This window comes from Phenylobacterium sp., assembly GCF_030680185.1.
Taxonomy (GTDB): domain Bacteria; phylum Pseudomonadota; class Alphaproteobacteria; order Caulobacterales; family Caulobacteraceae; genus Phenylobacterium.
Window position 1 is genome coordinate 1 of record NZ_JAUXVZ010000039.1, and the last position, 52745, is coordinate 52745.

Annotated in this window: 60 protein-coding genes, 1 pseudogene and 1 riboswitch (1 of these 62 running past the window's edge); of the genes and pseudogenes, 28 read left to right on the forward strand and 33 right to left on the reverse strand. The window is 68.8% G+C overall.

What is annotated here, in order from left to right; translation table 11 throughout:
* Both Q8L83_RS09770 and petA read right to left on the reverse strand, forming a co-directional pair.
* A pseudogene (locus Q8L83_RS09770) lies at window positions 1-372 on the reverse strand (cytochrome b/b6); the annotation flags it as partial.
* 5 nt (window positions 373-377) lie between these two features.
* Window positions 378-932 carry a ubiquinol-cytochrome c reductase iron-sulfur subunit gene (gene petA, locus Q8L83_RS09775; protein ID WP_305286431.1) on the reverse strand — a complete coding sequence of 185 codons (555 nt, stop codon included), beginning with the start codon at window positions 930-932 and terminating at the stop codon, window positions 378-380.
* Window positions 933-1170: 238 nt separating this feature from the next.
* Here petA and Q8L83_RS09780 point away from each other — a divergent pair, with 238 nt between their 5' ends.
* From Q8L83_RS09780 to Q8L83_RS09790, 3 genes are all read left to right on the forward strand, one after another.
* On the forward strand, window positions 1171-1632 hold the full coding sequence (locus Q8L83_RS09780) for a tRNA (cytidine(34)-2'-O)-methyltransferase (RefSeq protein ID WP_305286434.1): 462 nt from the start codon (window positions 1171-1173) through the stop codon (window positions 1630-1632).
* A gap of 116 nt (window positions 1633-1748) precedes the next feature.
* Window positions 1749-2636, forward strand: a complete 888-nt coding sequence (gene hemF, locus Q8L83_RS09785; protein ID WP_305286436.1) for an oxygen-dependent coproporphyrinogen oxidase — start codon at window positions 1749-1751, stop codon at window positions 2634-2636.
* A 53-nt stretch (window positions 2637-2689) separates the two neighbouring features.
* The gene (locus tag Q8L83_RS09790; RefSeq protein WP_305286438.1) at window positions 2690-3295 is read left to right on the forward strand and encodes a DUF1131 family protein; all 606 of its coding nucleotides are present in this window, start codon (window positions 2690-2692) and stop codon (window positions 3293-3295) included.
* A 28-nt stretch (window positions 3296-3323) separates the two neighbouring features.
* Here Q8L83_RS09790 and Q8L83_RS09795 read toward each other — a convergent pair whose 3' ends face one another.
* From Q8L83_RS09795 to Q8L83_RS09825, 7 genes are read right to left on the reverse strand one after another with little or no spacing between them, the layout of a single operon-like run.
* Complete coding sequence (locus Q8L83_RS09795; RefSeq protein WP_305286440.1) at window positions 3324-3461, reverse strand: hypothetical protein; 138 nt, start codon at window positions 3459-3461, stop codon at window positions 3324-3326.
* A gap of 35 nt (window positions 3462-3496) precedes the next feature.
* Window positions 3497-4210 (reverse strand): type 1 glutamine amidotransferase, encoded by a 714-nt coding sequence (locus Q8L83_RS09800; protein ID WP_305286441.1) that lies wholly within the window; start codon window positions 4208-4210, stop codon window positions 3497-3499.
* A 10-nt stretch (window positions 4211-4220) separates the two neighbouring features.
* A complete protein-coding gene (locus Q8L83_RS09805; protein ID WP_305286443.1) occupies window positions 4221-5471 on the reverse strand; it encodes a CCA tRNA nucleotidyltransferase in 1251 nt (416 codons plus the stop codon).
* Window positions 5468-5746 carry a hypothetical protein gene (locus Q8L83_RS09810; protein WP_305286445.1) on the reverse strand — a complete coding sequence of 93 codons (279 nt, stop codon included), beginning with the start codon at window positions 5744-5746 and terminating at the stop codon, window positions 5468-5470. The genes Q8L83_RS09805 and Q8L83_RS09810 overlap by 4 nt, the downstream gene beginning before the upstream one ends.
* The gene (locus tag Q8L83_RS09815) at window positions 5739-6383 is read right to left on the reverse strand and encodes a CoA pyrophosphatase (RefSeq protein ID WP_305286447.1); all 645 of its coding nucleotides are present in this window, start codon (window positions 6381-6383) and stop codon (window positions 5739-5741) included. Before Q8L83_RS09815 ends, Q8L83_RS09810 begins: the two co-directional genes overlap by 8 nt.
* Window positions 6380-6955: a DUF1285 domain-containing protein gene (locus Q8L83_RS09820; RefSeq protein ID WP_305286449.1), complete on the reverse strand. Its 576-nt coding sequence runs from the start codon at window positions 6953-6955 to the stop codon at window positions 6380-6382. Before Q8L83_RS09820 ends, Q8L83_RS09815 begins: the two co-directional genes overlap by 4 nt.
* Window positions 6956-6986: 31 nt before the next feature.
* A complete protein-coding gene (locus tag Q8L83_RS09825) occupies window positions 6987-7523 on the reverse strand; it encodes a GNAT family N-acetyltransferase (RefSeq protein WP_305286450.1) in 537 nt (178 codons plus the stop codon).
* Window positions 7524-7777: 254 nt separating this feature from the next.
* On the opposite strand from Q8L83_RS09825, the gene Q8L83_RS09830 reads away from it, so the two are divergent.
* Window positions 7778-9046 carry an MFS transporter gene (locus Q8L83_RS09830; protein ID WP_305286452.1) on the forward strand — a complete coding sequence of 423 codons (1269 nt, stop codon included), beginning with the start codon at window positions 7778-7780 and terminating at the stop codon, window positions 9044-9046.
* Window positions 9047-9081: 35 nt separating this feature from the next.
* Window positions 9082-10014, forward strand: a complete 933-nt coding sequence (locus Q8L83_RS09835; protein ID WP_305286454.1) for an SDR family NAD(P)-dependent oxidoreductase — start codon at window positions 9082-9084, stop codon at window positions 10012-10014.
* A 144-nt stretch (window positions 10015-10158) separates the two neighbouring features.
* Here the strand turns inward: Q8L83_RS09835 and Q8L83_RS09840 are convergent, their stop codons facing one another.
* Both Q8L83_RS09840 and Q8L83_RS09845 read right to left on the reverse strand, forming a co-directional pair.
* Window positions 10159-10947 (reverse strand): SDR family oxidoreductase, encoded by a 789-nt coding sequence (locus Q8L83_RS09840; protein ID WP_305286456.1) that lies wholly within the window; start codon window positions 10945-10947, stop codon window positions 10159-10161.
* Window positions 10944-11273, reverse strand: a complete 330-nt coding sequence (locus Q8L83_RS09845; RefSeq protein ID WP_305286458.1) for a nuclear transport factor 2 family protein — start codon at window positions 11271-11273, stop codon at window positions 10944-10946. Before Q8L83_RS09845 ends, Q8L83_RS09840 begins: the two co-directional genes overlap by 4 nt.
* A 115-nt stretch (window positions 11274-11388) precedes the next feature.
* Here Q8L83_RS09845 and Q8L83_RS09850 point away from each other — a divergent pair, with 115 nt between their 5' ends.
* Window positions 11389-12291 carry a LysR family transcriptional regulator gene (locus Q8L83_RS09850; protein WP_305286460.1) on the forward strand — a complete coding sequence of 301 codons (903 nt, stop codon included), beginning with the start codon at window positions 11389-11391 and terminating at the stop codon, window positions 12289-12291.
* 23 nt (window positions 12292-12314) lie between these two features.
* On the opposite strand, the gene Q8L83_RS09855 is transcribed toward Q8L83_RS09850, so the two are convergent.
* Window positions 12315-13175: a hypothetical protein gene (locus Q8L83_RS09855; protein ID WP_305286462.1), complete on the reverse strand. Its 861-nt coding sequence runs from the start codon at window positions 13173-13175 to the stop codon at window positions 12315-12317.
* Window positions 13176-13250: 75 nt separating this feature from the next.
* Window positions 13251-13673 carry a MarR family winged helix-turn-helix transcriptional regulator gene (locus Q8L83_RS09860; protein WP_305286464.1) on the reverse strand — a complete coding sequence of 141 codons (423 nt, stop codon included), beginning with the start codon at window positions 13671-13673 and terminating at the stop codon, window positions 13251-13253.
* A gap of 139 nt (window positions 13674-13812) precedes the next feature.
* On the opposite strand from Q8L83_RS09860, the gene Q8L83_RS09865 reads away from it, so the two are divergent.
* Window positions 13813-14781, forward strand: a complete 969-nt coding sequence (locus Q8L83_RS09865; RefSeq protein ID WP_305286466.1) for an alpha/beta fold hydrolase — start codon at window positions 13813-13815, stop codon at window positions 14779-14781.
* A gap of 106 nt (window positions 14782-14887) precedes the next feature.
* Here the strand turns inward: Q8L83_RS09865 and Q8L83_RS09870 are convergent, their stop codons facing one another.
* On the reverse strand, window positions 14888-15472 hold the full coding sequence (locus Q8L83_RS09870) for a GNAT family N-acetyltransferase (RefSeq protein WP_305286467.1): 585 nt from the start codon (window positions 15470-15472) through the stop codon (window positions 14888-14890).
* Window positions 15473-15728: 256 nt separating this feature from the next.
* Between Q8L83_RS09870 and Q8L83_RS09875 the strand changes: the two genes are divergently transcribed.
* Window positions 15729-16199: an RpiB/LacA/LacB family sugar-phosphate isomerase gene (locus Q8L83_RS09875; protein ID WP_305286468.1), complete on the forward strand. Its 471-nt coding sequence runs from the start codon at window positions 15729-15731 to the stop codon at window positions 16197-16199.
* On the opposite strand, the gene Q8L83_RS09880 is transcribed toward Q8L83_RS09875, so the two are convergent.
* The gene (locus tag Q8L83_RS09880; protein WP_305286470.1) at window positions 16196-16483 is read right to left on the reverse strand and encodes a DUF3175 domain-containing protein; all 288 of its coding nucleotides are present in this window, start codon (window positions 16481-16483) and stop codon (window positions 16196-16198) included. The genes Q8L83_RS09875 and Q8L83_RS09880 overlap by 4 nt on opposite strands.
* Window positions 16484-16590: 107 nt before the next feature.
* Here Q8L83_RS09880 and Q8L83_RS09885 point away from each other — a divergent pair, with 107 nt between their 5' ends.
* The 5 genes from Q8L83_RS09885 to Q8L83_RS09905 all read left to right on the forward strand — a co-directional run bounded on the left by Q8L83_RS09885 (window position 16591) and on the right by Q8L83_RS09905 (window position 18974).
* Complete coding sequence (locus tag Q8L83_RS09885; protein WP_305286472.1) at window positions 16591-16938, forward strand: helix-turn-helix transcriptional regulator; 348 nt, start codon at window positions 16591-16593, stop codon at window positions 16936-16938.
* On the forward strand, window positions 16935-17408 hold the full coding sequence (locus Q8L83_RS09890; protein WP_305286474.1) for an SRPBCC family protein: 474 nt from the start codon (window positions 16935-16937) through the stop codon (window positions 17406-17408). The genes Q8L83_RS09885 and Q8L83_RS09890 overlap by 4 nt, the downstream gene beginning before the upstream one ends.
* A complete protein-coding gene (locus Q8L83_RS09895; RefSeq protein WP_305286476.1) occupies window positions 17405-18058 on the forward strand; it encodes a glutathione S-transferase family protein in 654 nt (217 codons plus the stop codon). The genes Q8L83_RS09890 and Q8L83_RS09895 overlap by 4 nt, the downstream gene beginning before the upstream one ends.
* 61 nt (window positions 18059-18119) lie before the next feature.
* The gene (locus tag Q8L83_RS09900) at window positions 18120-18476 is read left to right on the forward strand and encodes a hypothetical protein (RefSeq protein WP_305286477.1); all 357 of its coding nucleotides are present in this window, start codon (window positions 18120-18122) and stop codon (window positions 18474-18476) included.
* Window positions 18477-18563: 87 nt separating this feature from the next.
* Window positions 18564-18974: a DUF4279 domain-containing protein gene (locus Q8L83_RS09905; protein ID WP_305286479.1), complete on the forward strand. Its 411-nt coding sequence runs from the start codon at window positions 18564-18566 to the stop codon at window positions 18972-18974.
* Window positions 18975-19021: 47 nt separating this feature from the next.
* Here the strand turns inward: Q8L83_RS09905 and Q8L83_RS09910 are convergent, their stop codons facing one another.
* The 3 genes from Q8L83_RS09910 to Q8L83_RS09920 are packed head-to-tail and all read right to left on the reverse strand — an operon-like array spanning window position 19022 to window position 21617.
* A complete protein-coding gene (locus tag Q8L83_RS09910; protein WP_305286480.1) occupies window positions 19022-19879 on the reverse strand; it encodes an NAD(P)-dependent oxidoreductase in 858 nt (285 codons plus the stop codon).
* Window positions 19876-20838: an oxidoreductase gene (locus Q8L83_RS09915; protein ID WP_305286481.1), complete on the reverse strand. Its 963-nt coding sequence runs from the start codon at window positions 20836-20838 to the stop codon at window positions 19876-19878. Before Q8L83_RS09915 ends, Q8L83_RS09910 begins: the two co-directional genes overlap by 4 nt.
* Window positions 20835-21617 (reverse strand): enoyl-CoA hydratase-related protein, encoded by a 783-nt coding sequence (locus Q8L83_RS09920; RefSeq protein ID WP_305286482.1) that lies wholly within the window; start codon window positions 21615-21617, stop codon window positions 20835-20837. The genes Q8L83_RS09915 and Q8L83_RS09920 overlap by 4 nt, the downstream gene beginning before the upstream one ends.
* A gap of 337 nt (window positions 21618-21954) precedes the next feature.
* Between Q8L83_RS09920 and Q8L83_RS09925 the strand changes: the two genes are divergently transcribed.
* The gene (locus Q8L83_RS09925) at window positions 21955-23289 is read left to right on the forward strand and encodes a hypothetical protein (protein ID WP_305286483.1); all 1335 of its coding nucleotides are present in this window, start codon (window positions 21955-21957) and stop codon (window positions 23287-23289) included.
* 72 nt (window positions 23290-23361) lie between these two features.
* Here Q8L83_RS09925 and Q8L83_RS09930 read toward each other — a convergent pair whose 3' ends face one another.
* From Q8L83_RS09930 to Q8L83_RS09945, 4 genes are read right to left on the reverse strand one after another with little or no spacing between them, the layout of a single operon-like run.
* Window positions 23362-24906 carry an acetolactate synthase large subunit gene (locus Q8L83_RS09930; protein ID WP_305286484.1) on the reverse strand — a complete coding sequence of 515 codons (1545 nt, stop codon included), beginning with the start codon at window positions 24904-24906 and terminating at the stop codon, window positions 23362-23364.
* Complete coding sequence (locus tag Q8L83_RS09935) at window positions 24906-26678, reverse strand: feruloyl-CoA synthase (protein WP_305286485.1); 1773 nt, start codon at window positions 26676-26678, stop codon at window positions 24906-24908. The genes Q8L83_RS09930 and Q8L83_RS09935 overlap by 1 nt, the downstream gene beginning before the upstream one ends.
* Before the next feature lie 57 nt (window positions 26679-26735).
* Window positions 26736-28070 carry a dihydroorotase gene (locus Q8L83_RS09940; protein ID WP_305286486.1) on the reverse strand — a complete coding sequence of 445 codons (1335 nt, stop codon included), beginning with the start codon at window positions 28068-28070 and terminating at the stop codon, window positions 26736-26738.
* Window positions 28063-29043 (reverse strand): glycosyltransferase family 9 protein, encoded by a 981-nt coding sequence (locus Q8L83_RS09945; protein WP_305286487.1) that lies wholly within the window; start codon window positions 29041-29043, stop codon window positions 28063-28065. The genes Q8L83_RS09940 and Q8L83_RS09945 overlap by 8 nt, the downstream gene beginning before the upstream one ends.
* A 61-nt stretch (window positions 29044-29104) precedes the next feature.
* Between Q8L83_RS09945 and Q8L83_RS09950 the strand changes: the two genes are divergently transcribed.
* From Q8L83_RS09950 to Q8L83_RS09975, 6 genes are all read left to right on the forward strand, one after another.
* Window positions 29105-29929: a folate-binding protein YgfZ gene (locus tag Q8L83_RS09950; RefSeq protein ID WP_305286488.1), complete on the forward strand. Its 825-nt coding sequence runs from the start codon at window positions 29105-29107 to the stop codon at window positions 29927-29929.
* A gap of 161 nt (window positions 29930-30090) precedes the next feature.
* The gene (locus Q8L83_RS09955) at window positions 30091-30681 is read left to right on the forward strand and encodes a DNA-3-methyladenine glycosylase I (protein WP_305286489.1); all 591 of its coding nucleotides are present in this window, start codon (window positions 30091-30093) and stop codon (window positions 30679-30681) included.
* Window positions 30681-31358, forward strand: a complete 678-nt coding sequence (locus Q8L83_RS09960; RefSeq protein ID WP_305286490.1) for a ribonuclease HII — start codon at window positions 30681-30683, stop codon at window positions 31356-31358. The genes Q8L83_RS09955 and Q8L83_RS09960 overlap by 1 nt, the downstream gene beginning before the upstream one ends.
* Before the next feature lie 191 nt (window positions 31359-31549).
* Window positions 31550-33241, forward strand: a complete 1692-nt coding sequence (locus tag Q8L83_RS09965; RefSeq protein WP_305286492.1) for a LuxR C-terminal-related transcriptional regulator — start codon at window positions 31550-31552, stop codon at window positions 33239-33241.
* Window positions 33242-33297: 56 nt separating this feature from the next.
* The gene (locus tag Q8L83_RS09970; protein WP_305286494.1) at window positions 33298-33894 is read left to right on the forward strand and encodes a helix-turn-helix transcriptional regulator; all 597 of its coding nucleotides are present in this window, start codon (window positions 33298-33300) and stop codon (window positions 33892-33894) included.
* Between the two features lie 92 nt (window positions 33895-33986).
* Window positions 33987-35075 carry a site-specific DNA-methyltransferase gene (locus Q8L83_RS09975; protein ID WP_305286496.1) on the forward strand — a complete coding sequence of 363 codons (1089 nt, stop codon included), beginning with the start codon at window positions 33987-33989 and terminating at the stop codon, window positions 35073-35075.
* A gap of 144 nt (window positions 35076-35219) precedes the next feature.
* Here Q8L83_RS09975 and mutY read toward each other — a convergent pair whose 3' ends face one another.
* A complete protein-coding gene (gene mutY / locus Q8L83_RS09980) occupies window positions 35220-36266 on the reverse strand; it encodes an A/G-specific adenine glycosylase (RefSeq protein WP_305286498.1) in 1047 nt (348 codons plus the stop codon).
* Window positions 36267-36348: 82 nt separating this feature from the next.
* On the opposite strand from mutY, the gene Q8L83_RS09985 reads away from it, so the two are divergent.
* The 8 genes from Q8L83_RS09985 (at window position 36349) to Q8L83_RS10020 (ending at window position 43941) form a co-directional block, all read left to right on the forward strand.
* Window positions 36349-36900 (forward strand): DUF721 domain-containing protein, encoded by a 552-nt coding sequence (locus Q8L83_RS09985; RefSeq protein WP_305286500.1) that lies wholly within the window; start codon window positions 36349-36351, stop codon window positions 36898-36900.
* Between the two features lie 123 nt (window positions 36901-37023).
* Window positions 37024-37641 carry a DsbA family protein gene (locus Q8L83_RS09990; RefSeq protein WP_305286503.1) on the forward strand — a complete coding sequence of 206 codons (618 nt, stop codon included), beginning with the start codon at window positions 37024-37026 and terminating at the stop codon, window positions 37639-37641.
* A 22-nt stretch (window positions 37642-37663) separates the two neighbouring features.
* Window positions 37664-41107 carry a chromosome segregation protein SMC gene (gene smc, locus Q8L83_RS09995; protein ID WP_305286505.1) on the forward strand — a complete coding sequence of 1148 codons (3444 nt, stop codon included), beginning with the start codon at window positions 37664-37666 and terminating at the stop codon, window positions 41105-41107.
* Between the two features lie 169 nt (window positions 41108-41276).
* Entirely contained in the window at window positions 41277-41678 is a 402-nt protein-coding gene (locus tag Q8L83_RS10000; protein WP_304713903.1) for an AtpZ/AtpI family protein, read from the forward strand.
* Window positions 41679-41681: 3 nt separating this feature from the next.
* Window positions 41682-42434, forward strand: a complete 753-nt coding sequence (locus Q8L83_RS10005; protein ID WP_304713902.1) for a F0F1 ATP synthase subunit A — start codon at window positions 41682-41684, stop codon at window positions 42432-42434.
* A gap of 59 nt (window positions 42435-42493) precedes the next feature.
* Window positions 42494-42721 carry a F0F1 ATP synthase subunit C gene (locus tag Q8L83_RS10010; RefSeq protein WP_300579263.1) on the forward strand — a complete coding sequence of 76 codons (228 nt, stop codon included), beginning with the start codon at window positions 42494-42496 and terminating at the stop codon, window positions 42719-42721.
* A gap of 117 nt (window positions 42722-42838) precedes the next feature.
* The gene (locus Q8L83_RS10015) at window positions 42839-43438 is read left to right on the forward strand and encodes a hypothetical protein (RefSeq protein WP_305286506.1); all 600 of its coding nucleotides are present in this window, start codon (window positions 42839-42841) and stop codon (window positions 43436-43438) included.
* 11 nt (window positions 43439-43449) lie between these two features.
* Window positions 43450-43941, forward strand: a complete 492-nt coding sequence (locus tag Q8L83_RS10020; protein ID WP_305286507.1) for a F0F1 ATP synthase subunit B — start codon at window positions 43450-43452, stop codon at window positions 43939-43941.
* Here Q8L83_RS10020 and Q8L83_RS10025 read toward each other — a convergent pair.
* From Q8L83_RS10025 to Q8L83_RS10070, 10 genes are all read right to left on the reverse strand, one after another.
* Window positions 43928-44350 (reverse strand): hypothetical protein, encoded by a 423-nt coding sequence (locus tag Q8L83_RS10025; protein WP_305286508.1) that lies wholly within the window; start codon window positions 44348-44350, stop codon window positions 43928-43930. The genes Q8L83_RS10020 and Q8L83_RS10025 overlap by 14 nt on opposite strands.
* Window positions 44351-44480: 130 nt before the next feature.
* Entirely contained in the window at window positions 44481-46061 is a 1581-nt protein-coding gene (gene gcvPB, locus Q8L83_RS10030) for an aminomethyl-transferring glycine dehydrogenase subunit GcvPB (protein ID WP_305286509.1), read from the reverse strand.
* On the reverse strand, window positions 46058-47404 hold the full coding sequence (gcvPA, locus tag Q8L83_RS10035) for an aminomethyl-transferring glycine dehydrogenase subunit GcvPA (RefSeq protein WP_305286510.1): 1347 nt from the start codon (window positions 47402-47404) through the stop codon (window positions 46058-46060). The genes gcvPB and gcvPA overlap by 4 nt, the downstream gene beginning before the upstream one ends.
* Window positions 47405-47409: 5 nt before the next feature.
* Window positions 47410-47775: a glycine cleavage system protein GcvH gene (gcvH, locus tag Q8L83_RS10040; protein ID WP_305286557.1), complete on the reverse strand. Its 366-nt coding sequence runs from the start codon at window positions 47773-47775 to the stop codon at window positions 47410-47412.
* Window positions 47776-47791: 16 nt separating this feature from the next.
* Window positions 47792-48901: a glycine cleavage system aminomethyltransferase GcvT gene (gene gcvT, locus Q8L83_RS10045; RefSeq protein ID WP_305286512.1), complete on the reverse strand. Its 1110-nt coding sequence runs from the start codon at window positions 48899-48901 to the stop codon at window positions 47792-47794.
* A 168-nt stretch (window positions 48902-49069) separates the two neighbouring features.
* Window positions 49070-49162: riboswitch (glycine riboswitch) on the reverse strand.
* A 139-nt stretch (window positions 49163-49301) separates the two neighbouring features.
* A complete protein-coding gene (locus Q8L83_RS10050; RefSeq protein WP_305286514.1) occupies window positions 49302-49763 on the reverse strand; it encodes an ArsI/CadI family heavy metal resistance metalloenzyme in 462 nt (153 codons plus the stop codon).
* On the reverse strand, window positions 49760-50119 hold the full coding sequence (locus Q8L83_RS10055; protein WP_305286516.1) for a helix-turn-helix transcriptional regulator: 360 nt from the start codon (window positions 50117-50119) through the stop codon (window positions 49760-49762). The genes Q8L83_RS10050 and Q8L83_RS10055 overlap by 4 nt, the downstream gene beginning before the upstream one ends.
* Window positions 50120-50158: 39 nt before the next feature.
* Window positions 50159-50494: a YnfA family protein gene (locus Q8L83_RS10060; RefSeq protein WP_305286518.1), complete on the reverse strand. Its 336-nt coding sequence runs from the start codon at window positions 50492-50494 to the stop codon at window positions 50159-50161.
* Between the two features lie 31 nt (window positions 50495-50525).
* Window positions 50526-52325, reverse strand: a complete 1800-nt coding sequence (locus tag Q8L83_RS10065) for an arginine--tRNA ligase (RefSeq protein ID WP_305286520.1) — start codon at window positions 52323-52325, stop codon at window positions 50526-50528.
* Window positions 52322-52745: the 3' portion of a Tat pathway signal sequence domain protein gene (locus Q8L83_RS10070; RefSeq protein WP_305286522.1), read on the reverse strand. The gene runs 260 nt beyond the window's last position; the window shows 424 of its 684 coding nt (coding positions 261-684); its start codon lies off the right edge, out of view; it ends in the stop codon at window positions 52322-52324. Before Q8L83_RS10070 ends, Q8L83_RS10065 begins: the two co-directional genes overlap by 4 nt.

Here is a 52745-nt window from a genome sequence, read left to right on the forward strand (position 1 = left end):
GCGGGGCGCCTTGTAGGACCCGTAATAGAGGCCGCGGAACATGTGGATGTAGACCGCGATGAAGAACATCGAGGCCCCGTTGGCGTGCATGTAGCGCACCAGCCAGCCGTAGTTCACGTCGCGCATGATGCGCTCGACCGAGGCGAAGGCGTGGTCGATGTGCGGCACGTAGTGCATGGCCAGCACGACGCCGGTGACGATCTGGATCATCAGGCAGACCGCGAGGATCCCCCCGAAGGTCCACCAGTAGTTCAGATTCTTGGGCGTCGGATAATCGACGACGCTGTCCCAGCCGAGCCGGATGATCGGCAGGCGCGTATCGAGCCAGCGCTCGACGCCCGTCTTGGGTTCATAGGTGGAATGTCCGCTCATCGCTGTCAGCCCACCTTGACCGTCGTGTCGGAAAGAAACTCGTAGTCCGGCACCGCCAAGTTCAGGGGCGCAGGCCCGCGGCGGATACGGCCAGACGTGTCGTAGTGCGAGCCGTGGCAGGGGCAGAACCAGCCGCCGAAGTCGCCGCCGCCGAAGGTCGGCACGCAGCCCAGATGGGTGCAGGAGCCGATCAGGATCATCCACTCGGCCTTGCCGGGCTTGTGACGCTCGGCGTCGGTCTGCGGATCGGGCAGGTTGGCGTTGTCGTCAGCGACCGCCGAGGCGATCTCGGCCTCGGTGCGGCGACGGATGAAGAGCGGCTTGCCCCGCCACTTGATCGTCACCTGCTGGCCAAGGGACACCTTCGTCAGATCGAAATCGACGGAGGCCAGGGCCAGGGTGTCGGCCGAGGGGTTCATCTGGTCGATGAACGGCCAGGCCAGCGCGCCCACGGCGCCCACGGCGGCCGCGCCTGCGGCGATGTGAATGAAGTCGCGCCGGTTCGGGTCTTCGCCCGAGGCGTGAAGATCGGGATTTTCGCCCACGACGGTGTCAGCCACCTTTAAGCTACCCTTCGGTTGAGGCTGCGGCTCCCTGAGGAACCGCCGCCCGTTCGGACGCTCACGACAAATCTCGCGACGCCCCGCCTTCGGCCCGACCAGAAGCTCTGGACAGGCCTGTTTCGGAACCCATACAGGGACGGAAGAGTTTTCGCACTGCATCGCCGCAAAACAAACGCGGCGTCGCGTCGCGATTCGTCTCACGCCCCCGACCAATCCCGTGGCTGGATCGCTTAGAATGCGTTTGGCGCTTTTTCAACCGGACATTCCGCAAAACGTTGGCGCGGCCCTCAGACTGGCCGCCTGCCTCGATGTCGATCTAGAGGTGATCGAGCCCTGCGGTTTCCCGCTATCCGATAAGGCGGTGCGCCGTGCAGCCCTGGATTATGGCCGTCTGGCCCGCTGGACACGGCGTGCGAGCTTCGCTGAGTTCATGGCGGCGCCGGAGCGATCCGAGGGCCGGCTGGTGCTGTTCACCACCCGCGGCGCCCAGCCCCTGCACAGCTTCGCCTTCAAGCCGGGCGACACCTTGCTGTTTGGCCGCGAGAGCCAGGGGGTCCCGCCGGAGGTGCATGAGGCGGCCGAAGCGCGCCTGCTGATTCCGCTCGCCCCGGAGGCCCGTTCCCTCAATCTCACCGTTTCGGCGGCCATCGGTCTTTCGGAGGCGTTGCGCCAGACCGATGGATTCCCTAGAGCCTGATGCGATCAGACGGAATCGTCTGATCGTTGAATCAGGCTCTAAACTCTAAGTCTTGAGCGCGTTTCGTCCGATAACCGGTTCCCACTTATCGGAACGCGCTCTAAGCCCCTTGTCCCATGACAGACGCAGCCGATCTCGCCGCCACGCTCGAAGACCGCAACATCCGCGCCCGGGCCTGGTTCGACACCCTGCGCGACCAGATCGTCGCCACCTTTGAACAGCTCGAGGACGAGGCGCCGATCGACCTCTATCCCGGCGAGCCCGGGCGGTTCGAATTGACCCCGTGGGACCGGCCGGCCGGCGGCGGCGGCGTGATGGGCTTCATGAAGGGCGGCCGCTTCTTCGAAAAGTGCGGCGTCCATATCAGCCTGGTGCACGGCGTTTTCAGTCCGGAGATGGCCGCCACCATGCCCGGCGCCGACAAGGACCCCCGCTTCACCGCCACGGGCATCAGCCTGATCGCCCATATGCGCAATCCCCACGTGCCGGCCGTGCACATGAACACCCGCTTCCTGGCCACCAGCCAGAGCTGGTTCGGCGGCGGCGCCGACCTGACGCCCACCCAGGACTATCAACGCAACCAGGAAAATCCTGACGCGGTCGCCTTCCATGGCGCGCTGAAGGCCGCCTGCGACCGCCATGACCCTGAATGGTACGGCCCCTACAAGGCCCGCTGCGACGAGTACTTCTTCCTGCCCCATCGCAACGAGCCGCGGGGAATCGGCGGCATCTTCTACGATCACCACAATTCCGGCGACTGGGAGCGGGACTTCGCCTTCACCCAGGATGTGGGTCGGGCCTTCGCCGAGGTCTATCCCGCCATCGCCCGGGGCCGGATGGCCACCCCCTGGACCGAGGCCGACCGCCAGGAGCAACTGGTGCGCCGGGGCCGCTATGTGGAGTTCAACCTGCTCTACGACCGCGGCACCATGTTCGGCCTGAAGACCGGCGGCAACATCACCTCGATCCTCTCGTCCATGCCGCCCATGGTCAGCTGGCCCTGATCTGGGCCTGAGCGATGTTTGCCTCGCAGACCTTGGCCGTGCGAGGATCGGGCATGCGAAATCTGATATTCACGGCCTTGGCGGGCGCGCTTCTCGCCGCCTGCGGGCCGCAGGCCAGCGCGCCTGGCGAGACATCCGCGGTCCCGCCGCCCGCGCCCAAGCCGGCCGTCGTTGGCCCCATCCTGATCACCTTCAGCGAGCGGGGCGCCGGCGAGATCAACGGCGAAACGGCCATGGACGTACGTCGGCTGGGCGGGCTGTTTCCGGAATCCACGGTCCGCCGGGCGCCGCCCCGCGACGGGGATACGACCCCGACCATCACCGTGCGCCGGGCTGACGGCCTGGAGCTCGACCTTCGGTCGGCGGCCGACGCGCCGACCGTCAGCCGCATCCTCGGCCGCGCCGGGCCCGTGACCGGCCCGCAGGGCGAAGAGCTTGGCGCCTCCTGGAGCCAGATGGGGTTCCTCACCGAAACCTGCGCCCGGGGCGCTGGCGACATGGCGGGCGCCCTGATCTGCTATCGGCAGGGCGCGCCGCGCCTGGGCTATGTATTTGGGCTTCCAGGCTTTACCGGCCCCGCAAACGCCGTCCCGGACGAGGACTTCCTCGATGAGAACGCCCGTCTCAACGCCTTCATGTGGTCGGCCCAGGCGGGCTAGGCGCCAACGGACTCAGGGGGCCGTCGCGCTAGATGATGTCGTCCAGCAGGGCGACGAAGCCATCGGGCGAAAGCGGCCGGGGATTGGCCGCCTGACTCTCGACGCTGGCCACCAGCAAGGCCGCTACGGCGCTGGCGGCGACGAAGATCAGCTTTGGAGGGGTCATGCCGGGGGCCCTTTGCGACTGGCGATCTCTCACACCTAACCTCGCCGGGCCGGGATCGTTGCGAGAAAAGCCTCGATCCAGCCGCCGACACGCGAGGCGTCGTTGGGCGCCGCATAACTGGCCACCGCCTGATCAGCCTGCGCATCGTCATAGCGACTGCCCCGGCGCGCCTCGATCAGCGCGCGGGCATAGGCCGGCTCGAACTCCGGGTGCAGCTGGATGGAGATGGCCGGCTGGTCCTCATAGGCCAGCATGCCGAAGGGCGTGAAATCGCTGGCGGCCACCACCCGGGCGCGGGGCGGGGCCTGGACCACCTGATCCTGATGCGACGCCGCCACGGCGATGGGGGCCGTGCTGTCCATCCAGGGGGCCGGATCCGTCACCTCATAGGTGTGCAGGCCAACGCCCCACCCCTTGGGCGACTTGATCACCTCCCCGCCGAAGGCCTGGGCCATGATCTGGTGGCCGAAACAGACGCCGACGAGCCCTGCCCGCCCCTTGGCCGCCCGCAGGAAATCGCTGAGGCCCTCGATCCAGGGCAGGGCCTCATAGACCCCTGCCGACGAACCGGTGACCAGATAAGCCTCGCAGACCTCCGGGCTCGCCGGCAATTCCCCGGCCTCGGCGTCAAACACCACATAGTCGTGGGTGTCCGGCCCCAGCAGAGCCTGGAACATGTCGGGATAGCCGCCGAACTGCGTCTCCAGCGGCGCCGGGGGCGCGCCGGTTTTGAGAATGCCGAGCTTCATGGGGCCGCCCTTAGTAGGCCATGCCCTGGGCGACAGCCTTGAGCTTTTCGATGGCCGAGAACTTGTCGTCGAGGAAGTCGTGGTCGATCCACCAGTCCTCGACCTCCTGCAGCACCTGGCCGACCATCGGCCCCTTGGGCACGCCGGCATGGACCACCTCGTCCCCGGTCAGGGGGAAGGGTGGCGGAGTCCAGCTGTCGCCCAGCGCCAGCAGGCCGCGCCACTGGGCCGCCGTGGCCGTACGATTGGAGCGCGCCCAGGCAAGCTTGACCCGGTCGTGGAAGGTCCCGGTCCCCAGGGCATAGACCGCCCGACGGGATTCCCGCGGGCTCATCCAGCTGGTGATGCGAGGCCCCTGCCCCTTGGCGGCGACCAGGCGATCGCGCTCGGCGTTGGACAGCCGCAGGCGCTCGGCCGCCTGGGCCACGCCGATCTGGTCGGCCGGCAACAGGCAGGCCAGGCGCAGGATCGGATCGCACTCGAAGAGCATCTCGCTCTCGATCTCCACCAGGGCGTCGAAGTCGTGCAGGTCGGCCACGGCCGGCACGATCACGTCCAGCACGCCGGCCTCGGCCATCAGCCGCACGCTGGCGCGCGGATCATCGGCGGCCAGCAGCTTGAGCAGTTCCTTGGACACCCGTTCGCCGGGTCGATCGGTCAGGCTGTCGCGCAGGGCCTGGCAGGCGGCCAGGGCGTCGGGGTCCGGCGCGCCGCGGCCATACCAGGCATGGAAGCGGAAGAAGCGCAGGATGCGCAGATAGTCCTCGGCGATCCGCGTGCGGGCCTCGCCGACAAACACCACCTGACCGGCGCGGGCCGCCGCCAGACCGCTCCCAAGGGGATCATGGATCGTCCCGTCGCGCTCGGCATAGAGGGCGTTGAGGGTGAAGTCCCGGCGCTGGGCGTCCTCGGTCCAATCGGTGGTGAAGGCCACCACGGCGCGGCGGCCATCGGTCTCCACATCCCGGCGCAGGGTGGTGATTTCGAAGGTCTGGCCGTGGGCGAGGGCCGTGATGGTGCCGTGGTCGACGCCGGTGGGAATGGCCTTCAGGCCCGCTGTCGTCAGCGCGGCGGTGACCTCGTCCGGGGTCAGGGTGGTGGCGATGTCGATATCGCTGACCGGCTGGCCCATGACGGCGTTGCGGACAGCGCCGCCCACCACCCGGGCGCATCCTGGACCACCGCGGGCCTCCAGGGCGTCGAACACCGCAGCCGTCGGAGCAGCGCTCAACCAGGGGCGTGGACCAAGGCTCTCGCTCATGGGGCCGGCGTTTCCTTTTCCTCGAAGCGGCCTGGGGCGACCCGGCCGCCTTCTGTGACTTCCGCGGGCACATAGACCTCGCCGCGGTTGTCCGATTGGAACACGACCATGAACAGCAGCGAAAGGCCAAACAGCACCGCCGAGGCCGTGGCGAGCCAGGCCCAGGGCGTCGCGCCCATCGGTCGGCCGGTGCGCTTGGCGTATTCGGCCCAGACAAACCACACCACGAAGGGCAGTGCGATCAGCACCGAACGGAGGAGAAAGACCCTAAGCAACCGCGCCTCCATACAGCCGATCATAGAGCGACCGGAGCATTCCGGCCGTCGCGCCCCAGATGAACCTGTTCTCGTGCGTCATGGCGTAGAAACGTCGCAGCTGGCCAGAAAACTCCCGCTCATGTTCCTCGTGGTTGGCGGGATCCATGAGAAATCCGAAGGGCGTCTCGAACACATCGGCCACCTCGGCCGGGTTGGGGGCCAGGGTGAAATGGGGCTCGATAAAGCCCACCACCGGGGTCACCAGGAAGCCAGTGCCGGTCCGATAGGGGGTCGAGAGCCCGCCCAGGGTGACCAGGGTGCGGGGGATGCCGACCTCTTCCTCGGTCTCGCGGAGCGCCGTCTCCCAGACCGTCTCGCCCGGATCGCGGCGCCCGCCGGGAAAGGCGATCTGGCCGGTATGGCGGCGCAGGGTGTCGGCCCGCCGGGTCAGCAGCACCGAATAGCCGTGCTCGCGCTCGATCAGGCCCACCAGCACCGAGGCAGGCGTCAGGGGTTCGGGCTCATCGGCCAGGTCGGCTGAGCGGGGTTCGAAGTCCGAGGCCACCACGCCGTCCACGGGGTCGTGGTCTTCCAGGGGATCAAGTCGCTGGGTGATCCATTCGCGCAGCGCCCCGGCGGGCGAACTGGGACTCACGAGACCGGCGCCTCCGAGCGGCCGAGGGGAAACCAGACGCCGGCCGACTCCACGCCCAGCACGCCGTCCCGCTCCTGGGCCATCTCGACCAGTTCATAGAAGACCGGGCGGCTGATCAGGGCCTCGAGACCGCGGCGCACATGCAGATAGGGGCGCGGCTCCTGGGTGGTCGGGTCGATCTCGACCCGGAGGGCGTTGTCGGGGCCGGCTTCGACCACATCGCCGACATTGGTGCTGAAGCTGAGCACCGGCGCGCCGTCCATCTGGGCGACATCCAGGGCGTTGGCGATGAACGGCGCATCCTCCACCGTGATCTTCATCTTCTCCACCGGCGTCACCAGCCAGTAGCCGTCAGGGTCCTTGCGCAGGACGGTGGAGAACAGGCGCACCAGGGGCGCCCGGTTGATCGTCGCGCCCTCATGAATCCAGCGGCCATCGGCCTTGATGACGATGTCGATTTCGCCGGAATGGGCCGGATTCCACAGGTGAACGGGGGGCAGGCCGCGGCCCGGCGCCTGCTTGGCCGCCGCGATCACCCCATCAAGGCCAGCCTTGGAGTCGAGCTCTGTCATGGCTCAAAGGTAGGCGTGCGCGAGGTGCGCCTCAAGGCGCCGTAACGGCGCCCTGCAGCGGGGCCTGATCGCCGTTATCGCCCCGCAGGCGCTTGAGCAGCAGCCGGCGGGGATCGACTGGCCCTGGCATCACCACGCCGGCCGTAGGTTCGGCCGAAAAGCCCAGCCGGCCGAAGAAGGGCGGATCGCCCACCAGCAGCACCTCGGAAAAGCCTGCGGCGGCGGCGGCCGCACACGCGACCTCCACCAGCCGGGCGCCGGCCCCGAGGCGCCGCGCCGCGGCGTCCACAGCCAGCGGCCCCAGGAAGATCAGCCGGCGGCCGCCGACGGCGATCTCGGACTGGCGCACCACGCCTACGAGGCGCGCGCCCTCCCAGGCGCAGAAGGACAGGTCGGTTCGCAGGGGGGCGATCTCTCGCACCCGCTCCGACGCCTTCACAAAGCGGCCAGGACCAAAGGCGTGATCCAGCAGGGCATCGATGGCGGGGCCATCTGCGGGGGTTTCGGCGCGAATATCGGGGGCGGGACTCGGGACGGAGTCCGCAAGGGGAACGAAGGCGGCGGTCATGGGCGAACTTTGCGGCGAACTTTGCAGGCTGCGAGACAGACGAACCCGGCCCGCAGCATCGGCGGCGCCAGGCGGCTCTAGAGGACGCGGATCTCGCGCCCGGTTCGTCGCAGCGCACGCATGGCGCCCCTCGCGGTCAGCCCTGGCGATCATGTCGCCGGAAGCGCGCCCGATAAGGCCCCTGCGCCCCAAGGTCAATCGAAACCGAATCGGCCGTTGCGAGGGGCCCGCGCTCAGGTCAAGTTGCGCCGCCCATGTCCCAGTCCCCTCCCGAGTCGCCGGCGTCAGACCCCCTCCCCTCCGCCCGCGCTCTGCTGAGCCAGCGGAGCTATCTGCTGTTCTGGGGCTCGCGCTGGGCCAGTTCGATCGGCGTGCAGGTCCAGAGCGTGGCGCTTGGCTGGCAGATCTACGAGCTGGCGCGGCGGACCATGAGCGTCGCCGAGGCCGCCTTCGTGGTCGGCATGGTGGGCCTGGTGACCTTCATTCCGGTCTTCCTGCTGACCCTGCCGGCCGGCGAGGCCGTGGACCGCTATGACCGGCGCAAGATCCTACTGGCCTGCTACGCCGTCGAGATGACCAGCGCGGGCATCCTGGCCGTCGCCACCTGGCGGGACGTCGCCTCGGTGCCGCTGCTGCTGTGCGTGGCCGCCGTGTTCGGCGCGGGACGGGCCTTCATGTCGCCGGCCGGCACGGCGCTCGGCCCCATGCTGGTGCCCCGCAGCCTGCTGCCCCGGGCCATCGCCTGGAATTCACTGGCCTGGCAGACCGCCGCCATTGCAGGCCCGGCCATCGGCGGCCTGCTGCTGGCCCGCTCGACGGCGCTGGCCTACGAGACCGCCTTCTGCCTCTACGTCGCCGGCGCGACCCTCACCTTCTTCATCAACGGCCGCACCAAGCCCGACCTGCAGCCGGGCTCGCGCCTCGCCCTGATCAAGGAGGGTCTGGTCTATGTGTGGCGCCAGAAGATCGTCTTCGGCGCCATATCGCTGGACCTGTTCGCCGTGCTGCTGGGCGGGGCCACGGCCCTGCTGCCGGTCTTCGCCCGCGACATCCTGCATGTGGGCGAGGAGGGCTTTGGCCTGTTGCGCGCCGCGCCGGCCATGGGGGCGACGCTCATCGCCCTGGTGCTGGCGGCCCGCCCCATTCGCTCCAATGCGGGGGTCACCATGTTCGCCGGGGTCGCGGTCTTTGGCCTGGCGACCATCGTCTTTGGGATCTCGCGCTCGCTCTGGCTGTCGGTGGCGGCGCTGGCCATCCTGGGCGGCGCCGACATGCTCAGCGTCTATGTGCGCCAGACCCTGATCCAGCTGGTCATTCCCGACAATATGCGCGGCCGGGTGGCGGCGGTTTCAACCCTGTTCATCGGCGCGTCCAACGAACTGGGCGAGTTCCGCGCCGGGGTCTTCGCCCGTTTCATGGGGGTGGTGGCGGCCGCCGTGGTCGGCGGCGTGGGCACGTTGATCGTCACCGGCCTTTGGGCCAAGTTCTTTCCCGACTTGCGCAAGGCTGACCGCCTCGAATAACAATTCGCGCAATATTCTTTTAGGGAGATAGATCTATGGGCGTATTAGACGGCAAGGTTGTCCTCGTCACCGGGGGCGGCAACGGCATTGGACGTGAGTGCGCGCTGATCGCCGCGCAGCAGGGCGCCAAGGTTCTGGTCAATGACCTGGGCGGCGGCCTGAAGGGCGAAGACGAGGGTTCAGCGGGCCCGGCCGAGCAGGTCGCCCAGGAAATCCGCGCCGCCGGCGGCGAAGCGGCCTCCAACTCGGAAAGCGTGACCAGCTACAAGGCGGTCGAAGGCATGGTCGAACAGGCCATGGACACCTTTGGCGGCCTGCATGCGGTGATCAATCCGGCCGGCATCCTGCGTGACGTGATGTTCCACAAGATGTCGGAAGACGACTGGGACAAGGTCATCGACGTGCACATGCGCGGCTCGTTCAACGTGGCCCGCGCCACCATCGAGCTGTTCCGCAACCAGAACGACGGCGCCTACATGTTCTTCACCTCGACCTCGGGGCTGTTGGGCAATATCGGCCAGGCCAATTACGGCGCGGCCAAGATGGGCATCGCTGGCCTGTCGCGGATCATCGCCATGGAGGGCGAGCGCAATAACGTCCGCTCCAACTGCCTGGCCCCCGTCGCCTGGACCCGCATGACCCAGTCGGTCCCGGTGAAGGACGAAGCCGCCGCCAAGCGCCGCGAGGCCATGGCCGCCGCCATCCGTCCCGACCAGCCGGCCCGCCTGTCGGTGGCCCTGGTGTCGCCGGCCGCCGCCCACGTCTCGGGCCAGGTGTTCGGCGCCTCGGGTGAGAACATCATCCTCTACTCGCAGCCGCGTCCGATCTCGACCCAGACCAAGGAAGAGGGCTGGAGCGTCGACACCATCCTCTCGGAAGCCGTCCCGGCCATGAGCGAGAAGTTCTTCCCGCTGTCGCGCGGCCCCCTGGCCAGCCAGGGCGCCGCCCCGGCCAAGCAGGGCGCCTAAGCCCTAAAGGGTCGATCAGACCGCAACGACGAGGCCCCGGCTCACGATGAGCCGGGGCCTTTTCTGTTGGGCTTCGAGGCGCCGCGCGGCGAGGTCAGGCGTGTGCTCACGCTCAACCGAACGCCAGCAGGGCGTCGCCTGCGATCAGACGGTCGGGATGGTCCCACCGTCAACGACGAGCTCAGCGCCATGGATCGAGGAGGCGCGGTCCGAGGCGAGGAAGGCGATGGCTTCGGCGACTTCGAGGGGTTCGGCGCCCCGACCGATCGGAATGCCGCCGAGGCCTTTCAGGACGAGCTGACGCGCGTCCTCCAGCGTGCCGCCGTTGGCCTCCTGCAGACGCTGCAGGAACACATCGGCCCCATCGGTCATGATCCAGCCGGGGGAGACGGAGTTGACCCGAACGCCTTTCGGACCCAGCTCCTTGGAGATCGACTTGCTGTAGGTCCGAAGCGCCGCCTTGGCGGCGGCGTAGGCCGTGGTCGCATCCGGGAGAGGCAGGACCGACTGGATGGACGTGACATGCACCACCGCGCCAGCGCCCCGCTCGACCATCTGCGGGATCAGGAGGCGGTCAAGGCGAACCGCGGCGAGAAGGTTGAGGTTCAGCTCGGACAGCCAATAGTCGTCCGTCAGCATGCCGAAGCCGCCCCCTGGCGTCGTCGAGCCGCCGAGGACGTGAGCCAGAATATCCACGCCGCCCAGACGGTCGATCGCCGCCTTCGCCAGGGCTTGCCCGCCCTCGGCCGTCGTCAGATCGGCCTGGACGAACTCGACGCCGTCGATGGGCTCTTGGGCTGCGCGGGCGGAGGTGATCACGCGGGCGCCGCCGGCCAGGAACCGGTCGACGGTGGCGCGGCCAAGGCCTTTGGTGCCGCCGCTGACGAGCACGCGCTTGCCGGCGAACTCGGTCGGGTCAGGCTTGCGATTCATCCCGTGACCTCCAGCGTCTTGATCGCGTCGCCTTCGAGGGTGAAGCGATAGATGAAACGGATCGGGCTGCCCGGAAAGTCGCCGTGGGCGGGGCCTTCGACGATCACCTCAGCGCCCTCGCGCCGGAGGGAGTCGGGCGTGAAGATCGCCTTCACGGGAACCACTTCCTTCTCCAGCAGCCCTCGGATTTCCGAGCGCCCCTGAAAGACGGCGCCGTTGTCACGAAAGACGGCGTCCGGCGCGAAGGTCTGAAGCATGGCCTCGATGTCGAGGCGGGCGTTGGCGGCCACATAGGCGGCGATGGAGGGGGGAAGGTCTAGCGACATGGACTTGTCCTGCTTGCTGCGCAGCCGTCAGCTACGGTCACCAATGAAGGTAGCGATAGACAGACCACGCGATAATCGGGACATTTGAGGACGCTCCATCACGAGATTCGGGACAATGTTCACTGGACTGACTGAGCTGGACGCCGTCCTGATGGTCGCCCGGCGGGGCAAGTTTCGCGCGGCGGCGCTTGAACTGGGCATGTCGACCACGGCGCTCAGCAACGCAGTGGGAAAGCTGGAGCGCCAGCTTGGCGTACGGCTCTTCAATCGAACGACGCGCAGCGTTTCGCTGACAGAGGCGGGCGAGCGGTTCATCGCGAAGGTGGCGCCGGCCATCGGCGAAATTCATGAGGCGATGAGCATCGCCCGCTCCCAGCAGGCCACGCCTGCGGGCGTTTTGCGGATCAACGCCTTTCCAACGGCGGCGCGCGAGATCTTCCCGTGGCTCGTCCTGCCGTTCTTGCGCGCCTATCCCCAGGTTCAGATCGACATCGTCACAGAGAGTCGACTGGTCGACATCGTCGCAGGCGGGTTCGACTTCGGCGTCCGCAGCGCCGACCTCGTGCCGATCGACATGATCGCCCTGCCTCTGGGCGTGGCGCGACGCAACGTCGTGGTTGGCGCGCCGGAATATCTGAAGGCGCATGGGACGCCCGTGACGCCCGAGGACCTCGCACACCATGTGTGTTTCCGCGTTCGCCTTCCCAATGGCGCGATCTATCGCTGGCCCTTCGAGAAGGCGGGGCGTTCGGCGCACATCGACGTCGAAGGCGTGCTGACGCTCGACGAGGCAAGCCTTGCACGGGCCGCCGCGCTCGCGTCGGTCGGTCTCACCCTGGCGATGGAGTCCGATGTGCGTGACGACATCGAAGCAGGTCGGCTTGTGTGCGTGCTTGAGGACTGGACCCCCAAACTCGCGCCTCTCAGTCTTTACTACCCCAACCGGCGCAACCCCAGCGCCGCATTCAAGGCGTTCATCGACTTCGCGCGTCAGCATTATGAAACCGCCAGCGCCTGAGGGCGTCGGCGGGTCGGCCGACCTCAATAGAGGGGCTCAGTCTCCCATCCGGTGAAGCTCAGCATGACCAGGCCCAAGGCGCGCACGCTTCCCTGGTCCGGCGTCCAGCGCTCGACATAGCGATAGCGTCCTCGGTCCACGCCCTCGAAAATCCACTGCGCCCCGTCGTACCCCCACCGGCAGGACACCGCCTTGAGCCGCAGGCCGTTCGCAGCCGACAGGGCTCTGCGGAACTGGTGCGCCTCGTCCTGACTCAAGTCCTTGCTGATCCGCGCCTCAATCGAGCCCGGTACGTAGCCTCCCATGCCCGAAAGACGAGAAGCCGTCATGAGCAAGGCGCCGCTCTTAGCCCGCTCGATGCGTATTATGATGGGCTTTTCGAATGATCTGAGCCAGGTGAACCGATAAACGTCCCGCCTGGGCGTCCCTTGTTTCACCGCCTCCAGCAACGACGGCTCACCGGCCGCCGCCAGATGGCGAGAATACCAGGCCACTTCCCAGTCATCCAAGACAGGCGCATTCCCGTTCTCTCTACAGGTATAGGTCGTTCGCATGAGCGAAGCGGGAAAGTAGCCTAGGGCCGCGTTTGCCCGTTCAGGGACCTTCGTCTTCGATGGCTCGGCATAGCCTGCGGCCGGTGGGCCAGGGATGTGCTGCAGGGGGAAGGCATGTTTCCCCGCCACGGCGGACGCCCCGACCCCGAAGGCGACAGAAAGCAAAAACACCGCCAGGAGGACCACGTAGCTGACCGGCCGCGTCGCCCGGCTCACCCCGATGAGCGGGCCGATCAGGGCGAAGCGGCCTGTGACCAGGGCGTAGATCCACGCGGCGGCTAGGGCTGCCGTGAGGCCGACGACCGAGAGGAACATCACAAGCTGAGCCATTGGGCTCAACTTACTGGACCCGCGAGCTCCTGCAACGCGGTGTGTGGAGTTCGCGCCCTTAGCCAGGCCGCTGGCTCAGGCCTTGTTGATCTGGTCGCGGAGGGCCTGGATCTGCTTGTTCAGCGCCTCCAGATCCTGCCCGGACATCCTGGACCGCTCGATCAGACTGTCGCCGAGGCAGTCGGACCTTTCGAGGAGCGCCTGGCCCTCGGGAGTCAAGTTCACCTCCACCCGTCGTTCGTCATCGAGACTGCGCGTCCGGGTCACCAGGCCCGCCGCTTCGAGGCGCTTCACCAGGGGCGTCACCGTGCTGGATTCCAGATCCAGGCGCGCGGCCACGCCGCCAATGGTCAGGCCGCCCGCCTCCCCCAGCACGCTCAGCACGAGGTACTGCGGGTAGGTCAGCCCCAACTCGTCGAGCAGGGGCTTGTAGGCCCGGGTGACCGCCATGCTGGTGGCGTACAATGTGAAGCAAATCTGTTGGTCCAATGGGCGCACGCCGCCTCTCCTCTGTCGCAAAACCTTCTTATCACAAAAATAGATATCGCGATAAGAAATATCTGGACATCGCGAAATGGCGCAGCCAGAGGTTTTGTTATCGCGATAAACGTTGTCGCAAACACCAATGGAGATGACCATGACTGTGTCCCATCAGGCTTCCCGCCGCGGCGTCATGACCGCCGGCCTCGGCATCGCCGCGCTCTCGGCCGCTACGGTCGCTCAAGGCGCCGAGCCCAAGACCGCCCAGACGCCCCGTGGCGCCGACCGCGCCGAAAGCGGCTATGTCACCACCCAGCACGGCGTGCAGATCTTCTACAAGGACTGGGGTCCGAAGGACGCGCAACCGGTCGTCTTCCATCACGGCTGGCCCCTGTCCTCCGACGACTGGGACGCCCAGATGATGTTCTTCCGGCTGCAGGGCTATCGGGTGATCGCCCACGACCGACGCGGCCATGGGCGCTCGACCCAGACCGACAGCGGCAACGAGATGGACACCTACGCCGCCGACGTGATCGCCCTGGCCGACGCCCTGGACCTGAAGAACGCCATCCATGTCGGCCATTCCACCGGCGGCGGCGAGGTCGCCCGCTATGTGGCGCGCGCCAAGCCCGGCCGGGTCTCGAAGGCCGTGCTGATCGGCGCGGTGCCGCCGATCATGCTGAAGACGCCGGCCAATCCGGACGGCCTGCCTATGGAGCTGTTCGACGGCTTCCGCACGTCCCTGGCCGCCAACCGCGCCCAGTTCTTCCGCGACATCCCCGAGGGGCCGTTCTTCGGCTTCAATCGCCCCGGCGCCAAGGTCAGCCAGGGTCTGATCGACAACTGGTGGCGGCAGGGCATGGCCGGCGGCGCCAAGGCCCACTACGACTGCATCAAGGCCTTCTCGGAGACCGACTTCACCGAGGACCTGAGGCAGATCGACGTCCCTGTGCTGATCCTGCACGGGGAAGACGACCAGCTCGTCCCCATCGCCAACAGCGCGCATCTGGCCATCAAGCTGGTGCGGCAGGGGACGCTGAAGACCTATCCCGGCCTGCCGCACGGGATGGCGTCGACCCACCCGGACCTGATCAACGCCGACCTGCTGGCCTTCTTCAAGTCCTAGGCTGGTCGATCAGAGCACGCGAGAGGCCCCGGTTCGCGTGAGCCGGGGCTTTTTCGGCGTTAGGGGGCGTCCTCGGGCGCGGCGCCTTGGCCGCGATCACCGAAGCTTAGCGAATTGCCGCGCCTCCCCTTCGCGACCGCCACGCCTCCTGATTGAGCCGCCAGAACGCTGTCTCTTTGACGCCCTCGACATACTCGCCGACGCCCATGTGCCGGAGGGTGAAGCCTTGCTTCTCCTTGATGCGCTGCGAGGCGCGGTTGGCGCTGTTCGTGCTCACCTCGATAAAGGGCCAGTCCAGCACCTCGAAGGCATACGCGTTCACCGCGTCGGCGGCTTCCGTCATCAGGCCGCGGCCCCAGTAGTCCTGGGCCAACCAGAAGCCGCGCATGGAGCCGACGCCGGCGTCCGGCCGCAGGTCGATGCGGCCTATCAGTTCGTCGTCTCCGCCCTTGAGCGTGATCGCCCAGTAGAACTGTTCGCCGCGGGCGCGTGTCTCCAGGCATGCGCGGATATGGGTTTCCGCTCCGTCGGCCGGGTAGGGCCAGGGCGTTCTCGCCATCATGTGGCGCACCATCGCCCAGTGCGGGAAATGGCGCTGAACGGCCGGACTGTCTTCGAGCCTCAAGGGGCGGAGGACCAGTCGCTCCGTCTCAAGACGCGGCGTTTCGGGAAGGGGTAAAAGGAAGGGCATCACAAGGGTCTCCTGAATTGGGAGGCCGGATGCATGCTTTCCAAGAAGAAGCCCCGGCCGTCCTCGGCGGGGCTTGGGTCGACGGCTAGGTGTCGCGCACGCAGCCGGCTCCACGCCCCGCAAGGGTGACGCAATTGGTGCTGGCTGACGTATTGAGAGCGCGATCCATGCCGTTGCTGTTATCAAGGCCGCGCCTCAAAATCCATGGGCGTTTCCGCTGAGACCCGAGCGCCCTCGCCGCACGCCGGATCGCCCCATGCCCCAGCATCTGACCGACAAGCCCATCGCCATCGCCTCCGACCATCGCGGGGTCGCCTTGAAGGCGCATCTGTCCGCGTGGCTGGTCGCCCACGGCTACGGCGTGAACGACTTCGGGGCGAACAGCGCGGCCGAGCGGGTCGATGCGATGGACTATGCGGTTCGGTTGGTCGATGAGGTCGGCGCGGGCCGGTCTGACTTCGCCATCGGCATCTGCGGCAGCGGACAGATGATGGCGATCACCGCCAACCGCTTCCCCTTCATGCGCGCGACACTGCTTCATACGGCCGCCGAGAGCGGTCCGGCGCGGGAGCATGGCGACGCCAATATGCTGGTCCTGGGCGCTGACACCGTCGATGAGGCGAGCGCCGCGCAAATCCTGAAGGTCTTCCTCAGCACCGCGCCCCTGGACGACCGCTATGCCGAGCGTCGCGCGCGATTGGCCCGGCTGGACACCTCCAGGCCCTAGTCGGTCTCCCGCCCGAAGGCCTTGCGCAGTTCGTCCTTGGCCGCCTCCAGGGTCTTGCGCTGCTGGGCGGGCAAATTGTCGCCAGCGCGGTTGATATAGAAGGTCAGCATGGACATGGCCGACTGGAAGGGCGTGCCCTTCCGGCGGTGGCTGCGCTCGGCCGAGCGCTTGAGCGAGGCGGCGATCTTCGCCGGATCGTCGAGGGTGAAGACGTCCTCTTCCAGATCCAGGGCGTCGCTGTGTTCGGTCACGTCCTGCGACCATTTTTCGGTTTTCTGACTCATCTGGCCTTCCTCCTCTCGGGGGAACTCGCCGTGCGGCCTGCGGTTTCGAGGGTGTCGCTTAAGCGAGCGCTTGACTCTCAAGACGTGGCCGCTAAAAACTTAAGTCAATGCTACAGCATCACTCCGAGCGCCTCGACATCGCCTTTCAGGCCCTGTCCGATCCGGGACGCCGCGCCATGGTCGAGCGGCTGAGCCTCGGGCCGGCCTCGGTCAGCGAACTGGCGAGGCCCCTGCCCATGACGCTTTCGGCCGTGGTCCAGCACCTCCAGGTTCTGGAAGCGGCAGGGCTGGTGAAGAGCCAGAAGGTGGGCCGCGTGCGCACCTGCAGCCTGGAGATCGGCGCCATCGCCCAGATCGAAGGCTGGATCACCGAGCGCCGGCGGTTCTGGGCGCAGCAGTATGACCAACTGGAGGCCTATCTGGCCCAGACCGCCCCGCAGGAGGGGGACAAATGACGCTGATCAACGCCACCTTCACCATCGAGCGGGCGCTGGCCGCCACGCCGGCCCGGGTCTTCGCCGCCTATTCGAGCCTGGAGGCCAAGATGGCCTGGTTCAAGGCGCCGGCCGATATCGAGACCCTGAACCGCGACTTCGACTTCCGCGTCGGCGGCAAGGAGCGGTTCCACGCCCGCTGGCCGGACGGCAAGGTCACCGACTTCCAGGCCACCTACCACGACATCGTCGAGAACGAGCGGATCGTGCTGGTCTACGACATGTTCCACAACGACGAGAAGCTGTCGGTCTCCCTCCAGACCCTGGAATTCCGGGCGCAGGGCGACGGGACCCGGCTGATCCACACCGAGCAGGGCTCCTATTTCAGCGGCGGCGTCGAGGCCGTGAAGGGCCGCGAGCACGGCACCACCTGGCACGTGGACAATCTGGTGGCCTTGATGGAGGGGCGGGAAGCCCGGGCCTTCGCATGACCCTGGAATTTTTCGCCCACCCCTTCTCGTCCTACTGCCAGAAGGCCCTGATCGCCTTCTATGAGAACGACGTTCCCTTCGCCTACCGGATGCTGGAGGACCCCGGCGTCGGCGAGGAGTTCGCCGAGCTGTGGCCATTGAAGCGCTTTCCGATCCTGCGCGCGGACGGACGGGTGGTGCTGGAGGCTTCGGTCATCATCGAATATCTGCAGGTTCATCATCCGGGGCCTGTAAGGCTGATCCCGGACGATCCCGACCTGGCGCTGGAGGCGCGCATGCTGGACCGCGTCTTCGACAACTACGTCATGACGCCCCAGGGCAAGTTCGTCTACGACTCCCTGCGGCCCGCCGACCAGCGCGATCCGCTCGGAGTGGATGAGGCGCGCCAGATGCTGGACGCCAGCTATGCCTGGCTCGACCAGCGCATGCAGGGCCGCACCTGGGCCGTGGGCGACACCTTCACCCTGGCCGACTGCGCCGCCGCCCCGTCGCTCTTCTATGCCGACTGGACCTATCCGATCCCGGAGGCCTGCGCCGCGCTCAAGGCCTATCGCCAGCGCCTGTTGCAGCGGCCGTCCTTCGCCCGCGCGGTGAATGAGGCCCGCCCCTTCCGCCACTACTTCCCGCTGGGGGCTCCGGACCGGGACTAGGGTGATCGGCTGGCGCCAATCTTGCTTAACGCCAGGCGAGATTGATCAGCGGAGCCGAACCATGGTCGCCAGCATTGGCGCTTCCAACCCCTTTGCGGCCCTGACGGCGTCGAACCCGTTCGCGCGGGATCAGAGCCGCGCCGACAAGCCCCAGGGCCCCAGCGTGACCGACGAGATCGGCCAGGCCGGCGGCTTCTATGAGTGGCAGAAGAAGGTGAAGCGCGAGAAGCTTGAGGAGATGATCCGCAAGCAGGTCGAGACCGAGTTCGCCGCGCAGGGCGGCGGCGACCCTCAGGCGCTGAAATCGGCCATCGCCGAAGAGATCGCCAAGCGCCTGCGCGAGGCCATCGAGCAGGAGGCCAAGGCCGACGCCCAGTCTGGCGACGCCAAGGGCGCCATCATCGACATCGCGGTCTAGACCGGGCCAGCTAGCTCGGAAACTAGCGACGCCCACCGCCGCTCAATGCAAAGTGCCTTGCCCCCAAATTACGAGCGGCAGAGTCGCATGGCTGAAATCTCGCAAACTGCAGCTAGCCTTCGATTGTTTGGCGATGACCTTGACCCAGACGAGGTGACGCAGTTGCTGGCCGCGGCCCCTACACAGTGGGGCCGAAAGGGCGACATCAGGGCGGGTCCGACGCAACACTATGTCGAAAAAACTGGCCGCTGGCATTTCAGCGCGCCCGACGCGCAGCCGGGCGATCTGGAAGGCCAAATAGTACGAATTCTCGCATCGCTCACGCCGGATACGGCCGTCTGGACCGGACTGTCCAAACGCTTCAGCATCGACATGTACTGCGGCCTGTTCATGAGAGAGACGAACGAAGGGCTGGAACTTAGTCCGGAAACGCTCCACGCCATGGGTCAGCGAGGCATCAGCCTCATTCTGGACATCTACGATCCCGTTTCAGATTGAAGTCCAAAGTCGGTCGGAAGCTGACGCCAACTAGTAGGTGGTCATCCTCACCCGATCTTCACGCCAGGGGGCGGGACGGGGTCCTCCGGCACGAAGAAGTCCGGCATCAGGGGCGCGGTGGGATCGACCCGGTACTTGTCGAAGTCCCGCTCGCCCTCGCCATAGAGGAAGGTGTCGTCGATCAGGAAGTTGCCGGTGAAGTCGCGGGCCGGCTTGTTGAAGATGGCGTAGGCGGCGTCGGCCATGATGTCGGTGGTGCGGCAGCTCTTCATGCCCTCTTCGCCGGCCAGGGCGAACTGGATGGCGGCGGTGGCGATGCCGGTGCGGGGCCAGAGCGCATTGAAGGCGATCCCGTCCTCGCGGAATTCCTCGGCCATGCCCAGCACGCACATGCTCATGCCGAACTTGGCCATGGTGTAGGCCACATGGCCCTTGAACCAGCGGGGGTTCATGTCCAGCGGCGGCGACAGCATCAGGACGTGGGGATTGGCGCTGCGCTTCAGGTGGGGGATGCAGGCCTTGGAGGTGAGGTAGGTCCCCCGGGCGTTGACCTGGTTCATCAGGTCATAGCGCTTCATCTCGGTCTGCAAGGTGCCGGTCAGCTGGATGGCCGAGGCGTTGTTCACGCAGATGTCGATGCCGCCGAATTTCGCCGCCGCCTGCTCGACGGCGTCCATCACATTGGCCTCGTCGCGGACATCGACGATCAACGGCAGGGCCTTGCCGCCGGCCTTCTCGATCTCCTCGGCGGCCGAATAGATGGTGCCGGGCAAATGCTTGTGGGCCTCTGCGGTCTTGGCGGCGATGGCGACATTGGCGCCGTCGCGGGCCGCCCGCAGCGCGATGGCCAGGCCGATGCCGCGGCTGGCGCCGGTGACGAACAGGGTCTTGCCTTGCAGGCTCATAGGGTCGCTCCCACGGTTTCTTCGGTGAGGATCCACAGCCGCTCTGCGGCTTCCGGATCCAGGGCGTGGTCCATCACGCCCTGGTTAGGCTTGTCCTTGGTCCAGGGCATGGCCACCGAGCAGTCCTCCAGATAGAGGCCGCCTTCGCCTTCCAGCTCCTCGGCCACGGCGGCCCAGACGCTGGTCGACGCGCCCTGTTCCGGGGTCTTGAAGCCCTCGACCGGCTTGCCGTCCTCGTCCAGCCAGCCCATGGCCGCCATCTCGTCCTCGGTCAGGTGGCGCTGCAGCGGGGTCATGATGCCGCCGGGCATGACGGCGTTGGCGTTGATCCCGTGCTCGGCGAAGCGTTCGTCGAAGGCCACGGCGAACAGCGCATTGGCCGTCTTGGACTGCCCATAGGCCTCCCACTTGTCGTAGGGCCTGTTGCGAAAATGGACGTCGTCGAATTGGATCGGGCTGCGGCGGTGGCCGATGGACGACAGGCTGACCACGCGGGCGGCGCGATCGGCCTCGGCGGCGTTCATCAGGGCCCGGGCCAGGCCGATGCTCAGCAGGAAGTGGCCGAAGTGATTGACCCCGATCTGCATCTCCAGATCGTCCGAGGTGTATTCCAGCGGGCAGGCCATGACCCCGGCATTGTTGATCAGCACGTCCAGGGGTTCATCCCCCCAGGCGTCGACAAAGGAGCTGACCGAGGACAGGCTGGCCAGGTCCAGCGTGCCGGCCACGACGCGATCGGCGCCGATGCTCTCATTGATCTGTACGGCCGCCCGCTCGCCGGCTGAACGGTCGCGGACCGCCAGCATGACGTCGGCCCCCGCCCCGGCCAGGGCGCGTGCCGTCTCCAGGCCGATGCCGCTGGCCCCGCCAGTGACGATGATGTTGCGGCCCGAAAGATCATGCTCGCCCGCGACGATGCGGGCCGGTGTGAAGGCGCCGAACCTCGAACCGAAACTCACCGGCCGCTGACCTTGGCGAAGTCCGGGGCGCGTTTTTCGGCGAAGGCGGCGAAGGCCTCCTTGGCTTCCGGCGATTTGAGCTGGTCGGAGAAGTGACGGCCCTCCCGGTCCATGCGTTCGGCCAGACCGACGGGGTCACGCATCAGCGCCTTGGTGATGGTGACGGCGGCCGGCGGCCGGGCGGCGACAGCCATGGCCGCGGCGCGCGCCCGGGCGCGCAGTTCTTCCCGGGGCAGGACCTCGTTGGCGATGCCCCAGGCGAGCGCCTTCTGGGCGTCGACGGCCTCGCCGAGCACGAACATGGAAAAGGCCCGGGCATGACCGATGCGGTCGGGCAGGGTCAGGCTGGAGGCGGCCTCGGGCACCAGGGCCAGGTTCACGAATGGCGTGGTCAGCACCGAGTCCTCGCTCAGATAGACGAGGTCGCAGTGCAGCAGCATGGTGACGCCGACGCCCACGGCGCGGCCATTGACGGCGGCCACCAGGGGCGTCTTGGCCCGGGCGAGCGCCGCCAGCAGGGGATTGCCGCCGCGGCGGGCCTCATTGGCCGGCGCCTCGCCCGCATTGACCGCCGCGAAGTCCGACAGGTCGTTGCCGGCGGTGAACATGTCGCCCTCGGCCTGGAACAGGATGCAGCGGACATCCTTGTCGAATTCGGCCGCATCGATGGCGTCGCCCAGGGCCTGGTACATGTCCCGGGTCAGGGCGTTCTTCTTTTCCGGGCGATTGAGGGTCAGGGTCAGGACCCCATCGGACGTCTGCGCGATCACATGGCTCATGTGGGGGTCCTCTCCATTGGTCTTACTTCGTAAATTCTAGGCTGCGGCGCCGGACGCGTCGACGCCGTTCTGAACAGCGCCTGTGACCCGCCGCCGCAGGCCGGGGCGCAGCCTGCATCGAGAGGCGGCGTGTCAGCCCCCGTTCATGTGCGCCGATCAAGGATCGTGGAAGAGCAAGAGAGGCGAAAACCCGTGGCGAACCAAAAGCTTGACCACATCGCGATCAAAGGTTTCGGCGTCGGCCAAGCTTGATCTCGGAAAGACTCGACCTTGACCCCAATGGATCGCGGGGGCTTATCTCCGCGCAGAGGAACGACCCCCAGGAGATGAAGTAATCATGAGGCGTATGACAATTGGGCTCGCCGCAGCCCTGGCCGTGGTCGCCCTGGCGCCGGCCGCAGTGATGTCGCAATCCCGCGACGCCGGCGTCACCGAGCAGTCGCGGACCCAGGGCATGGCCGAGGCCCCCGCCCTGGCCCAGGCCGCCGGCCTGAACTGCCAGATCGTCGACGCCCGTCTCGTGGGCAAGAATGAGGATCGCCGCGCCAAGACCTCGACCTCGTACTACGAAGTCGATTGCCAGGAAGGCATGGGCTTTGTGATGGAGGCCGTGTCCGGCGGCGCCACCAACCTGTTCACCTGTCTTGAAGCCGGCGCCGTCGGCGAAGACGGCAAGCCCTCGGCCCTGGCCTGCCAACTGCCCGGCAACCAGAACCCCGGCGCTGAGCTGGCCAAGCTGGCCGCCAAGGACGGCGTCGCCTGCACCGTGGCCAACAGCCGCGCCATCGGCCGCAGCGCCACCAACACCTTTTTCGAGATCGCCTGCGACGACGGCGTCACCGGCTACATCCTGAACACCGGCTATCCGGCCACCGCCGACACCACCGTCGACGCCACCAACTGCCTGATCTACGACCAGGCCGAGACCAACATCAGCTGCGAGCTCGGCGACGCCGCCGCCCGCCTGCGGATTGTCGATCAGATGGCCACGGCCGACGCCAAGAGCTGCGCCGTCACCAATCGCCGCTTCGTCGGCGCCACCACCGATGGCTCCAACTATTTCGAAGCCGCCTGTGAAGACGGCAAGGGCTACATCTACAAGGTCGCCAACACCGGCCAGCTGGCGGAATCCTGGGACTGCGCCCGCGCCCTGGGCATCCTCGGCGGCTGCACCCTGACCGACGCCCGTGAGGCGGCCACCGAGCAGGCGGCCCTCTACACCCGTCTGGCCAAGGGCGCCGGCTTCGACTGCGACGTCGAACGCTACGCGGCCTTCCCCGCTGCGGCCGGCAAGGACGTGGTCGAGCTGGTCTGCAAGGACGGCAAGCCCGGCGGCGTCGGCGTGTTCGAGACCGGCGGCAAGGCCACCGTCTACAACTGCGCCTATGCGCCGATCGCCGGCTATCGCTGCGGCCTGAACGACGACGCGGCCACCTATCCGGCCCTGACCGCCGACCTGAAGAAGCACGGCCGCGACAGCTGCCAGGTGTCGGCCCAGCGCCTGGTCGGCAAGACCGCCGACGGCTCGGCCTATATCGAAGTGGCCTGCGCTGACGGCCTGGCCGGCTACATGATCGAGTACAAGCAGAACCCGATCGTGTCCTCCGACGCCCTGGGCTGCGCCTTCGCCAAGGGTATCGCTGGCGGGTGCAAGCTGCCCGGCAACACCTGATCGATCAGATCGATCGGAACGGCATCAAGGCCCGCGGGAAACCGCGGGCCTTTTTGTTGGCCGGAGACAGGCTCAGCCGATGGCCGCTTCGATGAACATGGGGCCCTTGTTGCGCATGGCGCCGGCGAACGCGGTCTCGAAGGACTCGGCGGTTTCGCAGCGTACGGCCGGCAGGCCCATGGCCTTGGCCATGGCCACCCAGTCGATCCGCGGGTCACCGAGATCGAGCAGGCGTGAGGCCGAAGGGCCAGCCTCGCCCGCCCCCGTGCGGCCCAGCTCGATATTGAGGATCCGATAAGCGTGGTTGGCGAAGACCACGACGGTGACGTCGAGGTTTTCCCGGGCGATCGTCCAGAGGCCCTGGACCGTGTACATGGCCGCCCCGTCGCCGTTCAGCGACAGCACCTTGCGGTCGGGACAGGCCACGGCCGCGCCGATGGACAGCGGGATCGCCTGGCCGATGGCGCCGCCGGTCAGGGCCAGCACCTCGTGCGGGGCCGCCGTGCCGGTCTGGCTGGCGACGCCGCCGCCAGAGGTCACCGAGTCGTCGCAGATGATCGCCCCTTCGGGCAGATGACGGGCGATGGAGGCGCCGGCCGCCTGCGGGGTCATCGGGCCCGTGGGCGCAGCTTCAGGCCGCTTCAGGGGCTGGACGGGGCCCGACGCCGGGGCGCCCAGGGCGTCGGCCAGGGCGCGCAGGCCGGCCACGGCGTCCTCGCTGCGGGCGGCCAGGGTCATCAACTCGCAGCCCTCCGGCACCAGCAGGCTCGGCCGGTCCGGATAGGCGAAGAAGGCCACCGGCTGGGTCGTGCCGGCCAGCAGCATCAGGTCGGTCCCGGCCAGATCGGCCAGGGCCGCCTCTCCGAAATACTGCATCCGCCCGGGCTGGAAGAGGCCGGCCCCCCGGCCTTGGCGGGCGACGAAGGTGTCGGCCAGCACTCGCACCCCATGGGCGGCCAGCCGCGCGGCCTGGACCATGGCCTCGGCGCGGCAGGCCTGGCCGCCGATCAGCAGGACCGTCTTCTTCGCCGCGCGGACGGCGCGGGCGGCCGCTTCGATGGCGTCGCCGGACGGGGCTGGCCGTTCGGGCTTTTTCGCCTTCACCGCGCCCACCTTGGTCTGCGTCCAGGCGGAGTCGGCGGGCAGGATCAGGCTGACCGGGCCGCCGGGCGGGCCGAAGCTCGCGGCGACGGCCTCGGCGGCGAGGCCCGCCACATCGTCGGCGCGGTCGGCCGACTTCACCCACAGCGAGTTCGGGCCGACGATGGTCGGGATGTCGGAGTTCAGCGGCGCGTCGTACTGGCGGTGATAGGTGGCGTGGTCGCCGACCACATTGACCAGCGGCGTGTAGGCGCGCCTCGCATTATGCAGATTGGCCAGGCCGTTGCCGTAGCCCGGGCCCAGGTGCAGCAGGGTGCAGGCCGGCCGATCGGCCATGCGGCCGAAGCCGTCGGCGGCGCCGGTGGCCACCCCTTCGAACAGACACAACACCGGCCGCATGGTCGGCTGCCGGTCCAGGGCGGCGACGAACTGCATCTCGCTGGTGCCGGGATTGGCGAAGCAGGCGTCGACCTCATTGGCCAACAGGGTCTCGATCAGGGCGTCGGCGCCGTTCATCAGTCAAACACCATCACATCAGGGGGCGGGGGATCGGCGAAGAGGCGCGACAGGGCCTCCGCGCGGCGGGTTCTGGCCAGGGTCTGGGCGATGTAGCCCTTGTCGGTGATCTCGCCGGCCCCGGCATCGGGGCCGTCCGGCAGGACCAGGGCGCGCGCGATGCGGCCGCCGCCCCGGGCCTTGGCGTTGTAGGCGTCGAGGCCGCGGCGCACGGCGGCCTCGACCTCGTCGCGGGCCCGGCGGGGATCGGGATAGAACATCAGGCCAAGGGCGGCCTGGCCTTCGCCGCAGACCACCGCGTCGGTGACCGCCCCGCCGATGGCCGACAGGGCCGCGATCCGCACCTCGCCCACGGCCACGAAGGTGCCGCTGGCCAGCTTGAAGTTCTCCGAGATGCGTCCGTCGAAGGCCAAGCCGGCCTCCGGCGCCTGTGGGTCCACCAGGCGCGCGGCGTCGCCGAGGATATAGAAGCCGTCCTCGTCGAAGGACTGGGCCGAGAGCTCGGGCCGTCCCAGATAGCCGGTGGTCACCTGCGGCCCCTTGACCCGGAACTCCAGCTTGCCGGCCACGGGAACCAGCTTCACCGCCGTGCCGGGGATGGGCAGGCCGATCAGCCCCATGCGGTCGTTGGGCCAGTGGACGTTGCAGGCTGTGGGGCCGGTCTCGGTGGCGCCATAACCGCTGGCGAAGCTGATCCTCTCGCCCACGGTGCGCACGGCGACCGCCTGGATGCGGTCGCTGATGTCCTGGCCAAGGCTGGCGCCGCCATACTGCATCAGCCGGAGGCGGGCGAAGAAGGTCCGCGCCAGGGCCTCGTCCTTCTCCAGCTCGTCCACCAGCAGCATCCAGCCGGCCGGAACCATGTTGTGATAGGTGGGCGAGATCTCGGTGAGGTTGCGCACCGTCTCGGCAAACCGCGCCGCCGTCGGCTGGCCCGCATCGATATACAGCGTCCCGCCCCGGGTGGCGCACATGTGCAGGATGGAGTTGGCCCCCAGGCTGTGGCTCCAGGGCGCGGAGTTGACGATCACCGGCGGCTCGTCGTCGTCAAAGCAGGCGGCGATCTGGGCCGAGTTCAGGGCCAGGGCCTGCTGGGTGATGATCACCGCCTTGGGCAGGCCGGTGGAGCCCGAGGTCAGCAGATACTTGGCGTGGTCGCCGGGATGGGCGCTGGGCGCCGCCGCCTGTCCATAGAGTTCGGCGAGCGCGATGTGTCCCGGCCGGCCATGGCTGGCGGCGATCACCGGCAGGCCGGCCAGAACCTCCGCCGACAGCCCGGTGGCGAAGCGCTCGGCGTCCTCGGTGAAGACCGCGGCCGGGCGCAGCACCTCGCAGGCGTGGGTCAGACGCGCCAGGTTCGCCCCCGCCAGCCCATATTGCGGCGAGACCGGCGCCACCGGCGTCCCCTGGCTCATGGCCGCGTACATCAGGAGCGCATGGTCGACGCCATTGTGCGCCAGGATCAGGATCGGCCGCGGACCGGTCAGGCCGCGGGCGACGAGCCCCCCGGCCAGGTGCGTCACCGCATGCCAGGCCTCGCCATAGGTGAGCGTCCGCCAGCCCGCCCCGGCCCGCTCGGCCAGCCAGACGCGGTCGGGCGCCGCCTCGGCCCAATAGGCCAGGGCCTCATGGGGCGTCTGAAACCGCTGCGAGAAGGGCGTGGGATTGGCCAGGACCATGGTCCCGTCCGCCCTATGCTCCACCTCCAGCCGCTTGGCGCCATAGCGCGGATCGCGGAAGGCGGCGGTCTCGATGCGAAGCTCTGCGTCCATATGACTTTATGGACGCGCACGCCGGCGCCTGAAAAGGGGGCGTGGCCTGTGTCGGCCTCAGCTCGCCAGGGTTTCGGCGAAGCGGACGGGCGCCCCGGTCCCCTCGGCCACCACCTCGTCGTCGCGCATGACGACCCGCCCGCGGATGATGGTCGCCATGGGCCAGCCCTTGGCCTCCATCCCGTCGAAGGGGGTCCAGCCGGCGCGGTTGGCCATGGCGTCGTGGGTGATGGTCCGGCGCGCCTTGAGGTCGACGATGGTCAGGTCGGCGTCATAGCCCACCGCCAGCCGGCCCTTGTCGGCCAGGCCGAACAACCGGTTGGCCCCATGACTGGTCAGGTCCACGAAGCGTTCGATGGACAGCCGTCCCTCGGCCACATGGGTCAGCATGATGGGCACCAGGGTCTGGACGCCGGGCATGCCCGAGGGCGAGGCCGGATAGGGCCTGGCCTTCTCCTCGCGGGTATGGGGGGCGTGATCGGAGCCGATGACGTCGGTGACGCCAGCCGCCAGCCCGCGCCAGAGGCCTGCCCGGTGGCGGGCCTCGCGGATCGGGGGGTTCATCTGGGCGAAGCCCTTCAGCCGCTCATAGGCCTCGGGGCCTTCCAGGGTCAGGTGCTGGGGAGTCATCTCGACGCTGGCCACGTCCTTGTGGCGCGCCAGGATCTCGACCTCTTCCGCCGTCGTCACGTGCAGGACGTGGATACGCTTGCCGAGCTTGCGGGCGATGCGCAGCAGCCGCTCGGTGGATTCGATGGCGGCCTGGGCGTCGCGCACCTCCGGGTGACTGGTCCAGTCGCCGGTGCGGGCCAGACCCCGGCGATCGGCCAGGCGGTACTCGTCCTCGGAATGGAAGGCCGCCCGCCTGTTCACATGGCGCAGCACCTGCTCGACGCCCTCGTCGTCCTGCACCAGCAGGGTGCCGGTGGACGCGCCCATGAAGACCTTGATCCCGCAACAGCCCGGCAGGCGCTCCAGCTCGCCCAGGAAGCTGGCGTTCTCGTGGGTGCCGCCCACATAGAAGGCGTGGTCGCAGTGCATCCGCCCCTTGGCGCGGGCCAGCTTGTCGGCGAGCGCATCGGCGTCGGTGGTGGTGGGCTCGGTGTTGGGCATCTCGAAGACGGCGACCACGCCGCCGAGCACCGCCCCGCGCGAGCCGCTCTCCAGGTCTTCCTTCCACTCCAGGCCGGGCTCGCGGAAATGCACCTGGGTGTCGATGACGCCGGGCAGGACGTGCAGGCCCGCCGCGTTGAAACGCTCGGCCGCCGAAGCCTGGGAGAGGTCGCCGATAGCGACGATCTTGCCGCCGCGCACGCCGATATCGGCGGCCCCGCGTCCGTCGTGGTTCACCACCTCGCCCCCATGGACGATCAGGTCATAGGTCTCAGCCATGGCTCGTCTCCGTCTGCGCCAGCAGGTCGTAGGCCGCCCGCGCCACGGTGTCGACGCTGAGATCCATCATGTGACAGAAGCTCTGGTTGAGGTCCGGGTCCTGCTGGCGGATCTGTTCGAAGGTGCGGGCGCCACGCACCACGCGGGTCTGCGGCCCCCAGGGGGCGTACAGCGTGTCGTCCGAGGGGCCGAACAGCCCGAGCGTCGGGGCGCCGGCCGCGGCGGCCATGTGCATCAGCCCCGAATCGTTGCCGACGAAGAGCCGCGCATGACGGAGCGCGGCATAGCTGGTCAGCAGGTCGGTCTTGCCCACCAGGTTGATGAACTTGTGGCTGGGAACCACGTGGCGCAGCGACGCCACCACCTCGGTGTCGTCGGGAGATCCCAGCACCATCAGCCGCGCGCCCTGCAGGGCGCCGTCCCGGCCAAGCAGACGGATGGCGAGCTGGGCGAACCGTTCAAGGGGCCAGGTCTTGCCCACCCAGTTGGCGGCCGGCGCCAGGGCCAGGATCGGTCCCCCGCCCCGGGTCAGGGCGGCGGCGGCGGCCTCGGTCTCGGGGCTCGTGAAAATATGGGGCGCCGGCGGCTCGTCCTCCAGCTTCAGCAGGCGGGCGGCCTCGACCACCTTGTGGACGGGGTGGCCAGGCTGGCGGCGGAAGATCGCCCGGCGCCTGGTGCGCACGAAGCTGGCCATGGCCGAGCCGCGCAGGTCAACCACCAGGCCCCAGCGCCGGTGGCGGACCCTGTTCCACAGGGCCAGCCAATGGCCGCCGTTGCGCGCCTTCTGGAAGACGATCAGCTCGTCCAGGCCTGGCGTGTCGGCGAACAGCGGCGCGGCGGCGGGTCCGGCCACAATGGTGAAGCGGGCGTGGGGAATCTCTTCGCGCAGCTTGGCCAGCAGGCCGGAGGACAGCACTGCGTCCCCGATCCGGGTCGCGGTGATGAACAGAATGGGGAAAGACCCTTGCGTCATCGGCCGGTTATAGAGGGCCTCTGGCTGGCGCGCGAGCCGCCGCGATCCTAAGTGCCCTACCATGGTCCAGACCTTGAGCTATGTTCCCCTCGCCAGCCGCGCCGTGATCGCCCTGGGCGGGGCTGACTGGCGCGACTTCCTGCACAATCTGATCAGCCAGAATGTCGAGACCCTGGCGGCGGGCGAGATCCGCTTCGGCGCCCTGCTGACCCCCCAGGGCAAGGTGCTCTACGACCTGTTCGTGATCGGCCGCGAGGACGGCTGCTGGCTGGACGTGGCCGCCGAGCACCGGGACGCGATCCTGCAGCGGCTGATGATCTATCGCCTGCGGGCCAAGGTGACGATCGCCGCCGACGAGGCCGAGGTCGCCGTCCTGTTCGGCGATGGCGCGGCGCCCGGCGAGGGCTGGCTGGCCGATCCGCGACTGCCGCAGCTGGGCTGGCGCGGCTATGGCGCTGTGGCCCCGCAGGGCGCGGCCATGGGCGGCGAGGCCGACTACGCTGCCTTCGCCCGATCCCTGGGCGTGCCAGGTCCCGCCGACTGGGGGACCGAGCAGACCTATCCGATCGAGGCGAATTTCGACCTGCTGAACGGCATCGACTTCAAGAAGGGCTGCTTCGTCGGCCAGGAGACCACCTCGCGGATGAAGCGCCGCGGCACGGTGAAGACGCGGTTCCTGCCGATCCGTTTCGAGGGCGTGGCCCCGGCGCCCGGCGCCGAGGTGCTGGCCGGCGAACTGCGGGCCGGCCAGATGCTGAGCGGCGCGGACGGCCTGGCCATGGCGTCGCTGCGCCTGGACCGCATCGAAGGCGCCGACCTGAGCGTGGACGGCCGGCCCGTGCGGGTGGTGCGGCCGGACTGGTTCGAGCGGGCGCTCACACAGTAGGTTCCCGGCGCCCTCGGACTTGATCCGAGGGCCCATGAACACCCTGCCAGGCCGGTGTTCATGGATGGTCGGGTCAAGCCCGACCATGACGGAAAAGGGTGTTGGCGTGAGGGGGAACCTCCTCACTTGCGAGCCTGGAAGGCCCCGGCGAAACTTCGCCCATGAGCAGCGAGCTGATTCGATGTGGCTGGCGCGGCATGGCCGGCGACCCGCTGTACGAGGCCTATCACGACACCGACTGGGGCGTGCCGGAGTACGATCCTCGGGCGCTGTGGGAGAAGCTGGTGCTCGACGGCTTCCAGGCCGGGCTCTCCTGGATCACCATCCTTCGCAAGCGCGAGGCCTTCCGCGAGGCCTTCGCCGGCTTCGACCCCGAGATCGTCGCCCGCTTCGACGAGGCCGACCGCGCCCGACTGATGGCCAACGCCGGCATCGTCCGCTCCAACGCCAAGATCGACGCCGCCATCGCGAGCGCGCGCATCTATCTGGACATGCGCGACAAGGGCCAGGACCTGTCGAGCTTCCTCTGGGCCTTCACCGACGGCAAGCCTATCCAGAACCAGTGGAGTGAGATCGGCCAGGTCCCGGCCCAGACGCCGCTGGCCGTGGAGGTGTCCAAGGCGCTGAAGGCGCAGGGCTACAAGTTCGTCGGCCCGGTGATCGTCTACGCCTTCATGCAGGCCGTGGGCATGGTGAATGACCACCTCACCTGCTGCTTCCGTCACGACGAAGTCGCGGCTATGAGCGCCTGATGGCCCGCAAGCCCGCCCCTCTCCTCGTCTTTCCAGACCTGCTGCTGGAAGCCGCCTGCCCCTCTCCGGTCTGTGGCGTGGACGAGGCCGGCCGCGGGCCCTGGGCCGGCCCGGTCAGCGCCGGGGCGGTGATCCTCGATCCGGCGCGCATTCCGACGGGCCTCAACGATTCCAAGAAGCTGACCGCCAAGGCCCGCGAAGGCCTGGAAATCGAGATCAAGGCCAGCGCTATCGCCTGGGGCGTCGGCTTCGCCTCGGTGGGCGAGATCAGCGAGCTCAACATCCTGCACGCTGCGGGCCTTGCCATGTGCCGGGCCATCGAGGCCCTGGCGGTGACTCCGGTCTTCGCCCTGGTGGATGGCAACTACCCCTTCAAGCTGCCCTGCCCGGTGAAGACCGTGGTCGGCGGCGACGGCAAGTCGCTCTCCATCGCCGCGGCCTCGATCCTGGCCAAGGTCGCCCGGGACCGGCTGATGATCGAGATGGACGAACGCTATCCCGGCTACGGCTTCGCCGGCCACAAGGGCTACGGCGCCCCGGTCCATATCAGCGCCCTGGAACGCCTGGGCCCCTGCGAGATTCATCGCGCCAGCTGGTCGCCGGTGCAGAAGGTGCTTCGCGGCGAGCGCATCACCGGAAGCCTCGCCAAATACGACGCCGAACCCCTTCAGGACTGAGGCTGGACCGGGGTTCGCCGACCGGCGGCTCTTGACCTTCCGCCTTCGGCCCCGGCGAATGGCCGCTGGGACGTGTTGGCGTGAACAGGGGCTTGGCCGCGGTCATGCAGCCAGGGGAAAAGCGTAGGTCGGCGGTGGGGACCGCATCCGGCGGGCCGGGGGCCGAGCGCCTTCTGGCCTCGATCGACCGCGTGTCCCCCGACGCCGCGGCGGCCGGGGCGCCCCTGTCCCTGCCTGCCCAGGCCCTGGCGAGCGCGGCCTTCACGCGTTCCGGCCGATTGATCCTCGCCGATCCGGTCTTCACGCAGACCTTTGGCTCCGACCTCCAGCCGGCCCCGCCCGCGGTGGGGGCCTGGCGGCTGTCGGCGGAGCCATGTCTGGACGGGGACACGGCCGTCGTGCTGGTCGCAGCGCCGCTGGCGGCCCGCCGCTGGCCCCTGTCGCCGGCCATCGCCGCCGCTGGGGAGGGTGAAGCCGGGTTGATCGTGCTGACCTACCGTCCCTTCGCCCATCCAAGCCTGGTCCAGCGGGCCTGCGACGGCTGGCGGCTGACGTCCCTGGAAGGCCGGGTGGTCGCGGCGCTGCTGGGACGCGACAACCTCAGGGCCGCCGCCCGCTCCGCCGGCGTAGCCTACGAAACCGCCCGGGAGGCGATCGCCTCAGCCCTGCGAAAGGCCGGCGCCCGACGGCAGGCCGATCTGGTGCGCCGGCTGCACATGGCGGTGGGGCTGGGGGATTTCGACCTGGCCGAGACCGGCCTGCTCGCCCAGGCGCTCGGCCTGTCTCAACGCCAGGCCGGCGTCGGCCGGCTGGTGGCCATGGGTCTGACGCGGCCGGAGATCGCCGCCACCCTGCAGGTCAGCGAGCATGTGGTGAAGGCCGAGCTCAAGCGGCTGTTCGAGGTGCTGGGCGTGCGCACAGCCGGCGCCCTGAGCGAGGTGGTGGTCCAGGCCTCGGTCCTGCTGGCGGTAGCCGGCGCCGACAACCTCGCCCATGCGGCCCAGGCCGACGAACTGAGGCCCCTGCGCCTGCTCGCCCGACCGGACGGGGGCGGACGTATCGCCCTGTCGGACTATGGCCCGGCCAGCGGCGCGCCCACCTTCCTCATGCACAGCGCGCTGACGGGCAGTCTGATCGATCGCGGCCTGATCGGCGCCCTGCAGCGGCGGGGGCTCCGACCTATCGCCATCGAGCGTCCGGGTTTTGGCCTCACCGATCCGCCCCAGGGCGAGGGCGAGGTCGGCGCCCAGCGCGCAGCGGCCGACATGGCCCTGGTGGCCGGCGCGCTCAGGCTGAAGTCGGTCCGCCTGCTGTGCCGCGGCGGCGAGGCCGCCGCCCTGGCCTTCGCCGAGACCTATCCGCAACTGTTCGCCGGCGGCGTCCTGCTCAATCCCTTTCGACCCTATGAGGTCGACACCCGCTGGGACGGACTGATGAACATGGCCAAGCGGATGATCTCCGCCCAGCCGCAGCTGATCGAACCGATCGCCGCCTTCCTGGTCCGGCGCGCCAGCCCGAAGTCCATGGCCGGTATCGTGCGCGAGGCGGTCAAGGCGAGCCCGGCCGACCTCGCCGCCCTGGAGGACCCGAGGGTCCTGGCCGACTATGTGGCCTCGGCCCGTCTGGCCGCCCTGGCCACCCCCTGGGGCTTTATCCAGGAGCAGAGCGGCTATATCGGCTGGCGCCCGCCGACCCTGGCCGATGGCCGGTCCTGGACGCGGATGGTCGGCGAGCAGGACGTGCTCTACCTCCCGGGCGAAGGCGATGAGGTGTGGGACACGGCCCTGCCTGGCCACCAGGTGATCCGGGTCCCGGAGGCCGGGCGCCTGATCCACGCCTCCCACCCCGAAATCGTCGCCGCAGCGACCGCGGCCCTGGTCTGACACACCCCCCAACCGGGGATACCGGGCGGGGTTAACGGGCGACATCGTCGCCCATCATGACGCACCAGCCCCAGGCCCCCTGGCCCCACATCCCCATCTCCGCCGCCTGGGCGTTGGCCCCGCCGCTGACCCAGACCAGCAGCGCCATGCTTGTGGTCGATGGCGGCGATCGGGTTCTGGGCGGCAATCCCGCGGGCGTCGCCCAGTTTGGCGCCTTGCTGGGCGCCATCGAGGGCGACCGCCTCGCCTTCCGGGACGCCGCCTGTGCGGAGGCCCTGGCCACGGCGCGGCGGCGTCTGCGGCAGGATCGCATCCACGAAGTCATCGTACGGTTCGACGCCGACGCCGGTGGGCCACTCTTCGCCCTTCTGTCCGGCGGCGGCGACAGCTACGCCCTTCTTCTGCCCCCGCCCGCACGAACCGAGGCCTTGGCTAGCGCTCTGATAAGCAGCTTTGGTCTGACCCGGGCGGAGACCCGTCTGGCGCTGAAGCTCCAGGGTGGCCTGAGCCTGGCCGAATGCGGCCGCGACCTGGACATCTCGGTCAACACGGCCCGCAATCAGCTCCGCGCCATCTTCGAAAAGCTCGGCCTGCGCCGCCAGAGCGAACTCGCCCGAACCCTGGCGCAGCTGGCGGCTCTGGCGAACGGATGAGGCCGGCGCCTTAATCCCTCGTTCACCACGTTTCGAAACGGCCCCTTCACCACGATGGGGGAAGATTCCCTTCTGTAGATCCGAGGGGCGTCATGAACTTTCCCGCCGAAACCATCATCCAGGGCGATTGCATCGAGGAGCTGAAGAAGCTCCCGACGGGGTCTGTGGACCTGGTCTTCGCCGACCCGCCCTACAACCTGCAGCTGGGGGGCGACCTGCTGCGGCCGGACAATTCCAAGGTCGACGCCGTCGACGACGACTGGGATCAGTTCGAAAGCTTCGCAGCCTACGACGCCTTCACCAAGGCCTGGATGGCCGAGTGCCGCCGGGTCCTGAAGGACGACGGCGCCCTGTGGGTGATCGGCAGCTATCACAACATCTTCCGGGTCGGCGCGACCCTGCAGGACCTGGGCTTCTGGATCCTGAACGACGTGGTCTGGCGCAAGTCCAACCCCATGCCGAACTTCAAGGGCACCCGGTTCACCAACGCCCACGAGACCCTGATCTGGGCGGCCAAGTCCCGCGGGGGCCGGCGCTACACCTTCAACTACGACGCCATGAAGATGGCCAATGACGAGCTGCAGATGCGCTCGGACTGGACCTTCCCCCTGTGCACCGGCGAGGAGCGGATCAAGGACGCCAGCGGCGCCAAGGCCCATCCGACCCAGAAGCCCGAGGCCCTGCTCCACCGCCTCATCCTGGCCTCGACCAAGCCCGGCGACCTGATCCTCGACCCGTTCTTCGGCTCCGGCACCACGGGCGCGGCGGCCAAGCGGCTGGGCCGGCGCTTCATCGGGCTGGAGAAGGAGGACGATTACATCGCCGTCGCCAAGACCCGCATCTCCAAGGTGATTCCCGTCTCGCCCGAGGACGTCCAGGTGACCGGCTCCAAGCGTTCCGAGCCCCGCGTGCCCTTCGGCCAGATCGTCGAGGCAGGCCTCCTGCGTCCCGGCGACGTCCTCTATTGCCCCAAGGGCGAGCGGGCCGCCCGGGTCCGCGCCGATGGCAGCCTGGCGGTGGGCGAGATGACCGGCTCGATCCACAAGGTGGGCGCCATGGTGCAGTCGGCGCCGGCCTGCAACGGCTGGACCTACTGGCACTTCAAGACCGATGCGGGCCTCGCCCCCATCGACGTCCTGCGAGCGAAGATGCGCAAGGAAGCTCCGGCGGTGGCGGCTTAAGGCCACTCACCCCGACCACCATCACCGTCATGCTCGGCCTTGTGCCGAGCATCCCTGTCGAGGGCGGGGCGCAAGCGTCGAGAGGGATCCTGGGCACAAGGCCCAGGATGACGATAGTGGGGCTAAGAGCGCGGCGGACAAGCCCTACAGCAGGTTCGACAGCCCCGCCCGCGCCGCCTTCAGGAAGACGCTGGGCAGGGCGTCGAGGTCGCGTCGGTGCGTCCAGATCACGTCATCGGCGTCCCCTTCCGCCCGTAGCAGCCGCAGGGTCAGGGAGAAGTGGGTGAAGACGTGGTCCACCTCGCCCGCGCCCTGCCAGTCTCCCGCGGCCGGGGCCGCCGCCAGCGCCTCGGCGTCTGACCACCGGGCCTCCCGCCAGTCGCTGGTGGGCAGGGCCAGCATGCCCCCCAGCAGGCCCTTGGGCGGCCGGCGCACCAGGGCGACCTCCTCCCCGCGGGTCAGGATATAGGCCACGCCGTGGCGGTGGGGTCGGGCCGCCTTGGCGCTCTTGCGCGGATAGGTCTCCGGCGCGCCCGTGGCCAGGCCGGCGCAGGCGGCCGTCAGGGGGCAGCGGTCGCAGAGCGGCGACTTGGGCCGGCAGACCGTGGCGCCCAGGTCCATCAGCGCCTGGGCCCAGTCGCCGGGGCGCTCATCGCGCACCAGGGCGGCGGCCAGGGACTTCAGCTCCGGCTTGGCGGCCGGCAGGGGCGTCTCGACGGCGAATAGCCGCGCCATGACCCGCTCCACATTGCCGTCGACCACATTGGTCGCCTCATCGAAGGCGATCGCCGCCACGGCCGCCGCCGTATAGGGGCCGAGCCCCGGCAGGGCGCGCAAGGCCGCCTCGGTGTCGGGGAAGACGCCGCCGTGGTCGTTCGCCACAGCCCGGGCGCAGGCCAGCAGGTTGCGGGCCCGGGCGTAGTAGCCAAGCCCCGCCCAGGCGGCCATCACCTCGTCGTCCGGCGCAGCGGCGAGATCCGAGACCGTCGGCCAGCGGGCGGTGAACTTCAGAAAGTAAGGGGTGGCGTGCGGCACCGTCGTCTGCTGCAGCATCACTTCCGACAGCCAGACGCGGTAGGGGTCTGACCGCAGGCCACCGCGCCCCTGCGCCGGCCCCGTCCGCCAGGGCAGGTCACGGGCGTGTCCGTCGTACCAGGACAGCAGGGCGGCGCGGAGGGCTTCGGGCTTCACGGCGGCAGACTTAGGCGTTCGCAGCCGACTTGGGCAGGGGGACTCTCACCTGGCGATCGTTCGGGTGTATCCTGGCGTCCTGATGGCCCGCCGCCCCCTGCCCGACCTGGAAGAAACCCGCCAGATCCTGGCCCAACGCCGCTCGCGTCCCGCGCCGCGGCCGCCCCCGCCGGCTGGCCGCGCGCTGAACAAGCTGATCCGTGATCTGGACGCCCGGTTCGGCCAGGGCCCCGGCGCCCTCCAGGCCCGCTGGCGCGAGATTGTCGGCGAGCAGATCGCCCGGCGCACCGAGCCGGTGAAGCTGGTCAAGGGCCGCAATGGCGCGGGCGCAGCCCTGGAGATTCGCGTGGCCGGCCCGGCCGCAGCGCTCGTCCAGCATCAGGCGCCGGAAATCCTCTCGCGGGTGAACCTGTTCCTGGGCTCCGGCGCCGTCGAGCGGCTGCGGATCGTGCAGGGCCCCCTGCGCCCGCAGGCCCCCACGCCGGCCCAGACGCCCCGGCGGCGCCCGGCCCCCCTGGACGCCGCCCAGGAAGCCGAACTGAGGGAAAGTCTGGCCGAGGCGCCGGATGGTCCTTTGAAAGCCGCATTGCTGGCCTTGGGACGTGGTGTGCTGCGCGGCGCCGCGCGACGTTGACATTGGCGGCTCCGCGCCGTTCCTGCCTGCACGTGGACCAGCCGCCAATGGCCGCATGGGCCGAGCGCAGGGAATCGCGCTTAACTCATCAAACCGGACTTGAGAACAAAGGGCCGACCCAAAATGCCGAACCTCAGCCGCCGCCTCCTGATGGCCGCCGCCGCCGCGACGCTGGTCGCTCTGGGCGCCTGTTCGGGCGCCTCCTCCGCCGGATCCGCCAATGGCGACATGACGATGGGCGACCCCAATGCGCCGGTGAAGCTCACCGAGTACGCCTCGCTGAGCTGCGTCCACTGCGCGACCTTCAACAACGAGGTCTTCCCGGAACTGAAGTCGAAATACATCGACACCGGCAAGGTCCACTACACGCTGAAGGAATTCCTGACCCAGCCCGTCGAGGTCGCGGCCGCCGGCTTCCTGCTCGCCCGCTGCGCCGGCGACGACAAGTATTTTAGCGTGGTGGATTCGATCTTCCACAGCCAGCAGGAGATGTTCACCAGCGGCGACGTGCGCGGGACCCTGCTGCGCATCGCCCAGTCGGCGGGGCTGAATGAACAGCAGTTCCAGGCCTGCGTCTCCGACGAGGAAGGTCTGCGGGCGCTGAACGCGCGCATCGACCAGAGCCAGCGGGAAGCGCGCATCACCTCGACCCCGACCTTCCTCATCAACGGCAAGGTGGTGAAGGAAGGCGAGATGAGCATCCAGGAGCTCGACGCCGCCATCGCCGCGGCCCAGAAGTAGCGGCCGAGGGACCCAGGCGCCCGTGCGCTTCCAGCGGCTTCGGCTCACCGGATTCAAGTCCTTCGTCGATCCGACCGAGTTTCGGATCGAACCGGGGCTGACGGGCATTGTCGGGCCGAACGGCTGCGGCAAGTCGAATCTGCTGGAAGCCCTGCGCTGGGTCATGGGCGCCAATTCCGCCAAGGCCATGCGGGCCGGCGGCATGGACGACGTGATCTTTGCGGGATCGGGCAAGCGCCCATCCCGCAACCATGCCGACGTCACCCTGACCATCGACAATTCCGAGCACCGGGCGCCGGCGGCCTATAACGACCATCCGGTTCTGGAGGTGGTGCGGCGGATCGACCGGGGCTCGGGCTCGACCTATCGGATCAACGGCAAGGAGGTCCGCGCCCGGGACGTCCAGCTTTTGTTCGCCGACGCCTCGACCGGCTCCAACTCCCCGGCCCTGGTGCGCCAGGGGCAGATCTCCGAGCTGATCGCAGCCAAGCCGCAGAACCGCCGGCTGATCCTGGAAGAGGCTGCAGGCGTCTCTGGCCTGCATTCCCGCCGTCACGAGGCCGAGCTGCGCCTGCGGGCGGCGGAGACCAATCTCGCCCGGCTGGACGACGTGGCCCAGGAACTGGAGGGCGGGCTCAACCGCCTGCGCCGCGAGGCCAAGCAGGCCGAACGCTACAAGCGGCTGTCGGCTGAGATCCGCGCCCTGCAGTCCGCCCTGCTCCATGCCCGCTGGACCGAGGCCCGCCAGGCCGCCGAGCGCCTGCAGGCTGAGGCTGGCGAGGCCGCCCGCGCCGTCGAGGCCACCGCCCGCGCCGCCGCCACGGCCACGACTGACGCTGAGATCGCCGAGGCGGCGCTGGCGCCCCTGCGCGAGGCCGAGGCTGTGGCCGCCGCCGTGCTGGGCAAGCTCGCCATCGACAAGGACCGCATCGAGCGCGAGGGCGAGGCCCTGGCCGCCGAGGTCGCCCGCGGCGAGGCCGAGATCGCCCGCATCGACGCCGACCGCGCCCGCGAAAGCCAGATGGTCGAGGACGCCCAGGCCGCGCTCGCCCGCCTGGCGGAGGATGTCGAAGGCCTGGAGGCCGCCGTGGCGCAGGCCCCGGAACGCCTGCCGGAACTGCAAGCCGCCCTGGCGGGCGCTGAAGCCGCACGCGCCGCCGCCGACGTCGATGTAGAGCGTCTGGCCGCCGCCCTGGCCGCCCAGGAAGCCCAGGCCCGCGCCGCAGCGGCGCAGATCAGCGAAGCGGAGTCCCGGGTCGCCCGCACCCGTCGGACCCTGGACCAGACCCGGGCCGAGCGGGCGGCCCTGGGTCCGGCGCAGGACCCCGCCATTGTCGAGGCCAAGGCGCAGTTCGAGGCCGCGCTGGCCGCCCTCGCCGCCGCCCGCGCCCAACTGGAGGAAGCCGAGGCGGCTCAGGTCCGCGCCGCGAGCGCCGAGGCGCAGGCCCGCGAGGCCGCCCGCAAACAGGACGAGGTGATCGCCCGGCACACCGCCGAGGCCCGCGCGCTGGCCCAGATCGTTGCCCCTCAACTGCGCGGCGGGTTTGCGCCCGCCCTGGACGCCATCGCGCCGGCGCGCGGCTATGAAATGGCCCTGGCCGCCGCCCTCGGCGATGATTTGGAAGCCGCCCTCGATCCTAAGGCGCCGGCCCACTGGGGCGGGGCGGAGGCTGCGCCCCCGGTCTGGCCGGCCGGCGCCAGCCCCTTGAGCGACCACGTCAAGGCTCCGCCGCAACTGGCGGCCCGCCTGGCCTATGTGGCCCTGGTGTCCCGGGACGCCGGCGAGGCCCTGACCAAACAGATCGCCCCCGGCTGCCGGCTGGTGTCCCGCGAAGGAGATCTCTGGCGCTGGGACGGCTTCACCGCCCGGGCCGAGGCCAAGAAGCCGGCGGCTGTCCGCCTGGAGCAGAAGACGCGGCTGGCCGAGGTGGAGGCCGAGATCGAGGCTCTGACGCCCGCGGCGCAGGCGGCCAGGACCGCCCTAAGCGCTGCGCGTGAGGCGATGACCCAGGCCGAAGCCGCCCACAAGGCGGCGCGACGGGAGCCCCCAGCCTGCGAACAGCGCGTCGGCCAGGCGCGCGCAGTCCTGGAGCGTCTGGAGCGGGAGGACGCCCGCCGCGAGGCCCAGGCCCAGGCCCTCGACGACATGATCGGCCGCTTCGAAGCCGAGCTGGCCGAGGCCCAGGCCCACCATGCCGCGGTGCTGGCCGAGGTGAGCGTGGCGAGCGCCGATGGCGACCTGGCCGCCGCCCTGGCCCAGGCCCGCGCCGCCGCAGGGCCGGCTCGAGAGGCCGCCGCCGCCGCCCGTTCGGCTCTGGATGTGGAGACTCGCGAGCGAGAGGGCCGCGCGCGCCGCCTGACCACGCTGGTCAAGGAGCGCGACGACTGGGCGCGGCGGGCCGAAACCGCCAGCCGACGCCTCGACACCCTTGAGGCTGACCGGGCCCGCACCCTCCAGGCCCTGGACGCCGCCCGGGAAGCGCCCAAGGCGCTGGACTCCCGCCGCATCGCCCTGCTGGACGCCTTCGCCGCCGCCGAGACCCGGCGCGCCCAGGCCCGCGACGCCATGCTGGCCGCCGAATCGACGCGCTCGGACGCCGAGCGGGCCCTGCGCGCCGCCGACGCGGCCGCCGCCCAGGCCCGCGAGGCCCGCGCCGCCCTGGACGCCCACCGCGAGGCCGCGGTTCAGCGGCTGACCGAAATCACCGAGCAGATCCGCGAGACCGCCCGGGTGGAGCCCGCCGAGCTCGCCCGCCTGCTGGCCGACGAGGCCGTGGCCATCCCCGCCGACGCCGGCGGCATGGAATCCCATCTCCACAATCTGGAGCGTCAGCGGGACTCCATAGGCGCGGTGAACCTGCGGGCCGAGGATGAGGCCCGCGAGAGCGCCGCCCGCCTCGAGACCATGCAGACCGAGCGCGCCGACCTGACCGGCGCCATCGCCCGCCTGCGCCAGGGGATCGACGAGCTGAACGGCGAGGGCCGCGAACGGCTGCTGGCGGCCTTCGAGGTCATCAACGCCCATTTCAAGACCCTGTTCGAAACCCTGTTCGAGGGCGGCCAGGCCGAGCTGCGCTTGGTAGAGTCCGACGATCCCCTGGAGGCGGGTCTGGAAATCTATGCCTGCCCGCCGGGCAAGCGCATGGCGACCATGAGCCTGATGAGCGGCGGCGAGCAGGCCCTGACGGCGGCCGCCCTGATCTTCGCGGTCTTCCTGGCCAATCCGGCGCCGATCTGCGTGCTGGACGAGGTGGACGCGCCGCTGGACGACGCCAATGTCGATCGCTTCTGCAACATGCTCGACGAGATGCGTCGGCGCACCGAGACGCGGTTCATCACCATCACCCACAATCCGGTGACCATGGCCCGCATGGACCGGCTGTTTGGGGTGACCATGGCCGAGCGCGGCGTGTCGCAATTGGTGTCGGTGGACCTCCGCCAGGCCGAGGCCCTGGCCGCGGAATAGGCGCCGCAGACGCCGAATCGCGGCGCCTAGGTCGATAGGCAAGAGAAATCAAACAATTAGAGTGGGGCGCCAGCGCCTTGACGCTGTACCTCCGCCCCTTTAGGTTCCGCCGCGATCGAACCAGGGGCGCCGGCAGGCCGCCCGCGCCCGGGGAAGGCGTCATCCGCTCATGTCGCAGTCGAACGATCCGCACGATGAGGCGCTGAAACGCCTCGACGCACAACTGGATGCGGTGAACGCCCAACGGGCGGCGCGTGACCAGAAGGGGAAGTTCGACACGAGCGCGATCGGCTCCGGCTACAAGCTGGTGGCCGAACTGATCGGGGGTGTTCTTGGGGGGCTCGGCCTAGGCTGGCTCTTCGATCAATGGGCTGGAACCTCGCCCTGGGGCTTGCTCCTGGGCGTGCTTGTGGGTACCGCCCTGGCGATGTTCTTGATCTCGCGTTCAGCGGGACGCATGAGCGCGCAGGCGGCGGCGAAGGCCGGACCGGTTTCCTCGGTCCCCTTCGACGACGATGAAGATGACGACGACGGCTGGCCCGCGGGGCCTGGCCAGAACAAGAGGGACTGAGGCGTGGCTGATCCGATGCATCAGTTCGAGATCCAGCAGGTTCTCGAGCTTCCGCCTGTTGCGGGCTTCGATCTCTCGATCACCAATTCGGCCTTGTGGATGATCATCGCCGCGGCCAGCGTCACCCTGTTCTTCGCCGCGGCCTCGGCCAAGGCCGCCGTGGTGCCGGGCCGGCTGCAGTCGGTGGGCGAGATGCTCTACGAGCTGATCCACAACCTGACCGACTCGATCATCGGTCACGAGGGCAAGCGGTACTTCCCCTTCGTCTTCACCCTGTTCGCCTTCATCCTGGCCATGAACCTTCTGGGCATGGTCCCCTATTTCTTCACCTCGACCTCGCAGCTGGCGGTGACCGCCACCCTGGGCGTCCTGGTGATCGCGGTGGTGATCGCCGTCGGCTTCGCCCGCAACGGCCTGGGCTTCTTCAAGCTCTTCGTGCCCTCGGGCGTGCCCTTCTTCGTGCTTCCCCTGGTGGTGGTGATCGAGATCATCTCCTTCCTGGTCCGCCCGGTGACGCTGGCCCTTCGACTGTTCGGCAACATGGTGGGCGGCCACGTGGTGCTGAAGGTCTTCGGCGGCTTCGTGGTCTCGCTCGGCGCGCTGGGCGCGCTGGGGATTGTCGGCGCCCTGGTCACCCTGACCGGCACCGTCGCCATCACCGCCCTTGAGTTCATGGTCGCGTTCCTGCAGGCGTTCGTCTTCGCCGTGCTGGCCTGCGTCTATCTGAACGACGTCGTGAACCTGCATAGCCACTGATCACGACTGACTCCTCACCCCCGTTTCCCCGACCCCATCGCTTAAACGGAGCACTCTCGATGGATCCCCTTGCTGCTAAATACGTCGGCGCTGGCCTGGCGATGTTGGGCATGATCGGCGCCGGTATCGGCCTCGGCACCATGTTCGGCCAATACCTCAACGGCGCGCTGCGCAACCCGTCGGCCTCGGCCGGCGAGCGTCCGATGCTCTTCCTGGGCATGGCGCTGACCGAAGCCCTCGGCATCTTCGCCTTCGTGGTCGCGCTGCTGATCCTGTTCGCCGCCTAAGGCGAGACTATCCGTGCGTGGGGGGGCGGGCTGTCGCACGGCCCGCCTTTCGCATGACCCGGCTTTCGGATTTCTCGTCCTTCGCACGGACCTGCGCAGACTCAACGGAGCGCCTTGATGGCCCAGACTTCACCAGAGCTCGAGCCCGGCGGCGCCCTCGTCGAAACCCCGCCGACCACGCCGAGCCACGATCTGCACGAAAGCACGGAAGCCGCCGAGCACGGCTCGTCGGGCCTGCCCCAGTTCGAGTTCGGCTACTGGCCGGGCCAGATCTTCTGGCTGCTGATCGTTTTCGTCATTCTCTACGTCATCCTGTCCAAGCTGTTCCTGCCCCGGGTGGGCGGCGCCATCGAGGCGCGGGCGGCGAAGATCGAGGGCGACCTGGCTGACGCCCGCAGCGCCCGCGACGAGGCCGAGCGCCAGTCGGCGGAGGCCGCGGCTGAACTGGCCCAGGCCCGCGCCCGGGCGCAGAAGACCGCCGCCGAAGCCAAGGCGGCCGCCAAGGCTGAGGCCGACAGCCGCAATGCGGCCGAGGAAGCCAAGCTGAACGTGCGCCTCGCCGAGGCCGACGCCGCCATCGCGGCGGGTCGCGACCGGGCCATGGCCAATGTCCGCACCGTGGCGGCCGAAACCGCCGAGGCCATCGTCGAGAAGCTGAGCGGCCAGGCGCCGTCCCGCGCCGAGGTCGATGCGGCCATCGCCCGTAACGCGGCCTGAGGAGAGACGACATGACCTTTTTCATGACCCCCGAATTCTGGGTTCTGGTCGCCGTCCTGATCTTCTTCGGGCTGCTGATCTATCTGAAGGTGCCTGCGGCCATGGCCAAGGCCCTGGACGCCCGCGCCGAGCGGATCCAGGCCGAGCTTGACGAAGCCCAGCGCCTGCGGGCCGAGGCCGAGCGCCTGCTGACCGAGATCAAGGCTCAGCGCGAAGAGACCGAACGCCTGGCCGCCGACATGATGGCCCAGGCCAAGGAAGACTCCGAGCGCATGCGCAAGGACGCGGCGGTGAAGCTGGAAGAGCAGATCGCCCGCCGCACCGAGATGGCCGAGCGCAAGATCGCCAGCGCCGAAGCCCAGGCCATGGCCGACGTGAAGGCGGCCGCCGCCGACATGGCCGCCGAAGCCGCCCGCAGCGTGCTGTCGGCTCGCCTGGCCGTGGCCACGACCGATCCCCTGGTGGACCGGGCGATCGGCCAGATGGCTTCTAAACTACAATAGTCGAGGCTCTGCGCCGGCGTCGAAACAGACGCCGGCTGCGGACCGCCACCCGGTAGCGCCGCGGGATGATCAGGCGCTCGGTTCTCAGCATCATCTGCCAGGCCACCGGCGCCACCTCCGGCCGACGCTTCAGCAGCCGGCGTACGGGGCTCAGCGTCCGAGGATGGGCGCGCTGGAAGCGCACAAAGGCCCGCCGGGCCTTGTAGGAATTGCGCAGAATAATCATCAGGCCGACGGCCGCCACCGGCAGGCCCATGGGCCCCGGCAGAGGGGCGATCAGCACGCCCGCCAGGACGATCAGCCCACCCAGCCCCACCAGCCCAAGCCGCAGCAGCCGGCGCAGCATCTGGCCGACGCCGCCGGGGGCGGAGGTGTGGCCATGAGGCCGCGCGGAGAGGGCGAGAGACACGCTTGCAAACCTGGGATCGCGCGCGGTCAGACCCGTTCGGGGAGGCAGGGCCCCCGCGCGCTCTCCTCATATGTGCCGCGTCAGGCTGAAAGTAAGGCGACAGCCGGCCGCTTTCTGGGCCTTGCCGCTGCTATTCTGCGGCGAGCGGCGCCGGCGCCACACCTGACTCCGGTTTCCAGGTGAGGCGGGGCTTGCGGGCGGCCAGGGTTTCGTCCAGCCGGCGCATGGGGGCGAGGTAGGGCGCGCCCTTGAAGCGGTCCACATCGCCGGCCTTGGCCGCCTGGGCGAGCGCCACCAGGGCGTCGCAGAAACGATCCAGTTCCTGCTTGGACTCCGTCTCGGTGGGCTCGATCAACATCGCCCCATGCACCACCAGCGGGAAGTACATGGTCATGGGATGGAAGCCCTCGTCGATCATCGCCTTGGCGAAGTCCAGCGTGGTGACGCCGGTCCCCTCCAGCCAGGAGTCGTCGAACAGGGCCTCATGCATGCAGGGGCCGTCAGGGAAGGCCGGCGTCATCACGCCCGAAAGCCGGGCCTTGATATAGTTGGCGTTGAGGACGGCGTCCTCGGCCACCTGCCGCAGGCCGTCGGCCCCATGGCTGCGCATATAGGCGTAGGCGCGCACGAACATGCCCATCTGGCCGTGGAAGGCGCTCATCCGCCCGAAGGCCTGGGCGGCCTCTTCCACCGTCTCCTCGACGAGGGTCAGGCCGTTCGCCCCGTGCACCACCCAGGGCGCCGGCGCAAACGGCGCCAGGGCTTCGGAGAGCACCACGGGTCCCGCGCCTGGACCGCCGCCGCCGTGCGGGGTGGAGAAGGTCTTGTGCAGGTTGATGTGCATGGCGTCGACGCCCAGGTCGCCGGGGCGAACCCGACCGACGATGGCGTTGAAGTTGGCCCCGTCACAGTAGAAGTAGGCGCCCGCCTCATGAGTCAGCCGGGCGATCTCGATAATGTCGCGCTCAAACAGGCCACAGGTGTTGGGATTGGTGACCATGATGGCCGCCACGTCGGGGCCGAGCTTGGCGGCCAGATCGGCCAGATCCACCCGGCCGTCCTCGGTCTGGGCGATCTCGGTCACCGAATAGCCGACGAAGGCGGCGGTGGCCGGGTTGGTCCCGTGCGCCGAGGTCGGCACCAGGACCCGGCGGCGCGGATCGCCCTTCGCCTCGTGCGCGGCGCGGATGGCCAGCAGACCGCACAACTCCCCATGGGCGCCGGCCTTGGGCGACAGGGCGACGGCCGGCATGCCGGTCAAGGTCTTGAGCCAGTGCGACAGACGGTCCATCAGGGCCAGGGCGCCCTGGACGGTGGGCAGGGGCGCCATGGGGTGCAGGTCGGCGAACCCGGCCAGCCGCGCCATCTTCTCGTTCAGGCGCGGATTGTGCTTCATCGTGCACGAGCCCAGGGGATAGAGGGCCAGGTCGATGGCGTGGTTCTTCTGCGACAGGCGCACATAGTGGCGCATGGCCTCAGGCTCCGAGAGGCCGGGCAGGCCGATCGGGGCGCTACGGGCCAGATCCCCCAGGTCGGAGCCATCGAGGTCGGCCTCGGGCAGGTCGACGCCGGTCTTGGTCCAGCCGTCCCGCTCGAAGATCAGGGCCTCATCCTGCAGCAGGCCGCGGCCGCCGGTCAGGGAGGCGAATTCGGCCGCCAGGGGCTGCACATCCTCGGGCCGGGTGGGCCGGCCGACATTCTGCATGGTCATCGGCCGATCCTCCGGGCCAGGGCCTGGGCGAAGGCGTCGATATCCTCGTCCAGGGTCATTTCAGTGGCGGCGCACAGCAGGACGTCGTCCAGGCCCGCATGAGGGTCCAGGCGCGAGAAGGGCACGCCGGCGACGACACCGTCGTCCAGCAGGCCCTCGACCATGGCCGCAGCCTCGCCGGGCAGGCGCACGGCGATCTCGTTGAAGAACCGCTTGGTCAGCACCTCGACCCCCTCGATGGCGCCGAGCGCCTGGGCCAAGCGACGGGCCTTGGCGTGGTTGATGGCCGCGAGCTGACGCAGGCCCACCTCGCCCAGCAGGGTCAGATGGATGGTGAAGGCCAGCGCGCAGAGCCCCGAATTGGTGCAGATGTTCGAGGTCGCCTTTTCCCGCCGGATATGTTGCTCGCGGGTGGAGAGCGTCAGGACGAAGCCCCGGCGACCCTCGGCGTCGACGGTCTCGCCGCACAGGCGGCCAGGCATCTGCCGGACCAGTTTTTCGCGGCAGGCGAACAGGCCGATATAGGGGCCGCCGAAATTCAGGGCGTTGCCGATCGACTGGCCCTCGGCCACCGCGATGTCGGCGCCCATCTCGCCGGGCGACTTGAGCAGGCCATAGGACACCGCCTCGGTGGTCACCACGATCAGCAGCGCGCCAGCCTTGTGGGCGGCCTCGGCGATGGCGGTGACGTCGGTGGCGACGCCAAAGACATTGGGGGTCTGGACCACGACGCAGGCGGTTTCGGCGTCGATGGCGTCCACCACCGCGGCCTCGGCGTCGATGGCGACGGTCTGGCGGACGATGTCCATGCCCTCGGCATGGGCGATGGTCTGGGTGGTGGCGGCATAGTGGGGATGCAGGCCGCCGGACAGGATGGCCTTCTTCCGACGGGTCACGCGCCGGGCCATCATCACCGCCTCGGCGCAGGCGGTGGAGCCGTCGTACATGGACGCATTGGCCACATCGAGGCCGGTGAGCGCGGCCACCTGGGTCTGGAACTCGAACAGCACCTGCAAGGTGCCCTGGGCGATCTCGGGCTGGTAGGGGGTGTAGCTGGTCAGGAATTCCGAGCGCTGGATGATGTGGTCCACCGTCGCCGGCACATGGTGGCGATAGGCGCCCGCGCCGCAGAAGAACGGCCCGGCCCCGGCCGAGCGGTTCAGAGCCGCCAGCCCTACAAGCTCACGCTCCACCTCCAGCTCGCCCGCATGGTCGGGCAGATCGAAGGTTTCGGACTTGCGCGCAGCCGCCGGCACATCGGCGAACAGGTCATCAATAGTCGCAGCGCCGATCACGCCCAGCATCTGGGCGCGGTCGTCGGGCGTGAGCGGCAGGTAACGCATGGGGCTTACAGGCTCTCCAGGAAGGCGTCGTAGGCGGCGCGGTCCATCAGCGCCTCATAGGCCGACGGATCGGCGATCTTGACCTTGGCGAACCAGCCGCCGGCTTCGGGCGCCTGGTTGACCGTTTCCGGCGCGTCGGCCAGGACGGCGTTGGCCTCGACCACCTCGCCCGACAGGGGAGCGTAGACGTCCGAAGCGGCCTTGACGCTCTCGACCACGGCCAGGCCTTCGCCGGCGCTGACGGTCTTGCCAACCTCAGGGGTCTCGACGAAGACCACGTCGCCCAGCTGCTCGGCGGCGTAGGCGGTGATCCCGATGGTGGCCACGTCGCCGTCGAGGGCGACCCATTCGTGATCCTTGGTGAAGCGCATTGCGGACATTCCTTCTCTAGACCTTGCGCACGTAGCGATGGGGGACGAACGGGGTGGCGACCACCTGGGCGGCCTGGGCCCTGCCCCGCACGATGACTTTCAGTTCCGTCCCGGCGGCGGCCAGCGACGGCGGCACAAATCCAAGGGCGATGGGATAACCAAGGCTGGGGGCGAAGCCGCCCGAGGTGACGACGCCCACCACCTTGCCCTCGGCGTCGGCGATCTCGGCGCCTTCCCGGGCCGGCGCGCCCTCGACCTTCAGGCCGACAGCCTTGCGGGCGACCTCACCGGCCAGTTCGGCGGCGATGCGGCTGGCGCCGGGGAAGTCGCGGGCGTCGCGGCGCTTCTTGGACACCGCAAAGCCAAGACCGGCTTCGATGGGCGACACCGTCTCATCCAGATCGTGGCCATAGAGCGGGAGCCCGGCCTCCAGCCGCAGGCTGTCACGGGCGCCCAGGCCGATGGGTCGGACCCGCTCATCGGCCAACAGGGTGTTCCAGATGCGCAACGCGGCCTCGCCCGGCACGGAGATCTCGTAGCCGTCCTCGCCGGTATAGCCCGAGCGCGAGATGATGGCGTCCACGCCAAAGGCTGGGATCGCCGCGGTCTCCATGAAGGCCAGTTTTGCGGCGTCCGGCGCATGAATGGCCAGCACCTCGGCGGCTTTCGGCCCCTGCAGGGCCATCAACGCCCGGTCCTCCAGGCGATCGATTCGCACCTGGCCGGCCAGTTCGTCGTCGATGACCTTGAAATCGTTTTCCTTGCAGGCGCCGTTGACCACCACGAACAGCCCATCGTCATCGGGACGCCCGGCCATCAGGTCGTCGATGATGCCGCCCTTCTTGTTCAGAAGGACGGAATAGCGCTGCTTACCGGGCTTCAGGCCGATGAAATCGCCCGGCGTGACCTCCTCGAAGGCCGACAGGGGCGAGACGCCGCGTAGGCGGGCCTGACCCATATGGGAGACGTCGAACAGGCCGGCGCTCTCGCGGGTCCAGAGGTGCTCCTTGAGCACCCCATCCTTGTACTGCACCGGCATGGAATAGCCCGCGAACGGAACCATCCGGGCGCCGGCCTCGAGATGGGCGGCGTGAAGGGGCGTCAGTTTAAGCGTCTCGTCCGACACGGCGGGCCTCCGGCTGATGATTCGACGCGCCGGGGCCTTGGTCGCCCATTCTCGACACGCGCCCCCGCTGTCCCTGAGCCTGAGAGATTTAGAGGCGGACGATCATGTCCGCGCCCATTGCTCCTTCGGCGAGCCCTACCTTTCGGCGGGCTGCTTTCCAGCGTTCATCAGCTCTTCGCGGTCCGTTTGCCTGAGCGTTTCCGGGGCGGTTGCGCCTTCGGCGCCGGGCCAGACGAACCCGGTCTCTCCCGCGAGGAGTCCTCGGAAACTCCGCGATCACCCGTTGGGAGTCAACGCGCAAAGTTCGCGCGGCGGCATGGCGCATCGCCACGCCCAGTTATGCGCCGTTGCGCCCGCCCGAACGACTCCAGCGGGCGCTCGGGCGGGCGCGCTGGGATGGTCAGCAGCAGGCCGCGGCGGGCTCTTGCGCTTTGGGCTCGGCGCCACAGCAGGCCGCCGCAGGGGCTTCCATGGCCGGGACGTCGTCCTCGCCATAGGTGGTCGCCTCGCCAAAGGTGTGGAAGGTCTCCCAGCGCAGTCCCGACGGATCGCTGACCCAGGACTTGTCCGACCGGGCATAGCAGCAGGTGGCCGCTTCCTGGTCGAAGGTGGTCTCGCCGGCCGCCTTGAGACGTTCGGCCAGCACCGTCAGTTCGTCGCCCTCGTCCACCTGGATGCCCAGATGATCGACGCCAACGCGCCCGCCGTGGGTGGAGATGGCGAAGTTCACCTTCGGATCGTCCAACTGCCACTTGGCGTAGTCGTCCTTCACCACTGTGGGCTGGGCGCCGAACAGGGTGGCGTAGAACTGGGTGGAGCGGTCCAGGTCCTCGACCGAGACGTGCACATGCAGACGCTTCATGCGGGCATTCCTTCTTTCTGATCGCAACAGGATTGAGCGGCCGCGGCCGCAACGGGGTCGCAGACCTCTGGGCGGCCCTGGCAGCAGTCCTGCATCAGGTAGAGGAGCAGGTCCCCCATGCCGTCATAGTCGGCGCTATAGATGATCGATCGCCCGTCCCGACGGGACTTGGCCAGGCCGGCATTGGTCAGGATGCTGAGCTGGGCCGAGAGGGTATTGGGGGCGACATTGGCCGCCCGGGCCAGATCGCCGGCCGGCAGGCCCCCGTCGCCGGACTGAACCAGCAGACGAAAGACTTCCAGGCGGCCCTGTTGAGCCAGGGCGGACAGACGCTTGAGGGCGGTATCGATTTCCATAATTCAACAATTATGGAAATGATGAAGTTAGGTCAAGGCTCAGATGACCGGCGATCGCGGTCCAAAGAGGATGACGCCTGCGCCGACCAGGCAGATGCAGACGCCGATCAGATCCCAGCGGTCTGGGCGCACCCCCTCCACCGCCCACAGCCAGACCAGGGCCGAGGCGATATAGACCCCGCCATAGGCGGCGTAGGTCCGGCCGGCATGCTCGGCATCGACCAGGGTCAGCAGCCAGGCGAAAAGGGCCAGACTGGCCATTCCAGGGATGAGCCAGAGGATGCTCTGGCCCTGGCGCAGCCAGGCCCAGAAGGCGAAGCAGCCGGCGATCTCGGCGATCGCCGCGCCCAGATAGGTCAACAGCCAGAACTTCATGCGTCCCTCCGCCCATGCCGGGCGTTGAAGACTACATGCGTTCGGGCGTCTCGATACCCAGCAGGTCCAGGGCGAGCTCAAGCTGCTGCAGGGTGACCTTGGCCAGGGCCAGGCGCGAGGCCTTGACCGGCGGCTCGGCGATCAGGATCGGACAGGCCGCATAGAAGCGCGAAAAGGCCTGGGCCAGCTTGTAGGCGTGATCGGCGATGAAGTTAGGCGCCTTGCGCTCATAGGCTTCAGCCAGGGCCTGGTCGAAGGCGTCCAGCAACAGGACGAGCTCGCGCTCGGCCGGTTCGGCCACCTGGATCTCGCCGCCAGCCACGCCTTCGTCGGCGGCCTTGCGCAGCACCGATTTCACCCGCACCGCCTGATAGAGCAGATAGGGGCCGGTCTTGCCCTCGAAGCTGGTGAAGCGATCGAGGTCGAACACGTAGGAGGTGCCGCGGAAGTTCTGCAGGTCGGCGAACTTCAGGGCGGCGACTGCAACCTTGTGGGCGGTGGCCTCGAAGGCATCGGGGTCGAGACCCGCGCCGAGGTCGGCCTCTTTCAGACGCTCGCGGGCCTTGTCGCGAGTCATCTCGATCAGGTCGTGCAGCTTCAGCACACCGCCTTCGCGGGTCTTGAAGGGCTTGCCGTCCGTACCGTTCATGGTGCCGAAGCCGATATGCTCCAGCGCCCCCTCCTTGGCGTAGCCGGCCAGGTAGGCCGCCCGGAAGACGATCTCGAAATGGTCGGCCTGGCGCTGGTCCACCACATAGAGGACGTGGTGGGGATCAAAGCCCTGCTTGCGGTCGAGAATGGTGGCGAGATCGGTCGTGCCGTACATGGCCGAGCCTTCGGACGACACCACCAGCAGGGGCGGCAGCTCGCGCTTGTCGCCCTGGCGGTTCACGCGAATGATCCGGGCGCCCTGGTCCTCGACCAGCAGGGCCTTGGCCTCCAGGTCCTTGACCATGTCCGGGATCAGGGGATCGGCGTCGCTCTCCCCCTTCCAGAGGTCGAAGTCCACGCCGATGGCGTGGAAGTCCCGCGCCAGCGCCACCTGGGTCACCCGAGCAAAGTGACGCCACAGGAGGTGGTAGCCTGGATTGTGCGCCTGCAGCTCGGCGGTGAGCTTGCGCGCCCGGTCGCGATAGTCGGGATCTTCCTTCCCCCTGGCCGCAGCCATGGGATAGAGCCGGTCCAGGTCCGCCAGGCTGACCCGCTCGTCCAGGGCCTTGAAGGCCTGGGCCTCGTCTTCAGGGGTCAGGGGCGTGGTGCGGGCGTTGACCTGCTCGACCAGCCTGGCGACGAAGGCGTCTTCGTCGCAGACCGCCCCGATCAGCAGCCCCATCTGATAGCCCCAGTCGCCGAAGTGGGCGTCGCCAACCACCTCGTCGCCGCGGAACCGGTAGAGCCGCTTGATCGCCTCGCCGATGATGGACGAGCGCAGATGGCCCACATGCATGGGCTTGGCGACATTGGGGCCGCCATAGTCCACCAGCACCCGCCGCGGCGTCTCCACCAGGGCTGCGCCCAGACGGGAATCGGCGGCCAGTTCATTGGCCCGGACCGCAAGGGCGTCCGGCGCCACGCGCATATTGATGAAGCCCAGGCCGGCGATCTCCACCGAGGCCAGGCGCGGGTCTTTGGCCAACTCCGCCACGACGCCCGCGGCGATCTCGCGGGGGTCGCGGCGCGCCTTCTTGGCGGCCGCCAGGGCGCCGTTGCATTGGAAGTCGGCCAGGTCAGGCCGGTCGGACGGCGTCACACGGCCAAGCTCGGCCGGCAGACCCGCAGCGGCGAAGGCGGCCGAAACCGCCTCCCCCAAGCCCCTCTTCAGGTCGGTCATGGGTTGGCTTGCGTGGTCCCGGTGGCCACGTCGGTCCCGACGTCGATACGGAAGCGCTTCCCGGCCCGGTTGAACTCGGCCATCTCGGGCGTGACGTCAAAGCCGACCAGGACCTCGAAGTTGGCGCCGCTGGTGGTGAGCTGCGCCCGCGGGATCACGATGCCCTCCACCATCTGGCGGACATAGGTGCGATCCTCGCCCGGACGGAAGGTGACCGGCAGATCGAAATATTCCTTGGCGATGACCGCGTCGTTACGCTTGGTCACCGCGACCCAGTAGCGATAGGTCTTCTGCGATCCCTGGGCGGTGGGGCCGCGGCCGAGCTCGAACAGGAGCTCCATCATCACCTGAATCGGCTCCTCGTTCTCATAGGAACAGCCGGCCGAAATTCCCTGGATCTCGCCGGAATAGCCCACGGCG

What these genes read in the sequence shown, in the direction of transcription:
- gcvH (WP_305286557.1), bottom strand. Translation starts at nt 47,775, where the DNA reads ATGCGCTTCACCAAGGATCACGAATGGGTCGCCCTCGACGGCGACGTG.
- Q8L83_RS10050 (WP_305286514.1), bottom strand. Translation starts at nt 49,763, where the DNA reads ATGAAGCGTCTGCATGTGCACGTCTCGGTCGAGGACCTGGACCGCTCC.
- Q8L83_RS09905 (WP_305286479.1), top strand. Translation starts at nt 18,564, where the DNA reads ATGGCTGAAATCTCGCAAACTGCAGCTAGCCTTCGATTGTTTGGCGAT.
- Q8L83_RS10000 (WP_304713903.1), top strand. Translation starts at nt 41,277, where the DNA reads ATGTCGCAGTCGAACGATCCGCACGATGAGGCGCTGAAACGCCTCGAC.
- Q8L83_RS09885 (WP_305286472.1), top strand. Translation starts at nt 16,591, where the DNA reads ATGCTACAGCATCACTCCGAGCGCCTCGACATCGCCTTTCAGGCCCTG.
- Q8L83_RS09830 (WP_305286452.1), top strand. Translation starts at nt 7,778, where the DNA reads ATGTCCCAGTCCCCTCCCGAGTCGCCGGCGTCAGACCCCCTCCCCTCC.
- Q8L83_RS09910 (WP_305286480.1), bottom strand. Translation starts at nt 19,879, where the DNA reads ATGAGCCTGCAAGGCAAGACCCTGTTCGTCACCGGCGCCAGCCGCGGC.
- Q8L83_RS09920 (WP_305286482.1), bottom strand. Translation starts at nt 21,617, where the DNA reads ATGAGCCATGTGATCGCGCAGACGTCCGATGGGGTCCTGACCCTGACC.
- Q8L83_RS09825 (WP_305286450.1), bottom strand. Translation starts at nt 7,523, where the DNA reads ATGACCGCCGCCTTCGTTCCCCTTGCGGACTCCGTCCCGAGTCCCGCC.
- Q8L83_RS09975 (WP_305286496.1), top strand. Translation starts at nt 33,987, where the DNA reads ATGAACTTTCCCGCCGAAACCATCATCCAGGGCGATTGCATCGAGGAG.
- Q8L83_RS10015 (WP_305286506.1), top strand. Translation starts at nt 42,839, where the DNA reads ATGGCCCAGACTTCACCAGAGCTCGAGCCCGGCGGCGCCCTCGTCGAA.
- Q8L83_RS09870 (WP_305286467.1), bottom strand. Translation starts at nt 15,472, where the DNA reads ATGCCCTTCCTTTTACCCCTTCCCGAAACGCCGCGTCTTGAGACGGAG.
- Q8L83_RS09890 (WP_305286474.1), top strand. Translation starts at nt 16,935, where the DNA reads ATGACGCTGATCAACGCCACCTTCACCATCGAGCGGGCGCTGGCCGCC.
- Q8L83_RS09930 (WP_305286484.1), bottom strand. Translation starts at nt 24,906, where the DNA reads ATGAACGGCGCCGACGCCCTGATCGAGACCCTGTTGGCCAATGAGGTC.
- Q8L83_RS09960 (WP_305286490.1), top strand. Translation starts at nt 30,681, where the DNA reads ATGGCCCGCAAGCCCGCCCCTCTCCTCGTCTTTCCAGACCTGCTGCTG.
- Q8L83_RS10060 (WP_305286518.1), bottom strand. Translation starts at nt 50,494, where the DNA reads ATGAAGTTCTGGCTGTTGACCTATCTGGGCGCGGCGATCGCCGAGATC.
- hemF (WP_305286436.1), top strand. Translation starts at nt 1,749, where the DNA reads ATGACAGACGCAGCCGATCTCGCCGCCACGCTCGAAGACCGCAACATC.
- Q8L83_RS09940 (WP_305286486.1), bottom strand. Translation starts at nt 28,070, where the DNA reads ATGGCTGAGACCTATGACCTGATCGTCCATGGGGGCGAGGTGGTGAAC.
- Q8L83_RS09875 (WP_305286468.1), top strand. Translation starts at nt 15,729, where the DNA reads ATGCCCCAGCATCTGACCGACAAGCCCATCGCCATCGCCTCCGACCAT.
- gcvPA (WP_305286510.1), bottom strand. Translation starts at nt 47,404, where the DNA reads ATGCGTTACCTGCCGCTCACGCCCGACGACCGCGCCCAGATGCTGGGC.
- Q8L83_RS09795 (WP_305286440.1), bottom strand. Translation starts at nt 3,461, where the DNA reads ATGACCCCTCCAAAGCTGATCTTCGTCGCCGCCAGCGCCGTAGCGGCC.
- Q8L83_RS09895 (WP_305286476.1), top strand. Translation starts at nt 17,405, where the DNA reads ATGACCCTGGAATTTTTCGCCCACCCCTTCTCGTCCTACTGCCAGAAG.
- Q8L83_RS09805 (WP_305286443.1), bottom strand. Translation starts at nt 5,471, where the DNA reads ATGAGCGAGAGCCTTGGTCCACGCCCCTGGTTGAGCGCTGCTCCGACG.
- Q8L83_RS09790 (WP_305286438.1), top strand. Translation starts at nt 2,690, where the DNA reads ATGCGAAATCTGATATTCACGGCCTTGGCGGGCGCGCTTCTCGCCGCC.
- Q8L83_RS09950 (WP_305286488.1), top strand. Translation starts at nt 29,105, where the DNA reads ATGGTCCAGACCTTGAGCTATGTTCCCCTCGCCAGCCGCGCCGTGATC.
- Q8L83_RS10010 (WP_300579263.1), top strand. Translation starts at nt 42,494, where the DNA reads ATGGATCCCCTTGCTGCTAAATACGTCGGCGCTGGCCTGGCGATGTTG.
- Q8L83_RS10065 (WP_305286520.1), bottom strand. Translation starts at nt 52,325, where the DNA reads ATGACCGACCTGAAGAGGGGCTTGGGGGAGGCGGTTTCGGCCGCCTTC.
- Q8L83_RS09865 (WP_305286466.1), top strand. Translation starts at nt 13,813, where the DNA reads ATGACTGTGTCCCATCAGGCTTCCCGCCGCGGCGTCATGACCGCCGGC.
- Q8L83_RS10020 (WP_305286507.1), top strand. Translation starts at nt 43,450, where the DNA reads ATGACCTTTTTCATGACCCCCGAATTCTGGGTTCTGGTCGCCGTCCTG.
- Q8L83_RS09820 (WP_305286449.1), bottom strand. Translation starts at nt 6,955, where the DNA reads ATGACAGAGCTCGACTCCAAGGCTGGCCTTGATGGGGTGATCGCGGCG.
- Q8L83_RS09845 (WP_305286458.1), bottom strand. Translation starts at nt 11,273, where the DNA reads ATGTCGCTAGACCTTCCCCCCTCCATCGCCGCCTATGTGGCCGCCAAC.
- Q8L83_RS09880 (WP_305286470.1), bottom strand. Translation starts at nt 16,483, where the DNA reads ATGAGTCAGAAAACCGAAAAATGGTCGCAGGACGTGACCGAACACAGC.
- Q8L83_RS09800 (WP_305286441.1), bottom strand. Translation starts at nt 4,210, where the DNA reads ATGAAGCTCGGCATTCTCAAAACCGGCGCGCCCCCGGCGCCGCTGGAG.
- Q8L83_RS09855 (WP_305286462.1), bottom strand. Translation starts at nt 13,175, where the DNA reads ATGGCTCAGCTTGTGATGTTCCTCTCGGTCGTCGGCCTCACGGCAGCC.
- Q8L83_RS09900 (WP_305286477.1), top strand. Translation starts at nt 18,120, where the DNA reads ATGGTCGCCAGCATTGGCGCTTCCAACCCCTTTGCGGCCCTGACGGCG.
- Q8L83_RS09850 (WP_305286460.1), top strand. Translation starts at nt 11,389, where the DNA reads ATGTTCACTGGACTGACTGAGCTGGACGCCGTCCTGATGGTCGCCCGG.
- gcvPB (WP_305286509.1), bottom strand. Translation starts at nt 46,061, where the DNA reads ATGACCATGCAGAATGTCGGCCGGCCCACCCGGCCCGAGGATGTGCAG.
- Q8L83_RS09990 (WP_305286503.1), top strand. Translation starts at nt 37,024, where the DNA reads ATGCCGAACCTCAGCCGCCGCCTCCTGATGGCCGCCGCCGCCGCGACG.
- Q8L83_RS09780 (WP_305286434.1), top strand. Translation starts at nt 1,171, where the DNA reads ATGCGTTTGGCGCTTTTTCAACCGGACATTCCGCAAAACGTTGGCGCG.
- Q8L83_RS09945 (WP_305286487.1), bottom strand. Translation starts at nt 29,043, where the DNA reads ATGACGCAAGGGTCTTTCCCCATTCTGTTCATCACCGCGACCCGGATC.
- Q8L83_RS10055 (WP_305286516.1), bottom strand. Translation starts at nt 50,119, where the DNA reads ATGGAAATCGATACCGCCCTCAAGCGTCTGTCCGCCCTGGCTCAACAG.
- Q8L83_RS09925 (WP_305286483.1), top strand. Translation starts at nt 21,955, where the DNA reads ATGAGGCGTATGACAATTGGGCTCGCCGCAGCCCTGGCCGTGGTCGCC.
- Q8L83_RS09955 (WP_305286489.1), top strand. Translation starts at nt 30,091, where the DNA reads ATGAGCAGCGAGCTGATTCGATGTGGCTGGCGCGGCATGGCCGGCGAC.
- Q8L83_RS09970 (WP_305286494.1), top strand. Translation starts at nt 33,298, where the DNA reads ATGACGCACCAGCCCCAGGCCCCCTGGCCCCACATCCCCATCTCCGCC.
- Q8L83_RS09985 (WP_305286500.1), top strand. Translation starts at nt 36,349, where the DNA reads ATGGCCCGCCGCCCCCTGCCCGACCTGGAAGAAACCCGCCAGATCCTG.
- Q8L83_RS09835 (WP_305286454.1), top strand. Translation starts at nt 9,082, where the DNA reads ATGGGCGTATTAGACGGCAAGGTTGTCCTCGTCACCGGGGGCGGCAAC.
- Q8L83_RS09840 (WP_305286456.1), bottom strand. Translation starts at nt 10,947, where the DNA reads ATGAATCGCAAGCCTGACCCGACCGAGTTCGCCGGCAAGCGCGTGCTC.
- Q8L83_RS09935 (WP_305286485.1), bottom strand. Translation starts at nt 26,678, where the DNA reads ATGGACGCAGAGCTTCGCATCGAGACCGCCGCCTTCCGCGATCCGCGC.